We start from the raw sequence: 57,671 nt of genomic DNA, 5'->3' as shown, positions 1-57,671 counted from the left end.
CCGGGCAGGTCTGTTTCCGGTGGGGCGGGTGGTTTCCTCCGGATGGAGATCGTTGCCCGCCGTCAAAGAAGTCCAGGTCAAAGGCGCGGAGTACGGGATCGCCGTACGCGTGTACCGGTTCCCCCGCCGTCTCCCCGGACAGCCGGCCTTGAACGATCACTCAACCTTCGGTGAGAAGACCCAGCGGTCACCAGCCTTCGGTGACAACGCTCAACCTTCGCTGCGAAAGATCACGGACGGCTCCAGCATGACCAGCCTGCACCTATGTACTAGAGTTATCTCGACATCGAGATATCTGCCGAAGGCACCGCAGTCGCCATTCCGGTAAGGGAAGCCTAACTTAGCCTTACCTTAGCGGGCCGACCGAGACGTCATGGCGGCAGGATTGCGGTGGTACGCGCACATCAATGAAGGAGACTGTCGTGTCGGCGAACAGCTTCGACGCCCGCAGCACGCTGCAGGTGGGCGACGAGTCGTACGAGATCTTCCGGCTGGACAAGGTGGAGGGCTCGGCCCGCCTGCCGTACAGCCTCAAGGTCCTGCTGGAGAACCTGCTCCGCACCGAGGACGGCGCGAACATCACCGCCGACCACATCCGCGCCCTCGGCAACTGGGACTCCCAGGCCCAGCCGTCGCAGGAGATCCAGTTCACGCCGGCCCGCGTGATCATGCAGGACTTCACCGGCGTGCCCTGTGTCGTCGACCTCGCCACCATGCGCGAGGCCGTCAAGGAGCTGGGCGGCGACCCGGCGAAGATCAACCCGCTGGCCCCGGCCGAGCTGGTCATCGACCACTCCGTCATCGCCGACAAGTTCGGCACCAACGACGCCTTCAAGGCGAACGTCGAGCTGGAGTACGGCCGCAACAAGGAGCGCTACCAGTTCCTGCGCTGGGGCCAGACCGCCTTCGACGAGTTCAAGGTCGTCCCGCCGGGCACCGGCATCGTCCACCAGGTGAACATCGAGCACCTGGCCCGTACCGTCATGGTCCGGGGTGGCCAGGCGTACCCCGACACCCTCGTCGGCACCGACTCCCACACCACCATGGTCAACGGTCTCGGTGTCCTCGGCTGGGGCGTCGGCGGCATCGAGGCCGAGGCCGCGATGCTCGGCCAGCCGGTCTCCATGCTCATCCCGCGCGTCGTCGGCTTCAAGCTCACCGGTGAGCTGCAGCCCGGCACCACCGCGACCGACCTGGTGCTCACCATCACCGAGATGCTCCGCAAGCACGGTGTGGTCGGCAAGTTCGTCGAGTTCTACGGTGAGGGCGTCGCCGCCACTTCGCTGGCCAACCGCGCCACCATCGGCAACATGTCGCCGGAGTTCGGCTCGACCGCCGCGATCTTCCCGATCGACGACGAGACCCTCAACTACCTGCGCCTGACCGGCCGCAGCCGGCAGCAGGTCGCCCTCGTCGAGGCCTACGCCAAGGAGCAGGGCCTCTGGCTGGACCCGAAGGCCGAGCCCGACTTCTCCGAGAAGCTCGAGCTGGACCTGTCCACCGTCGTGCCGTCGATCGCCGGCCCGAAGCGTCCGCAGGACCGCATCGTCCTGGCCAACGCCGCCGAGCAGTTCAAGCAGGACGTCCGCAACTACGTGGACAGCGTGGACGAGGCGGGCGTCGAGTCCTTCCCGGCCTCCGACGCGCCGGCGATCCACCCGAACGGCGCGCCGTCCAACCCGGTCCAGGTCACCGCCCCCGACGGCACGACCTACACCATCGACCACGGTGCGGTGACGGTCGCCGCCATCACCTCCTGCACCAACACCTCGAACCCGTACGTCATGGTCGCCGCCGCCCTGGTGGCCAAGAAGGCGGTCGAGAAGGGCCTGACCCGCAAGCCGTGGGTCAAGACCACCCTCGCCCCGGGTTCGAAGGTCGTGACGGACTACTTCGACAAGGCGGGTCTGACGCCGTACCTGGACAAGGTCGGCTTCAACCTGGTCGGTTACGGCTGCACCACCTGCATCGGCAACTCCGGCCCGCTGCCGGAGGAGGTCTCCAAGGCCGTCAACGACCACGACCTCGCGGTCACCTCGGTCCTCTCCGGCAACCGGAACTTCGAGGGCCGTATCAACCCCGACGTCAAGATGAACTACCTGGCCTCCCCGCCGCTGGTCGTCGCGTACGCCCTCGCGGGTTCCATGAAGGTGGACATCACCCGTGACGCCCTGGGCACCGACCAGGACGGCAACCCGGTCTTCCTGAAGGACATCTGGCCGTCCGAGGCCGAGGTCAACGACGTCGTCGCCAACGCCATCGGCGAGGACATGTTCAACAAGTCCTACCAGGACGTCTTCGCGGGCGACGCCCAGTGGCAGGCGCTGCCGATCCCGACCGGCAACACCTTCGAGTGGGACACGGAGTCCACGTACGTCCGCAAGCCCCCGTACTTCGAGGGCATGGAGATGGAGCCGGCTCCGGTCCAGGACATCGCGGGCGCCCGCGTCCTCGCCAAGCTGGGCGACTCGGTCACCACCGACCACATCTCCCCGGCCGGTGCCATCAAGGCCGACACCCCGGCCGGCAAGTACCTCACCGAGCACGGCGTCGAGCGTCGCGACTTCAACTCCTACGGTTCCCGCCGCGGCAACCACGAGGTCATGATCCGCGGTACGTTCGCCAACATCCGTCTGCGCAACCAGATCGCGCCGGGCACCGAGGGCGGCTACACCCGCGACTTCACCCAGGAGGGCGCGCCGGTCTCCTTCATCTACGACGCCTCGCGCAACTACATCGCGCAGGACATCCCGCTGGTCGTCCTGGCCGGCAAGGAGTACGGCTCCGGCTCGTCCCGCGACTGGGCCGCGAAGGGCACCGCGCTGCTCGGTGTCAAGGCCGTCATCGCCGAGTCGTACGAGCGCATCCACCGCTCGAACCTCATCGGCATGGGTGTGCTCCCGCTCCAGTTCCCGGAGGGCGCCTCGGCCGAGTCCCTCGGCCTGACCGGCGAGGAGACCTTCTCCTTCTCCGGCGTCACCGAGCTGAACGAGGGCACCACGCCTCGCACGGTCAAGGTCACCACCGACACCGCCCCCGGCGAAGCCGACAATGTACGCCGTGAGTTCGACGCGGTCGTCCGCATCGACACCCCCGGTGAGGCCGACTACTACCGCAACGGCGGCATCATGCAGTACGTGCTGCGCAGCCTGATCCGCAAGTAAGCGGTCCTGCACGGCAGTCGAGGGCCGCACCCCCGTGGGTGCGGTCCTCGGCCGTGTCCGCCCGGCTCGCGACCCCCGGTCACAGCACTGGATCCACCCCGCCGCTAGATCCACCCCGCGGCCTGGGCGACGACGAACGGTGCGGGGACCAGGGGCGTCATGCCGAGCCACAGATGCAGCCGTCTGCCCTCCTGCCACGGTATGAGGACATCCACCACCAGCACCATTCCGACGACGAACGCGCCGCCCAGCACCGCGCCGAGCGTCATGCCGACGGTGTTGTCCGGCGCCTCTTTGGTGCAGCCGAGCCCGCCGGTGCAGTGGCCCAGCGTCTGCTGGGTCAGCAGCCATCGGATACACATGCCCGGGACGATCGCCACCGCCCCGATCAGAAGGTTCGCCACCGTGGGCGCCCACCAGGACCTGGCGGTGCCCTTCTCGCGGTCACTGTCCGCAGCGGAACCGTGCACAGCCCGCCCTCTCCCCGGTCATTGAGTTCGTTCAGGTAGATGACCACGAGAGCACTAGGGTTGCCCTCCGCGCGCCTCTGGACCCATAACACCGCCCCCACGAGTGACGTTGCGTGACCTCAGATCCGTGCTCGCGCGGGGGAGTCGCTGCGACATGAAGCCCCCAGTCAAATACCCCTGCCCCACGCCCGTGTTGGCGGGAGCGGGGCAAGGGTTGACGCGGTATCAGCGCCGGTAAGCGCCCGTTGTGCAAGCCCGTCGCCTCAGTGACGGACAGGTGACGCCAGCAGTTCCACCTCCGCCAGGGTCGACTCCTTGTCCAGGACCAGGCGGTAGCGCGCGTACGAGGCGGGATGCGGGATCGAGAACGCCCTCGTCTGCCGGTCCCAGGTGAAGGGTTCGCCCTTGCGCCGGTCCAGCGTCGTCCAGTGCGTGCCGTCCGCGGAGGCCTCCAGCGTCCAGCCCGACGCAGCCCGTGTGCGGTCGGCCGGGGAGGTCAGGGTGTACTGCAGCGCCTTGGTGCGGCCCGGCACCGGCAGGTCCACGCTCGACACAGTCGCTTCGGTCGCCGACGTGTTGTCGAACAGGGGGCCGTCACCCTTGAGCACGTCCGTACTTGGCGACGGCACCTTGTCGTCCCGTGTGATCGACACCGGCGCCGCGTTCGTCCCGGTGCCCCAGGCCGACGGCCGCGGACCCATGGCGAAGTCCAGCACCCCGCCCCGGGCGATCAGCGCATGCGGCAGCGATGTCGACGACCACGCCTTGCCGTTGACCCTGAGACCCTGGACGTAGACGTTCTTCGCATCGTTCTTCGGGGCTCTGACGACGAGGTCCTTGCCACCCTCCAGATGGACCGTCGCCTTGGTGAACAGCGGTGATCCGATGGCGTACTCGCCGCTGCCCATCACCAGCGGGTAGAAGCCCAGCGCCGAGAACAGGTACCAGGCCGACTGCTCGCCGTTGTCCTCGTCGCCGAGACAGCCCTGCCCGATCTCGCTGCCGGTGTACAGACGGGAGAGGACCTCGCGGACCTTCTCCTGCGCCTTCCACGGCTGCCCCGCCGCGTCATACATGTAGATCACATGGTGCGCCGGCTGGTTGGAGTGCCCGTACATGCCCATCCGGACGTCACGCGCCTCCGTCATCTCGTGGATGACGCTTCGGTACGAGCCCGCGAACCGCGGCGATGCCGTCTCCGGCGTGGCGAAGTACCGGTCGAGCTTGTCCGCCAGCCCGGTGCGGCCGCCGTACAGGTTCGCCAGGCCCCGGCCGTCCTGCGGAACTGTGAACGCGAACCCCCAGCCGTTCGTCTCCGTGTAGTCGTGACCCCACACGCGCGGGTCGTACTCCGACGGGTCCAGCCGCCAGGCGCCCTGCGCGTCGCGGCCCTGGAAGAAGCCGGTCCTCGTGTCGAAGAGGTTGACGTAGTCCCGCGCGCGGTTGAGGAAGTACGCCGACTCCTCCTGGTAGCGCTTCGTGCCGGTCGTCCTGTGCAGCGCCTGGCCCATCTTCGCGATGCCGTAGTCGTTGACGTAGCCCTCCATCGCCCACGACAGGCCCTCGCCGGTGCCGGTGCTGGTGTAGCCGAGGAACGGCGACGTCATCATGCCCTTGCGGCCGACCCCGGACGTGGGCGGCGCGACCGTCGCGTTCTTCACCGCCGCATCGTAGGCGGATCGCGCGTCGAACTTCACGCCTTTGACATAAGCGTCCGCGAACGCCACGTCCGAGGAGGTACCGGTCATCTGATCCGCATACCCGGGCGAGGACCACCGAGAGGTCCAGCCCCCGTCCTTGTACTGCTGCACGAAACCGTCGGCCAGCTCGCCCGCCTGACGTGGCGTCAGCAAGGAGTATGCGGGCCAGGTGGTCCGGTAGGTGTCCCAGAAGCCGTTGTTGACGTACACCTTGCCGTCGACGATCTTCGCCCCGGTGTGCATGGGCGTGTCCGGACCCGTCATGGAGGAGAAGGGGGACGCGTAACGGTAAGACGAACCCACCCTTTCGAAACCCGAGTTGGGGTACAAGTACAGCCGGTAGAGCGACGAGTACAGCGTGGTCAGCTGATCCGCCGTCGCTCCCTCGACCTCGACCTTCCCCAGCAGCCTGTCCCAGGCTTGCTGCGCATGCGCCCTCACCGCGTCGAACGACGTGCCGTCCGGGACCTCCTGGCGCAGATTGGCCTTCGCCTGGTCCACGCTGATGAGCGAGGTGGCGAGGCGGAGGGTGACGGTGCGGCCGAGCCCCGGTCTGAAACGCAGATATCCCTTCACGCCCGAGGAGGCCCCGTCGGTCACCGGCGCGTCGAACACCCCGTAGACGAACAGGCGTGTCGCCCCCGTCGACAGCCCGGACTTCACGTCCGAGAAGCCGGTGACGGTCCCGCCCGCCGTGTCCAGGGTCAGCCCGGCCTGCTCCGTGACGTTGTCGAAGAGCACGCTCGCGTCGTCACCGGGGTAGGTGAACCGCAGGACCGCCGCGTGGTCCGTCGGCGTCATCTCCGCCTTGAGACCGTTCTCGAAGGTCACCCCGTAGTAGTACGGACGCGCGGTCTCCCGCTCGTGCCGGAACGCCAGCGCCCGCGCGCCGCGGCCGGTGTCCGGGGTGCCGGACGCGGCCGACGGCATCACCTGGAATGTCTGCCGGTCGCCCATCCACGGACTCGGCTCATGGCTCGCGCTGAACGCCTGGATCGTGGGCAGATTGTCCGCGTTGTCGGCCCGCGCGTAGTCGTACAACCAGCTGAGCGAGCCCGCATTGGTCACCGGCGTCCAGAAGTTGAAGCCGTGTGGCAAAGCTGTCGCCGGAAAGCTGTTGCCGCGGGAGAAGTCACGGCTGGAATTGGTGCCGCGGGTCGTCAGCGCGTAATCGGACAGATGCGCCTTCGGTTTCTCGGGCGGCACGACCTTCAGGGTGATGTCGTCCAGCCAGTCCTGGAACTTCGCCGGCCCCTTCGGCGAGTCGTAGGCCACCAGGATCCGGTCCACGGTCTTCCCGGCCGCGACCGAACCGATCCGCGAGACCACGTTGTTCCACTGGTTGACGTACAGGCCCTTCGCCGCGCCCTGCCCCCGTGGGCTCAGCGGGAAGCCGTGCTGGTCGAGTGCCCCGAGACTGCTCAGATAAGTGCCGTCGGTGAAGGCCAGGTCGACGGAGACGTTCGTGGCGTCGTAGTCACGGTCCCCGTCCGCCATCGACGGGAAGATCCGGTACGAGAGTTGGGTGTTGCGCTCGACACCGACATGCACCTTGAAGATCTTGTTGTACGAGTACGCCCGGCCCTTCGCCGTGTGCGTCCCCGCGTACCGCAGGGCCTGCCTCCCCGTGAAGCCCGCACCTGTCTTGGCGGTGGGCGAGTTGCTCGGGCCGTGGTCCACCAGGGTGTTCCCGCCGTCCACACCGGACGCACGCTTCGAACCGTCCTTTGCTGTGTCCACGGTGCTCAGCCACGTCGGCGCGGGGTCACCGGGTTCGAACGAGGAAGTGAACTTCCGGTCGGCGGCCGCCGCTTGGGCGGGCAGCGCCACCGCCGCGCCCTGCGCGGTCACCAGCAACGCGAAGGCGGCCGTGGCCACGGCCGCCGTGGGCGCCCAGCTGCGCGGAGATCTGTGCTGCATACGAGCACCCTTCGTGCGCCGTACAAGAGGGGACAACGTTGTCAATTTCGCTATGCAAAGACCAGTAGGGCGTCAAGTGGTCAGTGATGTCAAGGTGTTGAGTGTGGCATTCGGGCTCAATGCGACGGATATTCCGTTCGACGGACGCAGCGGGCATTCCGTATTTCTGCGAGGTCTCAACTCGGAAAAGCACAGAGCCAACCTTGCGTTCGATCTTGCTCAGCTGGCGGGAAGTGGACTATACCTGTCGGCGTCCGGGCAGCCATCACCATGACGAATGGCGGCCCCGGGCAAGTACGCCCGGGGGAATCGGGGGGCGGCGGACCGTTTCGAGTGCGACCGGCTGTCGTGCCGTCCCACTGAATCCCCCATGCACGACCCAAGCTTCACCATCAACGCGGTGCCCGGAGGAGCCGGTTCACCGCCTGAGTCCTGGAGAAAGCGAGGACTTGAGCATGGGATCCACTTCCGGCGAGCACAACAAGAACACCACCTTCGGGGGCGTCGGCCGTCGCGACCTCATCAAGAGGTCCGCTGCGCTCGGCTTGCTCTCGGTGCCGACGATGAGCTTCCTGTCCGCGTGCGCCAGCAGTGGGGGCGACGACGGCGGGGACAAGGCCAAGGCCGGCAAGAAGACCGCGAAGAACCCGCTGGGCGTCAACGACACGGCGCAGATGGAGTTCGTGCTCTTCGACGGCGGCTTCGGCAAGGAGTACGCCCAGGACGCGGTCAAGCTCTACGAGAAGGACTTCCCGAAGGCGAAGGTCAAGTTCTCCTCCACCCAGAAGATCGGGACCGTCCTGCAGCCCCGGTTCAACCAGGGCAACCCGCCGGACCTCATCGACAACTCCGGCGCCGAGCAGATGGACATGGGCGTCCTCGTCGGCAAGAAGCAGCTCGCCGACCTCACCCCGCTCCTCGACGCCCCTTCCTACGACGACCCGAACAAGAAGGTCCGGGACACACTCCGCCCGGGCATCGTCGAGATGGGCCAGTTCGACGGCGACCCCGTCTGGATCATGTACTACGCCTACACCGTGTACGGCGTCTTCTACTCGCAGAAGGCCCTGGACTCCCTCGACGAGAAGTACCCCGAGACCTGGGACGAGATGCTCAAGGTCTGCGCGAAGGCCAAGAAGAAGGGCATGGCCGGCTGGACCTATGCGGGCAAGTACCCGTACTACATCCCCTTCTCCCTGTATCCGATGATCGGCAAGGTCGGTGGCCGCGATGTCCTCGACGCCATCGACAACCTGGAGCCGAACGCCTGGAAGCACCCGGCCGTCAAGGCCTGCTTCGAGGCGTACTACGAGCTGTACCAGAAGGGGTACATCCTCAAGGGCACACCCGGCCTCGACCACATCCAGTCGCAGACCGCCTGGGCCAAGGGCAAGGCGCTGTTCATCCCGAACGGCAACTGGGTGGAGAACGAGTCCGCGAACGTGATCCCGGCCGACTTCAACCTCGCCGTCTCCGCGCCCTCCGGCCTCGATTCCTCCGACAAGCTGCCCTTCGGCACGATCTGGGCCTCCGGCGGCGAGCCCTTCGTCGTCCCGGCCAAGGCGAAGAACCCCGAGGGTGGCATGGAGCAGCTGCGCATCATGCTCAGTGAGGCGTCCTCGAAGAACTTCACCGCCAAGGTCAAGTCGCTGACGGCGCTCAACGGCGGCACCACCGGCGTCGACCTCACCCCGGGCCTCAAGTCCGGTGTGGCCGCGCTGGAGAAGGCCGGGAGCAACGTGCTGAACCCGCGCCTGCAGGACTGGTACGTGAAGCTCCAGAAGGAGCAGATCGGTGTGTCCGCCATCGGCGAGATGATGGCCGGCCGCCTCACCCCGGCCGAGGCCATCAAGAAGATCCAGGGCTTCGCCGACGCGGCGGCCGCGGACACGTCGATCAAGCACTACAAGCACAAGTGAGGGTCCGTCACCAGCGGCGTCGGCCGCCCGCGCGGCCGACGCCGTGGGCCATGCGGCGAGATCGGGGTCGGTAGCAATGCAGCACGGCAAGTACCGGTTCATCGTGGGGTTCCTGACGGTCCCCCTCGGGTTGTACGCGATCTTCGTCGTATGGCCCTTCATCCAGTCCATCTACTACTCGTTCACGGACTGGACCGGGCTGAGCCCCGATTTCAAGATGGTGGGCTTCGACAACTACAAGAAGATGTTCCATGACGACATCTTCTGGAAGTCGCTGCAGCACAGCCTGCTGTTCGCGCTGCTGCTGCCGCTGGTGACGATCAGCCTGGCGCTGTTCTTCTCCTTCATGATCAACGTGGGTGGCCGGCGACGGAAGGGCGGCCCAGCGATCTCCGGTGTGCGGGGCTCGTCCTTCTACAAGATCGTCTACTTCTTCCCGCAGGTTCTCTCGATCGCCATCGTCGCGCTGCTTTTCCAGTTCGCGTACAACCCGGACAGCGGGGCCATCAACTCGCTGCTGCACGGCATCGGCCTCGGCAGCATTCAGCCGCTGTGGCTGGGCGACCCCAACCTCGCCCTGTGGTGCGTGATGGCGGTCCTCGTCTGGTCCACGGTCGGCTTCTTCGTGGTCCTCTTCTCCGCCGGCATGGCCTCCATCCCGGCGGACCTCTACGAGGCGGCGCTGCTTGACGGCGCGGGCCGCGCCACGACCTTCTTCCGGATCACTCTGCCGCTGCTGTGGGACACCGTGCAGTCCGGCTGGGTGTACATGGGCATTCTGGCCCTGGGCGCCGAGTCGTTCGCGGTCGTACAGATCATGACGATGGGTCCGGGCGGGCCCGACTACTCGACCACTGTCATGGTGCTGTACGTCTACCAGACGGCCTTCCGTGACGGTCAGGCCGCCTACGCAACCACGATCGGTGTCGCCCTGCTCGTCGTGACGCTGCTCTTCGCGGCGATCGTGATGCGACTGGGTCGGCGCGAGCGGCTGGAGTTCTGAGCATGAAGACAACCAAGACCCCCGCCCCGATCCCGGCTCAGCCCGGCGCCGCCGTGACCAAGGGCGGCGCCCCGGCCGGCGCGCTGCCGCGGCAGAAGCGGGAAGGCGCCGTCCTCAACGTCTTCTCGCACGGCATGCTCATCCTGTGGGCGTTCATGGTGGTCATGCCGCTGCTGTGGGCGGTGCTGACCTCCTTCAAGGACGACAACTCGATCTTCAGCTCGCCCTGGGCGCTGCCGGACAAGCTGCACTTCGAGAACTGGTCGCGGGCGTGGACCGACGCCAACATGAGCAGCTACTTCCTCAACACCGTCCTGGTGGTGGGCGGCTCGCTCATCGGCACGCTGGTGCTCGGCTCGATGGCCGCGTACGTCCTGGCCCGCTTCGACTTCCCCGGCAACCGCTTCATCTACTACCTGTTCATCGGCGGCATGAGTTTCCCGATCATGCTCGCACTGGTCCCGCTGTTCTACGTCGTGAACAACATGGGCCTGCTGAACTCGATCCACGGTCTGATCCTGGTCTACATCGCCTACTCGCTGCCCTTCACGGTCTTCTTCCTGACCGCGTTCTTCCGGACGCTTCCGACGTCGGTGGCCGAGGCCGCGTTCGTGGACGGGGCGTCGCACACCCGTACGTTCTTCCAGATCATGCTTCCGATGGCGAAGCCGGGACTGATCAGCGTGGGGATCTTCAACTTCCTGGGCCAGTGGAACCAGTACATGCTCCCGACGGTCCTGAACACCGACCCCGACAAACACGTCCTCACCCAGGGCCTGGTCCAGCTCGCCGCCAGCCAGGGCTACAAGGGCGACTGGTCCGGCCTCTTCGCCGGTCTGGTGATGGCGATGCTGCCGGTGCTGGCGGCGTACATCATCTTCCAGCGGCAGGTCGTGCAGGGCCTCACAGCGGGGGCCCTGAAGTAGCTGCGGACGTTTACTGAAGCAACTGTACGAATCCGAACGACCGGAGGCGCCGGCGTCCTCCCCGTGAACCGGGGAGGATGCCGGCGCCTCCGCGTGTCCCTCGACCCGTTCTTCCTCGATTTCCCTCAAGGACTTGACTGCGATAACCCGTTCAGCGGACTTTGGAGTTCACAACTTGTAGGTGACCGGGTTCCGCTGATGTGACCCGTGTCACATGGACGGCATCGTGGCCGTCGGGCTGAGGGAGTGGATGGGTCGATGGAGACTCCGGGGTCGCAGTCGTCGCTGCACCGAGCGAATCTCGAGCGCGTCGTCCGTGCGGTGCGCCTTGCCGGGTCGCTCACGCAGGCCGAGATCGCGAGGACGACGGGTCTGTCCGCGGCGACGGTCTCCAATATCGTGCGTGAGCTCAAGGGCCGCGGAACCGTCGAGGTCACCCCCACGTCGGCGGGTGGTCGCAGGGCCCGCAGCGTCTCCCTCAGCGGTGACGCCGGCATCGTCATCGGTGTCGACTTCGGGCACACGCATCTGCGTGTCGCGGTCGGGAACCTCGCCCATCAGGTGCTCGCGGAGGAGTCCGAGCCGCTGGATGTGGACGCGTCCGCCGCGCAGGGCTTCGACCGGGCGGAAGAGCTGGTCAACAGGCTGATCGAGGCGACCGGTGTGGACCGGTCCAAGGTCGCGGGTGTGGGTCTCGGCGTGCCCGGCCCCATCGACGTCGAGTCGGGCACGCTCGGCTCCACCGCCATCCTGCCGGGCTGGGCCGGCACCAGACCCGCCGAGGAACTGCACAGACGGCTCGGCGTGCCGGCGCACGTGGACAACGACGCGAACCTCGGCGCCCTCGGGGAGATGGTCTGGGGCAGCGGCCGGGGGGTCAAGGACCTGGCGTACATCAAGGTCGCGAGCGGCGTCGGTGCCGGGCTGGTGATCGACGGGAAGATCTACCGCGGCCCCGGCGGCACCGCCGGAGAGATCGGCCATATCACCCTGGACGAATCCGGTCCCGTCTGCCGCTGCGGCAATCGGGGCTGCCTGGAGACGTTCGCGGCGGCGGGGTACGTCCTGCCGCTGCTTCAGCCCAGCCATGGCGCCGACCTGACCATGGAGGACGTGGTCCGGCTGGCGCGGGAGGGTGATCCGGGCTGCCGTCGGGTGATCGCCGACGTGGGCCGCCACATCGGCAGCGGAGTGGCCAATCTCTGCAATCTGCTGAACCCCAGCCGAGTGGTCCTGAGCGGGGATCTCGCCGAGGCCGGGGAGCTGGTGCTCGGGCCCATCAGGGAGTCGGTCGGCCGGTATGCGATCCCCAGTGCCGCGCGCCATCTCTCGGTGCTGCCGGGGGCGCTCGGGGGTCGTGCCGAGGTGCTTGGCGCGCTCGCTCTCGCGCTCAGCGAGATGGGCGATTCAACCCTTTTGGACGGCGCGGTGTCCGCCGCTCCTCTAGCCTTCACTTAGAGAACGGATGGCATCGTTGCCATCTCGTTAAGGATTTACTTCTTGACGTCGCACGTATGGCCGACTTGACTTCCTGTCACCTCGGCCGCAACGTCGCGGCCTCGTCAGGGAGGTTTCTGAAGTGAACACGCGTATGCGTCGCGCCGCCGTTGCCGTTGCCGCTGGTGCGATGGCCGTCTCGCTGGCTGCCTGCGGCAGCGCCAAGGAGTCGGGTGGCAACTCTTCCTCGCCGTCGAGTGCGAAGAAGGGTGACGCGATCAAGGTCGGTCTGCTCCTGCCGGAGAACAAGACCGCGCGGTACGAGAAGTTCGACAAGCCCCTGATCGAGAAGAAGATCAAGGAGCTGACGGGCAACAAGGCCACGCTGGAGTACAGCAACGCCCGCCAGGACGCGAACCTGCAGGCCCAGCAGGTCGACACCATGATCACCGACAAGGTGGACGTCCTGATCATCGACGCCGTCGACTCCAAGGCGATCGCGAACTCGATCAAGAAGGCCGACGACGCCGGCATCCCGGTCGTCGCGTACGACCGCCTGGCCGAAGGCCCGATCAAGGCCTACACCTCGTTCGACAACACCGAGGTCGGCAAGACGCAGGGCGAGGCCCTGCTGAAGGCCCTTGGCGCCAAGGCCAAGAGCGGCAAGATCGTCATGATGAACGGCTCGCCGACCGACCCCAACGCCAAGCAGTTCAAGACGGGTGCCCACTCCGTCCTCGACGGCAAGGTCAACGTCGGCCGCGAGTACGACACCAAGGAGTGGTCGCCGGACAACGCCAACTCCAACATGGAGGCGGCGATCTCGGCGGTCGGCAAGAAGAACATCATCGGCGTCTACTCCGCCAACGACGGCATGGCCGGCGGCATCATCACCGCCCTCAAGGCCGCGGGCATCTCCAACATCCCGGTCACCGGCCAGGACGCCGAACTCGCGGGTGTGCAGCGCATCGTCACCGGCGAGCAGTTCATGAGCGTCTACAAGTCGTACCCGCAGGAGGCGGACGTCGCCGCGCAGATGGCCGTCCTCCTCGCCCAGGGCAAGTCGCTCGACTCGATCGCCAAGGACAAGGTCGACAGCCCGACCGCCAAGCAGGTGCCCTCCGTCCTGGTCCCGGTCATCGCGCTGACCAAGGACAACATCAAGGACACGGTCATCAAGGACGGCATCTACACCACCGCCGACATCTGCACCTCGCAGTACAAGTCGGCCTGCGACAAGGTCGGTCTGAACAAGTAACCGGCCCGAGCCCCTTTCCCCGTACGGGACTTCGCTCTTGAATGCCCGTACGGGACTGGTGCCCCGGCAGGCGACGTTCGATCTGTCGCACCGAAACTCCCCCGGCGCCCCGCGTTCACCAGCCCCGCAAGCTCATTGCGGGGCGCCGGAGGGGAACACTTCCTCCACACTTCTGCACAACCTTCCGCCGGGTCAGGCGGCGAAGGAGATGGTTCACGTGTCCGCTACGCCCGTGCTGGCGTTGCGCGGGGTCTCCAAGCGGTTCGGTGCCGTTCAGGCGCTCACCGACGTAGAGCTTGAAGTCCACGCCGGTGAGGTGGTCGCCCTGGTCGGCGACAACGGCGCCGGAAAATCCACGCTGGTCAAGACGATTGCCGGCGTGCACCCGATCGATGAGGGCGCCATCGAATGGGAAGGCAAGCCCGTCCAGATCAACAAGCCGAACGACGCCCAGAACCTGGGCATCGCGACGGTCTACCAGGACCTCGCACTGTGCGACAACATCGACGTCGTCGGCAATCTCTTCCTCGGCCGTGAGATCAAGAGGCGCGGCATCCTCGACGAGGTCGAGATGGAGCGGCGAGCCCGCGAGCTGCTCACCACCCTGTCGATCCGGATCCCGAGCGTGCGTATCCCGATCGCCTCGCTGTCCGGCGGTCAGCGCCAGACCGTGGCCATCGCCCGTTCGATGCTCGGCGAGCCCCAGCTGGTCATCCTCGACGAGCCCACCGCGGCGCTCGGCGTCGAGCAGACCGCCCAGGTCCTCGACCTGATCGAACGACTGCGCGAGCGCGGTCACGCGGTGATCCTCATCAGCCACAACATGGCCGACGTGAAGGCCGTGGCGGACAAGGTCGCGGTGCTGCGCCTCGGCCGCAACAACGGCGTCTTCGAGGTGAAGACCACCTCGCAGGAGGAGATCATCTCCGCCATCACCGGCGCCACCGAAAACGCTGTGACCCGCCGTGCGGCGCGCACGAACGGGGAGGTTTCCAAGTGAGCATCGACAAGACCTCCGAAACTCCGAAGGACGCGCCCGCCGTCGCGAACTCCGAGGCCGCCGCGGCCGCGGTGACCGCGGTCGACCCCCGCCTCCTCGTGCGCGAGCAGGGACTCGCGGGCTACGTGGGGGAGTTCAAGCGCAAGATGCGCGCCGGTGAGCTGGGCTCCCTGCCCGTCATCGTCGGCCTGATCGCCATTTGTGTGATCTTCCAGAGCCTCAACTCGGCCTTCCTGTCCGCGCAGAACCTCAGCAACATCACGATCACGATGGTCGGCACGGGCATGATCTCGGTCGGTATCGTCTTCGTTCTGCTGCTCGGCGAGATCGACCTGTCGGTCGGCTCGGTCAGCGGTGCGGCCAGCGCCCTCGCGGCCGTGTCCGCCGTCAACCAGGGCTGGCCCGAATGGGCCGCGGTGCTCGTGGCTGTCGCCGCGGGCGCGGTCATCGGCGCGGCCCACGGCTTCTTCTTCGCGGTGCTCGGCGCTCCCGCCTTCGCCGTGACACTGGCCGGCCTGCTCTTCTGGCTGGGCTTCATGCTCCAGGTGCTGGGCGCCAACGGCACCATCAACCTGAACAGCGACGGTCTCATCGGCCAGCTGACCACGTACTTCTTCTCCGATGTGGCGGCCGCCTACGGTCTGGCCGCGGTCGTGGTCGCCGTGTTCTTCGCCACCTCGTTCCTGGGCAGCCGCCGCCGTGAGGCCGCGGGCATCCCGTCCCGCCCGCTCAGCGAGACCGCCCTGCGCACGGCCCTGCTGGCCGTCGTCGCCTTCGCCGCGGCCTACATGTACAACCAGTACAAGGGCCTGCCGCTGGCCACGGTGATCTTCCTGGCCTTCCTGGTGTTCACCGACTTCGTGCTGCGCCGCACGGCGTACGGCCGCAAGGTCTTCGCGCTCGGCGGCAATGTCGAGGCCTCGCGTCGTGCCGGTATCAACGTCACGGCCATCCGGATCTCGGTCTTCGCGATCTCCGGGTTCTTCGCGGCCGTCGGCGGACTGTTCCTGGCCTCCAAGATCGCCTCGGCCAACCAGAGCGCCGGTACCGGTGACCTGCTGATGAACGCGATCGCCGCCGCCGTCATCGGCGGTACCAGCCTCTTCGGCGGGCGCGGGCGTACCTGGAACGCGCTGCTGGGCGTGATGGTGATCGTATCGATCCAGTACGGTCTCCAGCTGGAGTCCATCGCGGAGCCGGTGAAGTACATGATCACCGCGGGCGTGCTGCTCACCACCGTGGTGATCGACTCGATCACCCGCAAGACCCAGAAGACCGCGGGCCGGGCGTGAGCCACCGGCCGTAGGGCCCGGACCGGCCCCGTCGACCCGTGCCCGGCACCCACAGCGGTGCCGGGCACGGTCGTGTGTGGCCGAACGTGTGGCGCGGAATGCGAGGCCCGACCATGATCCGCACGGGCGGAACATTAGACTCAGCCCGGCGAAAGCTCGCCATAGCTCTACTTCAAGGAGGCACGGGGTGCCGCTGCTGACCCGCATCAGGGGACCGCGCGATCTGGACCGGCTCAGCCTGGAGGAGCTGGACCAGCTGGCGGAGGAGATCCGGACCTTCCTCGTCGGCGCCGTCTCCAAGACCGGCGGCCACCTCGGCCCCAACCTCGGTGTGGTCGAGCTCACCATCGCCCTGCACCGCGTCTTCGACTCGCCCCGGGACAAGGTCCTCTTCGACACCGGCCACCAGTCCTATGTCCACAAGCTGCTCACCGGTCGCCAGGACTTCTCGCAGCTGCGCAGCAAGGGCGGCCTGTCCGGTTACCCCTCGCGCGCCGAGTCCGAGCACGACATCATCGAGAACTCGCACGCCTCCACGGTCCTCGGCTGGGCCGACGGCCTTGCCAAGGCCAACCAGCTGCTCGAACGCGACAGCCACGTCGCCGCCGTCATCGGCGACGGCGCCCTCACCGGCGGCATGGCCTGGGAGGCGCTCAACAACATCGCGGACGCCAAGGACCGCCCGCTGGTCATCGTCGTGAACGACAACGAGCGCTCGTACTCCCCGACGATCGGCGGTCTCGCCAACCACCTGGCCACCCTGCGCACCACCGACGGCTACGAGAAGTTCCTGGCCCGCACGAGGGAGGTGCTGGAGCGCACGCCCGTCGTCGGCCGGCCGCTCTACGAGACCCTGCACGGCGCCAAGAAGGGCCTGAAGGACTTCATCGCCCCGCAGGGCATGTTCGAGGACCTGGGCCTGAAGTACGTCGGCCCGATCGACGGCCACGACATCGAGGCCCTGGAGTCCGCGCTGGCCCGCGCCAAGCGGTTCGGCGGCCCGGTCATCGTCCACTGTCTGACCGAGAAGGGCCGCGGCTACAAGCCCGCCGTCGAGGACGAGGCCGACCGCTTCCACGCCGTCGGCGTGATCCACCCCGACACCGGCCTGCCCATCAAGGCCGCCGCCGCCAGCTGGACCTCCGTCTTCGGCGACGAGATGGTCAAGCTCGGCCGCGAGCGCGAGGACATCGTCGCCATCACCGCGGCGATGCTCCACCCGGTGGGCCTGAAGAAGTTCGCGGACGCCTTCCCGAACCGCATCTACGACGTCGGTATCGCCGAGCAGCACGCCGCGGTCTCCGCGGCCGGCCTCGCCACCGGCGGAGTACACCCCGTGTTCGCGGTGTACGCGACCTTCCTCAACCGCGCCTTCGACCAGGTCCTCATGGACGTCGCCCTGCACAAGTGCGGCGTGACCTTCGTGCTCGACCGGGCCGGTGTCACCGGCGACGACGGCGCCTCCCACAACGGCATGTGGGACATGTCGATGCTCCAGGTGGTGCCGGGCCTCAGGATCGCCGCCCCACGTGATGCCGAGCAGCTGCGCGGCCAGCTGCGTGAGGCCGTCGACGTCGACGACGCGCCGACCGTGCTGCGCTACTCCAAGGGCGTCGTCGGCCCGGCTGTCCCCGCGGTCGGCAAGGTCGGCGGCATGGACGTGCTGCGCAAGGCCGACGTCCCCGTACCGGACGTCCTGCTGGTCTCCGTCGGCGCGCTCGCGCCCATGTGCCTGGAGATCGCCGACCTGCTCGACAAGCAGGGCATCTCCACCACCGTCGTCGACCCGCGCTGGGTCAAGCCCGTCGACGAGGCCCTCGCCCCGCTCGCCGAGCGGCACCGTGTGGTCGTCACCGTCGAGGACAACTCGCGCGTCGGCGGCGTCGGTTCGGCGATCGCGCAGGCCCTGCGCGATGCGGGCGTCGACATGCCGCTGCGCGACTTCGGCATCCCGCCGCGTTTCCTCGACCACGCCTCCCGCAAGGAGGTCATGGCGGAGATCGGGCTGACCGCGCCGGACATCGCCCGCCAGGTCACCGGGCTGGTCGCCAAGCTCGACGGACTCCCCCCCGCTCGGCTTCGCTCGAACGGGGGGACCCCCACCGACGGTACGACCGCCGCACGGACCGCGGACCCGGTCGAACCGGCGCGCGACTGATACGACCGCAGGGGCCGGTTTCGCCATCCGTTCCGGTGGCGAAACCGGCCCATTCGCGTGAATCCGCCTACTCCGGGGCATACGCATCATGCCGCCTCTCGATCATGTCGAGGACGACGAGCATGGGAGGTAAGCCCGTGAGCAGCGCCCTCTTCCGGACGAAAAACGTCGAACAGTCGATCCAGGACACCGAGGAACCCGAGCACGCGCTCAAGAAGTCCCTGTCCGCCCTGGACCTGACCGTGTTCGGCGTCGGTGTCATCATCGGCACCGGCATCTTCGTGCTGACCGGCAAGGTGGCCAAGGAGAACGCGGGCCCGGCCGTCTCCCTGGCCTTCGTCGTGGCCGGTGTCGTCTGCGCGCTGGCCGCGCTGTGCTACGCGGAGTTCGCCTCGACGGTCCCCGTCGCCGGTTCCGCGTACACGTTCTCGTACGCCACGCTCGGGGAGCTTCCCGCCTGGATCATCGGCTGGGACCTGATCCTGGAGTTCGCTCTGGGTACGGCGGTGGTGGCGGTCGGCTGGTCCGGGTACGTCCGTTCGCTGCTGGACAACGTGGGCTGGCATCTGCCCGCGGCGCTCGGCAGCCGGGAGGGGGCGCAGGGGTTCGGCTTCGACATTCTCGCCGCCGTGCTCGTCCTGGTGCTCACCGCCATCCTCGTCGCCGGCGTGAAGCTCTCGGCCCGGGTCACCCAGGTCGTCGTCGCGATCAAGGTGACCGTGGTGCTGATCGTGATCATCGCGGGCGCCTTCTTCGCCAGCGGCGCCAACTACAAGCCGTTCATTCCGGAGCCCGTGCCGGTGGCGGCGGGGGGGAATCTCAAGGCCCCGCTGATCCAGCTACTGTTCGGCTGGGCGCCGTCCAACTTCGGCGTGATGGGCATCTTCACCGCCGCGTCCGTCGTCTTCTTCGCCTTCATCGGCTTCGACATCGTGGCGACGGCGGCCGAGGAGACCAGGAATCCGCAGCGGGACATGCCGCGCGGCATCCTCGGCTCCCTCTTCATCTGCACCGCGCTGTATGTGGGGGTGTCGATCGTCGTCACGGGAATGCAGCACTACAGCAGTCTTTCCGTCGACGCCCCGCTGGCCGACGCCTTCAAGGGCGTCGGGCACCCCTGGTACGCGGGTGTGATCAGCTTCGGCGCGGCCGTCGGCCTGATGAGCGTCTGCATGATCCTTCTGCTCGGCCAGACCCGGGTCTTCTTCGCGATGAGCCGCGACGGGCTGCTGCCGCGCTTCTTCTCCCGAGTCCACCCGCGGTTCAGGACCCCGCACCGGCCGACCATCCTGCTCGGCGTGGTCGTCGCCATCGTCGCGGGCTTCACCAGCCTCAGTGAACTCGCCGAGCTGGTGAACATCGGCACGCTCTTCGCCTTCATCGTGGTCGCGATCGCCGTGGTCATCCTCCGCAACACCCGCCCCGACCTGCACCGCGCCTTCCGCACCCCGTTCGTTCCCTGGGTGCCGATCCTGTCGGTGTGCGCCTCGCTGTGGCTGATGCTGAATCTGCCCGCCGAGACCTGGCTCCGGTTCGCGATCTGGCTGGTCATCGGCGTCGTCGTGTACGTCCTCTACGGCCGCTCGCACAGCCGCCTGAGCAGCCGCGAGGAGACCCCGGCCCGTTAGGCTCGGGCCCGCCCGGCGGAGCGGGTGTACGGGCAGCCCGCGTCGGTCCCGTACGGCCCTGTGCGGGCCCGTACCGGCGTGAGCCCCTCAGTCGAGCACCGTACGTGGTCCGGCCACGTCCGCGCCCAACTCCGCCACCCTGCGGCGCAGTTCCCGGTCAGCCGTGATGACGAGACAGGGGCGGTCCCCGACGTGGGCGGCCAACTCGACGATGCGGTCGTCTCCGCTGCCGGGCGCCTGCTCGACGCGTACGCCGGGTACGGACACCACGCCCCGGGCCGCACCCTCGACGACCAGCACGACCTCCAGCGGCCCGCGGTGTCCGGGCAGCCCGGACACCGCGTAGGGCACCAGCCGGTCCCGCAGGCGCTCGGCGGCCGCCCGCCGGTCGCGCCACCAGCCGTCCGGCACGGAGCCGACGACGTTCGCCCCGTCGACGACGAACAGCGTCGGGGCCGCTGAGGTGCCCTCGCTCCCCGGCATTCCTTCGGTTTCGGACATGCCCTCAGCCTGACACGGAGCGGCCGGCCCAGCCCCGGGTGACCTCGGCGACGGCGGCTGCCGCGCGCTCGGTCGCGGGCCCGTCCGCGCGCAGGGCGGGCGCGAACTCCACGTGCAGGAACGGTATGTGCTCGTCCTGCGCGACACGTCCCTGCATGTTCTCCCGGCCCTCCAGCGGGCATGAACGCGCCCATGCCCGGCACACCTGGAAATCGCGATCGCGTAGGGCGCCGGCCAGACGGCGGGCCTCCGACCGGCCCAGCGAGCCCGAGGACGTCGAGGTGATCACATCGAAGTGGGGGGCCGAGGAGGCGGCGAACCCGTGAAGCTGGATTCCAGGCATTTTGCGACGGGCCAGTTCCGCGCAGACGGCGTGGAAGACGGTGTCCCGGCGGTGGGCCACATCTGCGGAATTGCCGATTCCGGATTTGCGATGTGCTCCAGCAATGACGAGAACGCCCCCTGGGGAGCCGCGTAGGACGCGTACCCCCAACTGCTCGGTGCCCTGGTCGGCGACCGGGTGCGGAACCTGGACCGACCAGCGTGGACGGCTGTCGAGGTCGAGATACACCCGTCCCCAGCCGCGTGGCGTCGCGGCTGCCTCCGTGCGGTCGGCCACCTCGGCGTAGCGGCGCCCGGAGACCTGGTCGACGATGGTGCGCAGGGTGAGGTCCAGCTGGGAAAGGTGCTGCTCCGCCTGGCTGCGGTGGCCGTCGATAAGCAGTCCGACCGCCTCCGCGACACCGGTGCGGTCGGCCTGTGTCGGCCGCTGGTAGCCGCGGTTCGGGCCGAACCGGCTCGTGTAGTCGGCGACCTCGCGCGCCAGGTCGATGCGGTCGGCCTGGCCGTGGGTACCGCCGTCGCCGGTGGGCGTTCCCTCGTCGTGGGACATCCGGAGCACGGCCGTCAGGGCACCTGCGAGGCCGGCGAGCGCCAGAACAATTATTGCGATCGTTATGATACGCGGGCGGATTGCTCTCATGGTTGTACCAAGATATCCGGGTGACCAGACGCCGTAGCCGCACCGTGCTGACCCTGCTGACCTCGCTCGCCCTCACCGCCTCCGTCGCCGGGTGCGGCCTGCTCGGCGGCGACGACGCCGACGCGAGGGGCGGCGGACGCACCTTCACCGTCGCCGCCGCCGGGGACATTCTGATGCACCCTCAGCTCATCGACCAGGCGCGCAAGGACGCCGAGCGGACGGGCAAGGGTGTGGCCGGCGTGGACTTCGGGCCCCTCATGGCGGGTATCAAGCCGGTGATCAGCAAGGCGGACCTGGCGATCTGTCACCTGGAGCCGGTGCTCGGCAAGCCGAAGGGTCCCTTTGAGAGCTACCCGAACTTCCTCGTGCCGCCGCAGGTCGCCACGACGATCAAGGACATCGGTTACGACACCTGCTCCACCGCCTCCAACCACTCGCTCGACCACGGGTACAAGGGGGTCAAGCGCACCCTGGACACCCTGGACGCCGCGGGCGTGAAGCACACGGGCTCATTCCGCACGCAGCGGGATTCGCTCACCCCGCTCGTCATGGACGTCAACGGCGTGAAGATCGCGCAGATCTCCTTCGCTTTCGGCTTCAACGCCCACGAACTGCCCGCGAACAAGCCGTGGCTGGTCAACCAGACCGACCTCGGACGGATCAAAGCCGCCGAGCAGCGTGCTCGCAAGGCGGGCGCCGAGGTCGTCATCCTGTCGCTTCACTGGGGGCGCGAGCACCATCCGGACCCCTCGACTCCGCAGTTGAAGTTCGCCCGGGAGATCGCCCAGAAGACCGGGATCGACCTGGTCATCGGCCATCACGCGCATGTGGTGCAGCCGATGGAGAAGGTCGACGGCACCTGGATCGCCTATGGGCTCGGCAACCAGGTCGCCCGGCACGACGTGCCCACGGGGCTCACCGAGGAGGGCGTGATCGGCTGGTTCACGTTCACCGAGCGCGGCGGGAAGTGGGAGGTCGAGCCCCGCTTCGAGCCGACCCTCGTGGAGATTCCGCCGGACCTGGAGAACGCCGTGGACGGCTCCACGGTCGCGGCGACTGCCGACGACGCCAAGGACTACCGCCTGGTCGACGTGGCGGCCGCGCTCCGTGACGGCGACCTGACCGACAAGCAGCGGGCGCGGTTGCGGCTCGCCTTCAAGCGCACCGAGGGCACCCTGCTGAACCGCGGAGCGGCCAAGGACGGCCTGGAAGCGCTGACCTCGCTGCCCGAATAAATGTGCGAAATGCTCATTCGTGCCCATTGTTGGTCACGGGAAACTTGATGTTGCCTGGATCACAGTGATCTCCTTACAACTTCTTACCTCTTTCATAGGTCTCATGGTTCCGGGTGCACCAGGAGTGGCCGGTGCACCCGGCACACCCGTGCCGCAACCACATCTGCTTCCCCGTGCGGGGCCTCACCTCCGCACAACCTGAGAGGACCGTTCCTTGGCGTCTTCGCCCCCGGCACGGCAGCACAAAGCACGCCGCCGCGCCGACATGTCCCTACTCGGAGGCATTCGTCCGCCGATCGCGGTCCTGTCGGTGCTCCTGCTGTCGCTGGCCGGCGTCACCGCCCTCGTCCTCGGAAGGATCGACGACGGCGGAGTACCCAAGGCGGTGCAGACCTCCCAGCAGCACTTCGCCGAGGACGGCGCGATCGCGCTGCGTGCCTCCATCGACGAGTCCGTCACCGACCTCACGCGCTCCGCCACGCTGTTCAGCGCGGGGCAGCCGGTCTCGGCCGACACGGTGCTCGACAAGCTCGGCAACACCTACCAGAAGTGGATGGGCACCGCCGTCATCGAGATCCGGTCCGGCAAGCTGCTCGGCGCGCGCGGTGAGACCGTGCCGCTGACCTCGCTGGACCTCTCCGCCCTCGGCAACGAGGGCGGCCTCGACCCGCGGATGGTCCGGCTGAAGAACGGCGAGGTCCGGCTGCTGTCCTTCGCGCTGCTGTCCTGGCCCGGCCAGCCGCAGCAGCTGCTGGTGGCCTCCAACACCCTGAAGTTCCCGGGTATCAGCCTCGGCCAGTTCCGCTCCATTGCCGTTGTCGACGGCGACGGCGAGATCCTCAGCAGCGACGGCATACCCGAGCCCGAGCAGGTGTTGACCGATCTGCAGCGCAAGGAGGTCGACGCCTCCCGCAAGCAGCTGAAGGACTTCTCCGAGCGTGCCACCCGCAAGGCGGAGCAGGACCCGCGCAGCAGCAAGGAACCCGGTTCCGGCGGCTACCGGGGCGTCAGCGGAAGCCTGCTCGGCGGACGCTTCCTGAGCGACCGCTCCGTCGCCGGGTACGCCACGCTGACCGCGCCCGAACCCGGAGAGGTCACCACCGCCTCCGGGCTCGGTCTGACCGTCGTCTCCATGGTGAAGGTCGCCGAAGACCCCACCCGGGCCATCTCGCCGCTCTTCGGCCTGGTCGCGGGCGGCGCGCTGCTCCTGATCGGCGGCCTCGCCATCGGCGTACTGCTCGGCACCGTCCAGCGCCCCCTGATCCGCCTCTTCCTGGAGTCCCGCCGGCTCTCCCGCCTGGACGTGACCCGCCCCGTCACCGTCCCCGGCTACGGCGAGGCCCACCGCATCGGCACCGCGCTGGAGCGGCTGCGGCGTCAGCTGCTGGGCGAACCCGCCGAGGCCACCGGCCCCGCCGCGCGCCCGCGCGGGCTGCGCAGGTTCGGCAGCCGGGCGCTGCTCGTCGTCTGCGTCGCCCTGCTGCTCGTCTGGTGCGTACCGCTGCTGCTGCTCCTCAACCGCGCCGACGGCACGGCCGTCGTCCCGCAGCAGCTCGTCAACGACCAGCGGGAGCGCACCGACACGCTCACCGACCGGGTGCGCCGGGCTCTCAACGAGGGTGACGCGGACCTGGAGTCCGTGGCGAGCCTGATCGGCGCCCGCACCGAGCCCGTCGCCATGACGAAGGTGCTGGAGAGCACCATGCGCCAGCACCCGCGCTACCGCTCGCTGTACGTGGTCGACGCCTCCGGCAGCGTTGTGGCCCGCGCCGGGGAGCATCCTCGCCAGGCTGGTCCCAAGCCCGCCACCGCCGCCCCGATCCGGCTGCTGGGCCAGGGGGGCAAGGAACCCATCGTCGTCGTCACCGCCGGCATCCCGGGCCGGAACGACTCGGCACTGGTCGGCGAGTTCCGCATCGACTTCCTCAACTCCCTTCTCAAGCGGCCCGGCCTGGGCGTGGTGCGCCTCGTCGACGACAAGGGCCGTGTCATCGCCGGGAACACGGGCTTCCTCGCCTTCCAGGCACTGCCCGACGACCGCTTGAAGGACCTGGTCGCCGCCACCAGCCAGAAGATCGGCAAGTCCGCCCATGCCGGCGGGGTGCTCTACCGGAAGAACGGCGTACAGATCGCCGCCGCCGCGCCCTTCGCGGGCGGCGGCCCTGCCAAGCCGCTCGGCTGGACCGTGGTCAGCTGGCAGCCGGCAAACCGGCTCGCGATCCCCGAGTACGACATGCAGAACAGGACCGTGCTCGCCGGTCTGCTGGGCGCCGCCGCTGCCGCCGCCTGCCTGGGCTGGCTGTACATCGTGGTGGTCCGGCCGCTGCGCGTCCTCGCCGACCAGGCGGAGGCACTGGCCGACGGCGACCGCAAGACGGTGCTGTTCCCACGCCACCACGACGAGGTCGGAGCGGTCACCCGCTCGCTGGAACTCATCCGCCAGCAGCTCCAGGACCAGCGCAGGCAACAGCCTCGACGGACGCAGCCCACGGCGGGCCCCGCCGCGCCGGGCCCGACCGGAGCGCCGTACGGGCCGCACGACCCCCACGGCCCGCAGGGCCAGCAGTACGTAAGGAACTGATCACCCGTGCTCTTCCTCTACACCGTGCTGCTGGTGTGCTGCGCGATCCTGCTCGTGGCGGGCATCGTGGAGCAGCGGCGGCACTTCATCAACCTCGACAACATCCCCACCCGGGTACTGGTCAACGGTATCCGCGGCAAGTCGTCCATCACCCGGCTGTGCGCGGGCGCGTTGCGCGGTGGCGACCTCGTCACCGTCGCCAAGACGACCGGCACCGCCGCCCGGTTCATCCACCCGGATGCCACCGAGGAGCCCGTCTACCGCAAGTTCGGCATCGCCAACGTGGTCGAGCAGATCGGCATCGTGCGCCGAGCGGCCGCGTACAACCCGGACGCGCTCGTCATCGAGTGCATGGCGGTGATGCCGGCCCTGCAGGAGATCAACCAGTCCAAGCTGATCCGCTCCACGATCGGCGTGCTGTGCAACGTGCGCGAGGACCACCTCGCCGAGATGGGCCCCACCCTGGACGACGTGGCGCGCTCGCTGAGCCGGTCCATGCCGGAGGGCGGCATCTGCGTCACCGCCGAGAAGGATCGTTTCGACATCCTTCAGGAGGAGGCGGACGCCCGGGACTGCAAGTTGATCTACGCCGATCCCGAGATGGTCACCGACGAGGAGCTGCGCGGCTTCAGCTGGTTCACCTTCAAGGAGAACGTCGCCATCGCGCTCACCGTCGCCGAACTGCTGGGCGTCGACCGCAAGACGGCCCTGCAGGGCATGTACGACGCCCCGCCGGACCCCGGTGTCCTCTCCGTCGAGCGCTACCGCACCCCCGAGGACAAGAAGCTGCGCTTCGCCAACGTCTTCGCTGCCAACGACCCCGAGTCGACGCTGATGAACATCAACCAGCTCCTCGACCTCGGCGCGATCCACCGCCCGCTGAACGTGGTCATCAACTGCCGCCCCGACCGCGTCGAGCGCAACGGCCAGATGGGCGAGATCATCCCCGACCTCGACCCCGAGCACGTCTTCGTGATCGGCCACCCGGCCAAGTCCGCCATCGACGCGATCCCCGCCGAGTTCCGCTCACGCGCCGTCGACCTGGGCGGCGACCGACGGGACCCGGAGGAGTTCATGTCCCGGCTGCTCGGCATGCTCGGGCCGGACTCCTCGCTCGTCGCCATCGGCAACATCCACGGCCAGGGCGAGGTACTCCTGGAGCACCTCGCCGAGCTGTCGGCGGACGACACCCCTGACGAGCCCGTGGCGGCCCCGCCCGGCCGCACGGAAGCGGCGCCCGCCATGCCCGAGCACGTCGAGACGGTGCAGCTCTACGCGCCCCGCATCGACCCCTACCAGGGCTACTCGCAGGCGTACGAGGCACGTTACGGGGGGCAGCAGCACGCCCCGCAGATCCCGGTGCAGCGCGATGCCTCGCACCCGTACCCGTACCCGTACCCGTACCCGAACCAGCACCCGCAGCCCGGCCTGCAGCAAGCCGCCCATGCCGGGCACACCGCACCCGAGCCGTACCCCCAGGCCACGGTGGCGGGCGCCCACCCGGGCGATCCGCACGCTCCCGCCGCGCCGCAGGCGCGGCCCGAAGCGGCCCAGCCCCGTGGCCTGTTCGAACCCCGCGTACCAGCCGTTCCCCCCGCCGACGACCCGCAGCAGTGGCACAGCCCAGGAGAGCCCCGTTGATCCCCTCCGTCCTCACCCCCGAGATCGCCGCGATCGGTATCGGCCTGGGTCTGATGTTCTCGCTGATGTGCTACCTGACGACCAATCTGTCGCCGGGCGGCATGATCACGCCGGGCTGGCTCGCGCTCACCCTGATCGAGGATCTGCAGCGTGCCGCGCTGGTGGTCGGGGTGACCGTGCTGACCTACGTGACCACGCTGACGCTGCAGCGGTTCGTGATTCTCTACGGCAAGCGGCTGTTCGCGGCCGTCGTGCTCAGTGGGGTGCTCATCCAGGCCACCGTGATCATCGTGCTGCAGATGGAGTTCCCGCTGCTGTACGCCAACCAGACACTCGGCTTCATCGTTCCGGGCCTGATCGGCTACCAGCTGGTGCGCCAGCCCAAGGGTGCGACGTTGCTGTCCACCGGATCGGTGACGCTGGCCACGTATGTGGTCCTCACCGCCGGCATCCTCCTCGGCGCCCTGCCGTCCGCCTGAGCCCCGCCCGACTGAACGCGAACCTGGAGTCCTCACCATGCCGAAGCGCAAAGGCCGCCCCCTCGTCCATGCGGCGACGGTGATGGCACTGCTCGCGGGCAGCGCCTACTTCACCTATGAGCTGCGCCAGGACGAGCAGGCGAAGGTCCCGGCCGTGCAGGCCGTCACCGACGACTCGAAGGGCAAGGCCACCGGTAAGGAGACCTGGGAAAGGCTGAACAACCCGGCCCGCTCGGTGTTCCGTGACGCGAGCGGTGCGGTCGTCGGCACCTTCACCGACGGCGCCCGCACCGCCACCCTCAAGGGTCCCTCGCGCACCTTCAGCGAACCCTCCAACACGACCTCCCGCGTCATCACCGACGACTGGGTCCGCCTCATGCCCGAGCCCTGGACCAAGGGGGCCGAGAAGGAGCAGTGGTTCAAGGACTGGTTCAAGACGAACCACGGCAGCGAGGAGGACGACATCTTCGCGCTGGCCTTCCAGTACGTGGAGGGCGCGCCGGTCAAGAAGGACTCCGAGGGCACTCCGTACGCGGGCGACGCGGTTTTCGGCCCGTTCAAGGAGGACGGCGTGGACCGCCTGGAGCAGAACGACTTCTACGACTACCTCGGCAAGCCGTACACCTTCCGCAACGGCACCACGCTGTACCCGCGCCAGGAGCGCTACCGGGCGCTGGACTGCTCAGGCTTCATGCGGATGGTGTGGGGCTACCGCTCCCGCTACCCGCTGATGGCGACCAACACGCTCGGGGACGGTCTGCCCCGCAGCGCGGACGGCATGGCCCGCTCCAAGACCGGCGTCGACATCATCAAGATCCAGGGGCCTTCCCCCTGGTACGTCCGGCCGACCAACATCGACGTGCTCCAGCCGGGCGACCTGCTGTTCTTCAAGATGGACCACCGCACCGGCAACCACATCGACCATGTCGCCCTCTACCTGGGCCTGGACACGGACGGCCACCGCGTCTTCATATCCAGCCGCAAGGAGGTCAACGGGCCGACGATGGGCGACAAGGGCGGTGCCTCCCGCATCGACGGCAACGGCTTCTACGCGCAGCTGTTCCGGAGCGCCAAGCGGCTCTGAGCGAGGCGGAGGGCGGTCCGCGTCAGTGGACCGCCCCGCTTAAAGTGACACCGTGAACGGCGACTGGCTCATACGCGGCCCCGAGGGCCGACTCGGTGTCTATATTCCGTCGGGCGACGGCGTCCTGTGCCGGGCGGAGCACCGGCCCGGCGGCCCCTGGGACGGGCCGCGCAAGGTGGGCGGCGACCAGAAGGTGCACCCCGGGCACGCGGTCGGCCAGGGTGTCGACGGATACGCCCATCTCGTCGCCTGGCGCCCCACGGTCCCGGGGGAGTCCGGCCTTGTGCACTCCACACACTTCCGGCCCCATCTGGCCGCCCTCGACTGGACCCCGATCGGCCACCCGAACAAGAAGGGCGACCGGACCGGCCCCCCGGCGGTGGCCGTGGACGCCGAGGGACGCGCCCATGTCTTCGTACGCAACAAGGGCGGCGGCGTCAGCATGGTCGCCCAGAAGGAGAGCGGTGGCTGGGGCCCCTGGCGCGACCTGAAGGGCCGGGGCACGCAAGAGCAACTCATCGCCGTGACAGGGGGGTCGGGCCGTGTCGAGCTGTACACCAGCTCCGCGGACGGCATCCTGCGCCGGCACCAGGAGGTACCCGACGGGGCCCTGGTACCCGGCGAACTGCTGGACGTGCGGGTCCGGGCCGGCACGCTGAGCGCCCTGGTCACCTCCAAGGAGCGCACCACGCTGTTCTTCGCGGACCCCGAGGGCATGCTGTGTGCCTGGCGTCCGGGCGGCGACCCCGTCCCGCTGCTCGCGGCTGCGGGTCCCGGGCCGGTCGCTGCCATCCGCTGTGTCGTCGCGGGGCAGGACTGCACGCTGCTCGCCCAGCGTTCCGCCGCCGGCCGGGTCGTCTTCGCGGCCTGTCCCACCGAACAGGAGTCGGCGGGCCTGCGGTGGACCGAGTCGGGCCCGCACCTGCCGGCGGGCGCGCGGGTGGCGGTGGTGGAGGACGCCGACGGGCGCCTGGTGGCGGCGACCCTGACCGCGGACGGTGAACTTCGCCTCGCCCGCCAGAAGGACGAGCCGGGAATAGCGCTGGCGGCCTGGCAGACGGTGTGACCGCGCCGCGCCGCGTCACCGGGGCGCGGCGCCCCGTTCATGGGCAGCGCAAAAGGGGTGGGCGGCACGGGACTTCGCCGTGCCGCCCACCCCTTCACGGGCGGCCTGTCAGGCCGGGACGCTCGCCACGCCAGGGGCGAGGAACTTCTTGCCGTTCACCCGCTCGGAGACGCCCTCGCGGTCCAGGTACGGCGTGATGCCGCCCAGGTGGAAGGGCCAGCCGGCGCCCGTGATCAGGCAGAGGTCGATGTCCTGGGCCTCGGCGACGACGCCCTCGTCGAGCATCAGGCCGATCTCCTGAGCGACCGCGTCCAGGACGCGGGTGCGGACCTGCTCCTCGGTGAGGACGGTGTCGCCCTGCTTGAGGAGCGCGGCGACCTCCGGGTCCAGCTCAGGCTTGCCGCTGTCGTAGACGTAGAAGCCGCGCTTGCCCGCCTCCACGACCGCCTTGAGGTTCGGGGAGACCTTGAAGCGGTCCGGGAACGCCTTGTTGAGGGTCTCGGACACGTGCAGGCCGATCGCCGGGCCGACCAGCTCCAGCAGGACCAGCGGGGACATCGGCAGGCCCAGCGGCTCGACCGCCTTCTCGGCGACCTCGACCGGGGTGCCCTCGTCGATGACGTTCTGGATCTCGCCCATGAAGCGGGTGAGGATGCGGTTGACGACGAACGCGGGGGCGTCCTTCACCAGAACCGCTGTCTTCTTCAGCTTCTTGGCGACGGCGAACGCCGTGGCCAGCGAGGCGTCGTCGGTCTTCTCGCCGCGGACGATCTCCAGCAGCGGCAGGATCGCGACCGGGTTGAAGAAGTGGAAGCCGACGACCCGCTCGGGGTGCTTCAGCTTCGACGCCATCTCGGTCACCGAGAGGGAGGAGGTGTTGGTCGCCAGGATCGCGTGCGCCGGGGCGACCGCCTCGACCTCCGCGAACACCTGTTGCTTGACGCCCATCTCCTCGAAGACCGCCTCGATGACGAAGTCGGCGTCCGAGAAGCCCTCGGCCTTGTCCAGCACACCGGACACCAGCGCCTTGAGGCGGTTGGCCTTGTCCTGGTTGATGCGGCCCTTGCCCAGCAGCTTGTCGATCTCCGCGTGGACGTAGCCCACGCCCTTGTCGATGCGCTCCTGGTCGATGTCCGTGAGGACGATCGGGACCTCGAGACGGCGCAGGAAGAGCAGGGCCAGCTGGGAGGCCATCAGGCCCGCGCCGACCACGCCGACCTTCGACACCGGGCGCGCCAGGTTCTTGTCCGGGGCGCCCGCGGGGCGCTTGCCGCGCTTTTGGACCAGGTTGAACGAGTAGATGCCGGCGCGCAGTTCGCCACCCATGATCAGGTCCGCGAGGGCCTGGTCCTCGGCGTCGTAGCCCTGCTGCAGGTCGCCGTTCTTCGCAGCGGCGATGATGTCCAGTGCGCGGTAGGCGGCCGGGGCCGCGCCGTGCACCTTGGAGTCGGCGATGAACCGGCCGCGCGCGACGGCCTGGTCCCAGGCCTCGCCGCGGTCGATCACCGGGCGGTCGACCTCGATGTCGCCCTTGAGGACGGAGGCCGTCCAGATCAGCGACTGCTCCAGGAAGTCGGCGCCCTCGAAGATCGCGTCGGCGATGCCGAGCTCGTGGACCTGCTTGCCCTTGAGCTGCCTGTTCTGGTTGAGGCTGTTCTCGATGATGACCGAGACGGCCTTGTCGGCGCCGATCAGGTTCGGCAGCAGGGTGCAGCCGCCCCAGCCCGGGACCAGGCCCAGGAAGACCTCGGGGAGCGAGAAGGCCGGCAGGGCCTTCGAGACGGTCCGGTACGTGCAGTGCAGACCGACCTCGACGCCGCCGCCCATCGCCGCGCCGTTGTAGTACGCGAACGTCGGGACGGCCAGCTTCGACAGCCGCTTGAAGACCTCGTGGCCGCCCTTGCCGATGGCCAGCGCGTCATCGTGCCGCTTCAGCAGCTCGACGCCCTTGAGGTCGGCGCCGACCGCGAAGATGAACGGCTTGCCGGTGATGCCGACACCGACGATGTCACCGGCCGTGGCCTCCTGCTCGACCTGGTCGATCGCGGTGTTGAGGTTCGCGAGCGAGGCCGGGCCGAAGGTGGTCGGCTTGGTGTGGTCGAGGCCGTTGTCCAGCGTGATCAGGGCGAAACGGCCCGCGCCGAACGGCAGCTCGAAGTGGCGCACGTGCGCCTGCGTGACGACCTCGTCCGGGAACAGCTCGGCCGCACCCTTCAACAGCTCGGTGATGGTGCTCACTTGTCCCCCTCGAAGTGCGGGTTCTCCCAGATGACCGTCGCGCCCATGCCGAAGCCGACGCACATGGTGGTCAGGCCGTAGCGGACCTCGGGCTGCTCCTCGAACTGGCGGGCCAGCTGCGTCATCAGACGGACGCCGGAGGAGGCGAGCGGGTGGCCGAAGGCGATGGCGCCGCCGTACTGGTTGACGCGCTCGTCGTCGTCCGCGATGCCGTAGTGGTCGAGGAAGGCCAGGACCTGGACGGCGAAGGCCTCGTTGATCTCGAACAGGCCGATGTCGGAGATGGACAGACCCGCCTTGGCGAGGGCCTTCTCGGTCGCCGGGATCGGGCCGTAGCCCATGATCTCTGGCTCCACGCCCACGAAGGCGTAGGAGACCAGGCGCATCTTGACCGGCAGGCCCATCTCGCGGGCGAATTCCTCGGACGCGATGACCGAGGCGGTGGCGCCGTCGTTCAGACCGGCCGCGTTGCCCGCGGTGACCCGGCCGTGCACGCGGAACGGCGTCTTGAGGTTCGCCAGGTTCTCCAGGGTGGTACCCGGGCGCATCGGCTCGTCGGCCGTGACCAGGCCCCAGCCGGTCTCGCCGCCCTCGGGGGAGGTGCGGCGCACGGAGATCGGCACCAGATCCTGCTGGATCTTGCCGTTGGCGTACGCCTTGGCGGCCCTCTCCTGCGAGCGCACCGCGTACTCGTCGGCGCGCTGCTTGGTGATCTGCGGGTAGCGGTCGTGCAGGTTCTCCGCCGTCATGCCCATGAACAGGGCCGACTCGTCGACCAGCTTCTCGCTGACGAACCGCGGGTTGGGGTCGACGCCCTCGCCCATCGGGTGGCGGCCCATGTGCTCGACACCGCCGGCGATGGCGACGTCGTACGCGCCGAAGGCGATGGAGCCGGAGACGGCGGTGACCGCGGTCAGGGCGCCCGCGCACATGCGGTCGATGGAGTAACCCGGAACCGAGGTCGGCAGGCCCGCGAGGATGCCGGCGGTGCGGCCGATGGTCAGGCCCTGGTCACCGATCTGAGTGGTCGCTGCGATGGCGACCTCGTCGACCTTCTTCGGGTCGAGACCCGGGTTGCGGCGCAGCAGCTCCCGGATCGCCTTCACGACGAGGTCGTCGGCGCGGGTCTCGTGGTAGATGCCCTTCGGGCCCGCCTTGCCGAACGGGGTGCGGACGCCGTCGACGAAGACGACGTCCCTGACGGTACGAGGCACGATGGCTCTCCTCCAGGGTGCGGGATGGCACTGCTGCGACGCGCTGAGCGCGCGCTCAGCACCATGCTACTCGTGGGTAACCAAGCTGCCCAGTCCCGCAGGCGGGAGCGGTGAAGGTCACACTTTCGGCGCAGCCGTGAAGCTCCCGCGACGGCCCGCGGCCGCCGTGCGACGAAACGTCCCACGGCGACCCCCGGCCTGCCGGGGCACTAGCCCTTGACCGTCAGCGCGGCAACGAGCGCCGGCGTCACCTGCTCGACCTGCCACAACCGAGCCCCGTACCCGGTGAGCGCGGCAGCGACCGACTCCTCGTCGGTCTGGTTCGGCGGCGTCCAGCACACCCTCCGCACCGTGTCCGGGGTGATCAGGTTCTCCTGCGGCAGGTGCAGTCGCTCGGCCAGCGCGGACACCGCGGCGCGTGCCGCGGTCAGCCGTGCGGCGGCGACGGGGTCCTTGTCGGCCCACGCCCGCGGCGGCGGGGGCCCGGTCACCGGCTGCCCGGGCTGCGGCAGCTCGGCCTCGGGGAGTGCCCGCGCGCGATCCACCGCGGCCTGCCACTGCTCCAGCTGACGACGGCCCATGCGGTGCCCGAAGCCATTGAGCGAGGCCAGCGCGTGTACGTTCGGCGGGAGTGCGAGGGCCGCCTCGACGATCGCCGCGTCCCCGAGCACCTTGCCCGGGGAGATGTCCCGCCGCTGCGCGATCCGGTCCCGGGTCTGCCATAGCTCCCGGACGACCGCCATCTGCCGGCGGCGGCGCACCTTGTGCATCCCCGACGTACGGCGCCAGGGGTCCTTGCGCGGCTCCGGCGGCGGCGCGGAGGCGATCGCGTCGAACTCCTGCCAGGCCCAGTCCAGCTTGCCCTGCCGGTCCAGTTCCTTCTCCAGCGCGTCCCGCAGGTCGACGAGCAGTTCCACGTCGAGCGCTGCGTAGCGCAGCCAGGGCTCGGGCAGGGGCCGTGTCGACCAGTCGACGGCGGAGTGCCCCTTCTCCAGGACGAACCCCAGGACGTTCTCCACCATGGCGCCGAGCCCCACCCGCGGGTATCCGGCGAGGCGCCCGGCCAGCTCGGTGTCGAACAGGCGCCTGGGCGTCATGCCTATCTCGCGCAGACACGGCAGGTCCTGGGTCGCGGCGTGCAGTACCCACTCCACACCGGAGATCGCTTCGCCCAGGCCCGTCAGATCGGGGCAGGCCGCGGGGTCGATCAGCGCGGTGCCCGCGCCCTGGCGGCGCAGCTGCACCAGATAGGCGCGCTGGCCGTACCGGTAGCCGGATGCGCGTTCGGCGTCGACGGCGACAGGGCCGGTACCGGCGGCGAAGGCGGCGATCACCTCGGAGAGCGAGGCGTCATCGACGATCACGGGCGGAAGGCCGTCCCGTGGTTCGAGCAAGGGGCGCGGCGCCGCTTCGACGTCGTCCGGAGGGGCGCCTCCGGTGGTTCGCAGTGGGCTGTCTGCTGCGGTCTCTTGGGCGTCGGTCACGCGTCAAGGGTATCGGTGGATGGACGACGCCCGCCGACGGAACGTTCCGTCGGCGGGCGCGGGAGGGTCGTAAACCAGTCATGTGTCACACGTGCCGGTGAAGGATTGCGGTATCGGGATGAGGATCGGATTCAGTGGATGATGCCGGTGCGCAGGGCCACGGCCACCATCCCGGCGCGGTCGCCCGTGCCGAGCTTGCGGGCGATGCGGGCGAGGTGGCTCTTGACGGTCAGCGCGGACAGGCCCATGGAGACGCCGATCGCCTTGTTCGACTGGCCTTCGGCGACCAGGCGCAGCACCTCGACCTCGCGGCCGGACAGTTCGCGGTAGCCGCCCGGGTGGCTCGGGGCGCCCGGGGGGCGGCGGTGCAGGCGGGCGGCGGCGGCGCCGATGGGGGCGGCGCCGGGCCGGGTGGGGAGCCCGATGTTCGTGCGCGTGCCGGTGACGACATAGCCCTTCACGCCGCCCGCGAGGGCGTTGCGTACGGCGCCGATGTCGTCGGCGGCGGACAGGGCGAGGCCGTTGGGCCAGCCCGCGGCACGGGTCTCCGACAGGAGGGTGAGGCCGGAGCCGTCGGGAAGATGGACGTCGGCGACACAGATGTCGCGCGGGTTGCCGATACGGGGACGGGCCTCCGCGACGGACGACGCCTCGATGACGTCGCGCACTCCGAGCGCCCAGAGGTGGCGGGTGACGGTGGAACGGACCCGAGGGTCGGCCACGACCACCATGGCGGTCGGCTTGTTCGGGCGGTAGGCGACCAGGCTTGCGGGCTGCTCGAGGAGAACGGACACCAGGCCTCCTGGGGTGCGGGACGGGGCCGGCTCTGGGGATGAAGCCGGGACGAACCGTGCTTTCAAGGTCACAGTCGTCTTCGGCACCAAACTCGTGCTCCTTTAGAGAATGATCACGATTTGGTGAGTAACAATCCGTGCAATTCGGACGAGCGGGCGATCATTCGAAGATCGATTGGGTTCGCTCCGATGTCGATACGGGGCCGAAAGTGGCCGTATCGACAAAGAGATGGCAAGGGCTGTCAATGGCGGATTGACGAGAGTCGCGTCGCCCCCGTGTGTACGGCACGGCCCGCGCCGGGGCCGATAGAAAGGATCGGCGGCGTCAGCGGGGCCGCGGCCCCCGGCGCTGAGGCAACGTGACCACCGAGGTGTCGCCCGGGCCCCCGGGGGGCAGGCCCGCCACCTGGGACAGCAGATCGCACCAGGAGGCCAGGTGGGAGGCCGTGTCCGGGACGCCGCCGAGGCCCTCGCGAGGCGTCCAGGAGGCACGGATCTCGATCTGGGAGACGGCCGGGCGTGCGGCTAGCCCGCCGAAGTAGTGGGAACTCGCGCGCGTGACGGTGCCGCTCGGCTCGCCGTACGGCAGCCCCCGGGACTGGAACGCGCCGGTCAGCCAGGACCAGCACACGTCGGGCAGCAGCGGGTCCGCGGCCATCTCCGGTTCGAGCTCCGCGCGCACCAGCGTCACCAGGCGGAAGGCGCCCTGCCAGGCGCCGTGTCCGGCCGGGTCGTGCAGCAGGACGAGGCGCCCGTCGGCCAGGTCCTCGCCGTCCTGGACGACCGCGGCCTCCAGCGCGTACGCGTGCGGGGCGAGCCGCTGCGGCGGGCGTACGGGCTCGATCTCGATCTCCGGCCGCAACCGCGTGGTCCGCAGCGCCTCGACCGCGGCACGGAAGGGCAGCGGAGCCGTCTCCATCGCCTTCGCTTCCCCCTCCTGCGCTTCGTCCATTCCGCCAGCGTCGTCCGTCAGTGGTCCCTGAGCCGCAGCCATGCGGGGAAGATTAAGGGGAAGAAAGCGCCTTCGCAGGGATTGCCTCCGGCGGTTTGGCCGGGAACGGCGGCGTGCGGCTTCGGCTGTGGCCCCTGGTGACGGCGGCCGTCGGCGGATGCCGCGGGGGGCTGTCGTACGGCGGCTGCGGGGCCGGGCGGCTCGTCGCGCCCACGCGGCCGAACCGGTCGGTGTCACCTCCCCGCGCACCTCGCGGGGCGCTCCTCCGTCCCGCCGCTTGCCCCCGGAGCGCCCTGTCTGCGGGCCGTGCGAGACTTTCGGCGTGAGTGCGAACCAGCGCCCCGCAAAGGGCCAGCCGACAGCCACGTACGACTCCGCCTTCCTCAAGGCGTGCAGGCGCGAGCCAGTGCCGCACACCCCGGTGTGGTTCATGCGGCAGGCCGGGCGATCCCTGCCCGAGTACCGCAAGGTGCGCGAGGGCATCCCGATGCTCGAGTCCTGCATGCGGCCCGAACTGGTCGCGGAGATCACGCTGCAGCCGGTTCGCCGGCACGGCGTGGACGCGGCCATCTACTTCAGCGACATCGTCGTCCCGCTCAAGGCCGTCGGTATCGACCTCGACATCAAGCCCGGCGTCGGCCCGGTCGTCGAGAACCCGGTCCGCTCCCGCGCCGACCTGGCCCGGCTGCGCGACCTGACCCCCGAGGACGTCTCGTATGTCACGGAGGCCATCGGGCTGCTCACCGCCGAGCTGGGCGCCACCCCGCTGATCGGTTTCGCGGGTGCCCCCTTCACCCTGGCCAGCTACCTCATCGAGGGCGGCCCGTCGCGTTCGTACGAGCACACCAAGGCGCTCATGTACGGCGACCCGCAGCTGTGGGCCGATCTGCTGGACCGGCTCGCTGACATCACGGCCGCCTTCCTCAAGGTCCAGATCGAAGCGGGCGCCTCGGCGGTGCAGCTCTTCGACTCGTGGGCCGGCGCCCTCGCCCCCGTCGACTACCGCCGCTCCGTGCTGGCCGCCTCGGCCAAGGTCTTCCGGGCCGTCGAGGAGTACGGCGTCCCCCGCATCCACTTCGGCGTCGGCACCGGCGAACTGCTCGGCCTGATGGGCGAGGCGGGCGCGGATGTCGTCGGTGTCGACTGGCGCGTCCCGCTCGACGAGGCGGCCCGCCGGGTCGGTCCAGGCAAGGCCCTGCAGGGCAATCTCGACCCGGCGATCCTCTTCGCCCCGCAGGAGGCCGTCGAGGCCAAGACCCGCGAGGTGCTCGACGCGGCCGCCGGTCTCGAAGGGCATGTCTTCAATCTTGGTCACGGCGTCATGCCGTCCACCGACCCGGACGCCCTCACCCGCCTCGTGGAGTACGTCCACGCGCAGACGGCCCGCTGACCTGCGCCGCCGGGCACATCACCCCGCACTCCCCACCGACGGCTCACCACCCGGGCCGCGCCTGCCTCACAGCGGTTCGGGTGGTGGCGGGGTGCACGGGGGCAGCGGCCAGGCCAGGGCCATGCCGACGATGAACTACGTCACGGTCCCGGCCGCGGAGACGGCGTCGCCGGACGAGTAGACCGCCTGCAGCACGAACCAGAAGCCGAGCACGATCCGCCGGCAGCCGCAGCGGCAGGAACAGAAGGAACGGCACGAGGATCCAGACCCTGACCATTCGGGTCTGGCGGAGGTCGTCCGGCACGGGAGCGCCATCCCAGGACTCAGTCTCCCCCTCGGCGCCCGACGGATGAGTACTCGCCCTCGGCCCGGTGCGGCACGAAGGCCGGTGAGAATCTCGTCCTCGTCCACTGCGAGCGTGCGCACCTGGGGTGTCGCGGGCCACCTCGGCCACCGTCCGCCCGGAGGAACGGACCAGCTTCACGGAGTCCCGGAAGGGGAAGCCACGGCAGCTCAGGGCCGGCCGACGGGGGAGGACAACCGATCCTGGCTGCCGTGGCTGTTCAGGGGGTGCCTGTCGAGTCGGTACGGAGCGCGGTGCCAGTGTTGCCACCGGCCCGTTTCTCCCTGCCGCTCACCGAACCCGGCGTACTCGTCTGCGAGTACCGGGCTCTCCACGGACTCTGCCGTCAGGCGTGGTTGGGGCGGGTTCAAGGTGTGGAATTCCTGCTGCCTCTGCGGCGGTAGAGGGTGACCGTCACTGACGCCCTCGTCGTCGGGGCGAGGCCGGCGTAAGAGGCCAGGCCGCTAGCTGCGGCTCTTTGCGCGGTACAGGTACATGGTCAGCGGGGCGAAGATCAGGGTGATGACTCCACAGGCCAGCAGAACCCAGCCGATGTCCGAGCCGCTGGCGTCGCCGTGGACCAGTCCGCGGACGGCGGTGGCGGCGTTGCTGACCGGGTTGGCGTTGACGATCGTCTCCATCCAGCCCGGCATCGTGTCGGGCTTCACGAAGATGTTGCTCGTGAAGACCAGGGGGAACATCACCAGCATGCTGGAGCCGGACACCGTCTCGGGCGCCTTGGCGACCATCCCCAGGGCGGCGAAGATCCAGCTGACGCTCACCGCGAAGACAAGCAGCAGGAGCATTGCGGCCAGCACGCCACCCACTCCGCCGTCGGGGCGGAAGCCCAGGGCGAGACCGACACCCATCGTCGTGGTCAGCGCCAGCACATAGCGGACGATGTCGCCGAGGAGACTGCCCACGATGGTGGCCGGCTGCCAGAAGGGCATGGTCCGGAAGCGGTCGTAGATGCCCCGGGTGATGTCCATGTTGAGCGCGGTACCGGTGTAGACCGTGGGCATCACGACGGTCTGCACAAGGACGCCGGGTAAAAAGTACTGGAGGTACTCCTTGGTCGATCCGGCAAACGCGCCGCCGAAGAGATAGGTGAAGGTCAGCAGGAAGATGATGGGCATCAGCGTGACGTCGAACAGCACGGCCACGCCGTAGTGCTTCATCTTCCGCATCGTCCGCCAGGCCGAGACCCGTACGGCGGTGAGCGGGTTGGGGCGGGACGGGCGGATCTGACTGGTGAGGGCCTTGCGCAGGGCGTCGGTCGGCGCGCCCAGGGTGGCTGTCGTCTCGGATGCGAGGGTCATGCCGCGTCCTCCTGGTTGGCGGTGGTGTCTTCCGCGGGGCGCCCGGTCAGGGCCAGGAAGACCTCGTCGAGGCTGGGCCGGCCGAACGCGAAGTCCGAGACGGCGATCTCGGAGCGGGCGAGTTCGGCCAAGGCCCGGGCGATCCGCTCGCTGTCGTCGGTCCGCACGGAGAGCGCGAACGGGTCGGACTCCAGGAAGACCGGCGCCGCGAGCATCCGGGTGAGTAACTGGGAGGCCGCGGGGCGGCTTTCGGCCTTGACAAGCCGTACGTGCAGGGCGCCGGTGCCGACCGACGACTTGAGCTCGCCCGTGGTGCCCTCCGCGATGACCCGGCCGTGGTCGATGACGGCGATCCGGTCGGCCAGCTGGTCGGCCTCGTCCAGGTACTGCGTGGTGAGCAGGATCGTGGTACCCAGGGCCACCATGGCCCGCACGCTGTCCCACACCTGGTTGCGGCTGCGCGGGTCGAGTCCGGTGGTCGGCTCGTCCAGGAAGAGCAGGTCGGGGGTGATGACGAGGCTGGCAGCAATGTCGAGCCGTCGGCGCATACCCCCGGAGAAGGTCTTGGACTGCCGTCCGGCCGCGGTCGTGAGGTCGAAGGCCGCGAGCAGTTCCTCGGCCCGCTCCGCGGCCTGTGCGCGGGAGAAGCCCAGCAGCCGGGCGAGCAGAGTCAGGTTCTCGGCGGCGGTGAGGTCCTCGTCGACCGAGGCGAACTGGCCGGTGAGACTGACGCGGCTGCGCACCGCCTCGGCCTCCCTGACCACATCGTGGCCGAGCACCCGGGCCGTTCCGCCGTCGGGGGTCAGCAAGGTGGACAGCATCCGGATCGTCGTGGTCTTGCCCGCGCCGTTGGGCCCCAGCACGCCGTACACAACGCCCTGGGGGATGACCAGGTCGACGCCATCGACGGCACGGGTCTCACCGAAGACCTTGACAAGGCCCGATGTCTCGATGGCAAGGGTGGATTGCGAACTCAATCTGTGGCTCCTTGGTCCTGATGCGCCACGAGGGGCTGCGCGCCATGGCCGACACACGGGGCGGGTCCCTGAGGGTGGGAGGGCAGGAAAAGAACGGCAGTCAGGTCAGTAATCAAATTTGACTACCAGGCCAAGCTAGGGCAGGAGTGACCCACTATTCAAGTTTGATTAGTGCGACATGTGAAGGCGGTCAGGTCGCCAACGGCTCGACCAGGGCCTACCAGGATCCTGGCGTACCGAAGCTGCGTTCGTGCTCGCCCGCCATCTCGTACGCCCCCGACCTCACCCGTTCCAGCAGGTCATGGGTCCACTTCACACTGAGGTCCAAGTACTGCGCGCGCATCGTCCACAGCTCGCCCAGATGGGGCGGCAGGCCCGCGGCATGGGGCGCCGCGGACTCTTTCCGGAGCGCCGCCCGCTGTGTCTCCAAGGCCTCAAGGCGCGTGGAGAGGGCCGCGACGGCACGGTCACGGGAGAGGGCGGGCATCAGGGCGAGGCCGGCGCTGAGCATGTCGGCACGGTGCTCGGGCCGTTCCAGGGCGTCGACGAGCAGCCGGAAAAACTGCTCGTCCCCCTCGGGGGTCACGCTGTAGTCCACCCGCCCCGGCCAGTCCTCGATCTCGGTGGCCTCCAGCAGGCCGACCTTCGCCAGCTGCCGCAGAGCGTGATAAATCGATCCGGGTTTGACGTTGGCCCAGTCGTCGATCCCCCAGGACAGCAGCTCGGCCCGCACCCGATAGCCGTGCGTCCTGCCGAAGCCGCGTACCACTCCGAGGACCAACAACTGCGTCGCCGACATCGTCACCCTATTCCGTCTGGTGCGGCGTTTTGTCTGCCTGCCGCCCGCTTGGGCGTCAGCATAGTGAGTCGTCGGGGGCGCGGCGGAGGCCGCCCGAACGCGGGACGGCGAGGCCGGGGTGCTGAGCACGCCCGCACCCCGGGCTCTCGCCGGTGGACCGGCGGACGAGCCGCTGAACGAGACGGTCGGTCAGGCGCTCGCCTCGAGATCGCGCCGTTTCTTTCGGCCCTTCGTGCAGCCCTCCGGCACGGGGATGCATGACTCTGCGACAGTGGCCTGAGTGCGGGCCCCGGTCCGATGCGGGACTCGTCGACACCCGTCAGATCCAGCCACCCTCACGCGCGATGCGCACCGCGTCCATACGGTTACGGGCGCCCAGTTTGACCACGGCACTACTCAGGTAATTCCGCACCGTACCCCTGGAGAGGAACAGGTGGCGGGCGATGGCCGCGACATCCTCCCCTGCGGCGGCGAGCCGGAGGACCTCTGATTCGCGCGGGGCCAGCGGCTGAGTCATGTCTTCAAGTGCCGCGGCGGCCAGTTGGGAGTCGATGGCCCACTTCCAGCGGCCACCGCCCTTATCGCTGAGACGAGTTGAGCGGGGTCGGCGTCCTTGCGCAGGAATCCCGTAACGTGGGTGGCCAGCGCCCGGCGCAGGGTGTTCGGATTGCCGAGCCCCGTGAGTATGAGGATCCGGCAGTCGGGTACGGCTCTGTACCGAGCGCGGCGGCGGCGGTGATGCCGTCCATACCGGGAAGGCCGATGTCGATTACGGCCACGTCCGGTCGCAGTGCGCGTGCCTTCGAAACGATCTCATCACCGCGGTCGACTTCGGCCACCACATCGACGTCCGCTTCCAGCTCCAGGAGTTCGACAAGTGCCCTGCGCAGCATCACCATATCCTCGGCGATGAGAATCCTTATCATGTCCCCCACCTCGACCGTTTCCTGGTGCCCTGAGATTCTGATTGTGGAACCTGGCGCTTCACTGATCGTTGGACCTGGTATGGATCTCCTCTGAACAGGTTGCTGATCTGCGGGAGTTGACGGGCTCGCGTTGCGTTCCGGCCGATGTCGCGCTTCGTGCTCGGATCGTGTTGTGGTCGGCCGAGGGGCAGCGACGCATCGCCGAACTCGCCGGAGTGACGCCGGTGACGGTGGACCGTTGCACAGCGCGTTATGCCGAGCGGGGCCGACCGGACTGGATGCTGCCGCTCACGTTCGACGCCACCGAGAAGCGCTGGTGGTCCGTGACCCTGTTCGTGCTCATTGAGCGGCACCGCCAATGCTTTGAGCGGATTCAGGTCAGCATTCATAACCCCCGCCTCGTGATGTGGCATGTCCGAGTGGAGTGCTCGGGGGTCCTGTCGGGCTTGGCTGTGAGCCCCTGTGGCCTTCGCTTCGAGCCGTGATGGAGCAAGCGTCGGCGAGGCAGAATCATCCAGGTTTTCCTCGCGCCGCCTGGTGTTTGGTGTGCGGCCCTACCAGGATCGTCGTGCCTGCCTTCCGAAGAGGGTGCCGCCCGGTTCGGGCGGCGGGGAGGTGCCCGGCTTGAGAGGCCAGGCGAGCAGCATGCCCATGACGAAACCGACCACGTGGGCCGCGTACGCCACGGTCCCGGCCGCGGAGACGGCGCCGCCGGACGAGTAGACCGCCTGCAGCACGAACCAGAAGCCGAGCACGATCCACGCCGGCAGCCGCAGCGGCAGGAACAGCAGGAACGGCACGAGGATCCAGACCCTGACCCTGGGGTAGAGCACCAGATACGCGCCGAGCACGCCCGCGATGGCCCCCGACGCGCCGATCAGCGGCTCGCCCGACGTGGCGTTGAGGTAGGCGAAGCCGTACGTCGCCGCGTACCCGCAGGCGACGTAGAACAGGGCGTAGCGGATGCGGCCCAGCCGGTCCTCGATGTTGTTGCCGAAGATCAGCAGGAACAGCATGTTGCCCAGCAGGTGCAGCCAGCTGCCGTGCAGGAACATCGCCGTGAAGACCGAGAGCGGCGGCGACTTGTGGTAGTCCGGCGGGGCCAGCACACAGCCCGCCCCGTGCGGGCCGACGCCCACCTCGCCGGTGGGGACCAGGTGCGGCAACTGGTCGTGGATCAACTCCCGCGGCACCGTCGCGTACTGATCCAGGAACGCCTGGAGATGACAGAGCTGGGAGAGGTCGCTCTGGCCCGCCACCGAACCCGCTATACCGGGGGTGAGCAGGAAGACGATGAAGTTGGCCGCGATCAGCGCGTACGTCACATAGGGCGTACGGCGCGTCGGGTTCACGTCATGGATGGGGATGACCACAGGGAAGTAGTGCCCGGGATGGGCCGTGGGTGAACGCCGCCGTCCGGCGGTGGTGACGCGGCGGAGTCCACCGCGTCGCCACCGATCACGACCAGCCGTCGGCGCGAACGGCCGTACGGCTCGTGCTCATGCGAACACGCGTCGGTGGCGAGGCCTTTCAGTCCCCCTCGCCCTGTCCCGGGTTCTCGGGCGCCGTACGGGCCACCGGGACCGTACGCGGCGACAACCGCGGGCGCACGAGCCGCACCCACACCAGCACCAGCAGCCCCGCCAGCCCCGCGAAGGGGAGTGCCGCGCCGATCGCCAGGGCGATCCACCGCAGCAGCGTGACAAAGACATGCCAGCCGCTCGCGAGCGCGTCCACGAAGCCCGGCCGGTCGTCCTTCGCCGCCTTCTTCACCGGCGTCTCGGACAGCGACAGGGTGATGGTGGCGAGGCTGGTGCGGTCCTTCAGGGACGCCTGCTGGGCCAGCAGAGCCTCCAGATCGGCCTCGCGTGAACTCAATTCCCCTTCCAGGGCGACCACGTCACTGAGCTTGGTCGCCTTGTCCATCAGCTCGCGCACCCGCGCCACGCTGGCGCGCTGCGACTTGATACGGCTGTCCACGTCGACGATCTGGTCGCTGACGTCCTCGGCCTTGGCGGTGCGGTCGACGAGCTTGCCCGCGCCCTGCAGCCCGCTGAGCACCTCGTCATACTTCTCGGTGGGCACGCGCAGGACGAGCCGGGTGCGTTCATGGCCCTCGGTGTCGCGGCTGGTGCTCTCGCTGCCGACGAACCCGCCCGCGTTCTCGGCGGTTGCCCGCGCCTCGCCGAGTGCCTTGGGCACGTCTTTGACCTGCACGGTCAGCGACGCCGTACGGATGATGCCGTTCGCGGTGAGCCGGGGCGCGCCGGTGCGGCTCTTGGCGCCACCGGCCTGGGAGCTCTCGGCGGCACCCTGCCGCTGCGCGCCTGGTGCGGCGGCCTTGGCGTCGGCGGCGCTGCCGGCGCTCTTCTCGTTGGAGTCGGCGCTGCAGCCCGCGAGCGCGAGCGCGGCGGCGATCAGTGTCGCGGCCAGCAACCGGACCGGCCGTGCGGAGTGTGGAGCGTGCATACGGTCATACCCCCGAGGGTTGTCATGACGGACGCTCCTTCGACGCCGGGCCCGGCCGGAACGTTGGCCGGATCCGGTCGCGATGGGGTCACGGTTGGGACTCGGCAGGGACACCCGGCCCATGCGGGACGGGGTCACGGCCGGAACCCGGCAGGGACACCCGGCCCATGCGGGCGGGTCCGGGGGGTCTGAGAGGCTGGGGGTATGAGCGCAATTCAGGCCCGCGCGGGCGCGGGGCATGTCGTTGTCATCGGAGGCGGGATCGCAGGGCTGGCCGCTGCACACCGGCTGCTGGACCGGGGCGCGCGCGTCACGGTCCTGGAGGCGTCGGACCGGGTCGGCGGCAAGCTGCTGCCAGGGGAGATCGCGGGCGTGCGGGTGGACCTCGGTGCCGAGTCGATGCTGGCGCGGCGGCCCGAGGCGGTGGCGCTCGCCCGCGAGGTCGGCCTCGCGGACCGCCTGCAGCCTCCGGCCACGGCGACCGCCTCGATCTGGACGCGCGGCGCCCTGCGGCCGATGCCCAAGGGGCACGTCATGGGCGTCCCCGGCGCCGCGTCCGCGCTGTCCGGCGTCCTGTCCGACGAGGGCCTGCGCCGTATCGAGCGCGATGCGGAGCTGCCGCGCACGGAGGTCGGCGACGATGTGGCGGTGGGGGAGTACGTGGCGGCCCGCCTCGGCTGCGAGGTCGTGGACCGCCTGGTGGAACCGCTGCTCGGCGGGGTGTACGCGGGCGACGCGTACCGCATCTCGATGCGCTCGGCCGTCCCACAGCTCTTCCAGGCCGCCAGGGAACGCGACTCGCTGACGGAAGCGGTCCGCGAGATCCAGGCGAAGGCCGCAGCGGCGCCGCAGGCGGGTCCGGTGTTCATGGGCATCGAGGGCGGCGTCGGTCAACTCCCGCTCGCCGTCGCGGAGTCCGTGATGGCGCGGGGCGGCGAGATTCTCCTGAAGACCAGGGCGGACGGACTGAACCGCACTCCCGAGGGATGGAAGGTCCTCATCGGCGGCGACATCCTGGAGGCGGACGCGGTGGTTGTCGCCGTGCCCGCCCAGCAGGCCTCCCGCCTGCTGAGCGCCGCCTCCCCCGGGGCCGCGGACGAGCTGCGTGCCGTCGAGTACGCCTCCATGGCCCTCATCACCCTCGTCTACCGCCGCGCGGACATCGCCCTTCCCGAAGGCAGCGGCTTCCTGGTGCCGCCGGTCGACGGGCACACGATCAAGGCGTCGACCTTCGCCTCGCAGAAGTGGGGCTGGCTTGCCGACGAGGACCCGGACCTGGTCGTGCTGAGGACGTCCGTCGGCCGGTACGGCGAGACCGAGATCCTGAGGCGTGAGGACTCCGACCTCGTGGCCGTCTCCCGGCACGACCTGCGCGAGGCGACCGGCCTGGATGCCGCTCCGGTCGAGACCCGCGTCACCCGCTGGACCGACGGCCTGCCCCAGTACCCCGTCGGCCACTACGCGCGCGTGGCCCGCATCCGCGAACATGTCGCGGCGCTTGCGGGACTGGCGGTGTGCGGTGCGGCCTACGACGGCGTCGGCATCCCGGCGTGCATCGCGAGTGCGTACGCGGCCGTGGACCAGCTCGGCGGTGACCTGCGCGGTGTGCAGGAACTCACTGCGAACCCGGTGCAGAGCCTCCACGGCGGAGCGGGAGAATAGGAACATGAGTGACGACGCTCCCACCACCGAGTCCGGCAGGATCCCGAACAAGGGCAAGCTGGCCAAGGACCTCAACGAGGTCATCCGCTACACGCTGTGGTCGGTCTTCAAGCTGAAGGACGCGCTGCCCGAGGACCGCGCGGGCTACGCCGACGAGGTCCAGGAGCTGTTCGACCAGCTCACCGCGAAAGGCGTGACCATCCGCGGTACGTACGACGTCTCGGGCCTGCGCGCCGAGGCCGACCTCATGATCTGGTGGCACGCCGAGAACAGCGACCAGCTGCAGGAGGCGTACAACCTCTTCCGCCGCACGAAGCTGGGCCGCGCCATGGAGCCGGTCTGGTCGAACATGGCGCTGCACCGCCCCGCCGAGTTCAACCGCTCGCACATCCCGGCCTTCCTCGCCGACGAGACGCCGCGGAACTACATGTGCGTCTACCCGTTCGTGCGTTCGTACGACTGGTACCTGCTGCCCGACGAGGACCGCCGCCGTATGCTCGCGGACCACGGCAAGATGGCCCGTGGCTTCCCGGACGTGCGGGCCAACACGGTCGCCTCGTTCGCCCTCGGCGACTACGAGTGGATGCTGGCCTTCGAGGCCGACGAGCTGTACCGCATCGTCGACCTCATGCGTCATCTGCGTGGCTCCGAGGCCCGGATGCACGTCCGCGAGGAGGTGCCGTTCTTCACCGGGCGCCGCAAGCCGGTCGCGGAGCTCGTCGCCGGGCTCGCCTGACCGGAGCGATGCCTCGCGGCGGCCGAGGCCAGGCCTTCTCGGTGCCCCGGAAGGCGCGGCACAAGCCGCGGCAAGGCATCGCCTACCCGCTCATCAACGACCCCGCCCCGCGCGGGGTCGTTGCCTGTTCCGGGGTGTTCTCCTACCGGATGCGGCCCGGGGCCGGGCTGCAGGTGGCCGGCGGGAGCGGACAGGCCGGCGACGGGGTCACCGGTACCGGAGTGCCGGGGTTGCCCGTGGGGCCTGGCGGGGCGGGGGAGTCGGTGAGGTGCGGCACCGCACGCTGGTGCGCTTCGGGCGCGGGTTGGCGTGTTACCGGGCTGTCTACACCGACCACCGCAAGGCAGGCCGGAATCTCCCGCCGTCAGGCGGGAGAGATCTTCAGGCCAACTGCCGTAGGAGGACCCGGCGCGTGGCCCGGGCCAGCCGGGCCGCGGGGTGCCGGGACGGCGGGGTCGGCCCCGAACGCTCCTGCCACCATTCGCGCAGCCGGCGCCGCGTGCCGGCGTCCGCCAGCCGCCCGGTGAGCAGCAACTGCCCGGCGAAGTCGAGGGCGTCACGCCGGTAGCCGCCGGTCATGGGGTGGCCGAGGGCGTACGCGAGGAAGGCGGGCCGGTACGCGTCCCCGAGGATCTCGGGCAGCTCGGGCGCGACCTTCGCCACGACGCTCGCCCGCTTGGCGGCGAGGGCGCGCGCCTGCACGCCGAGCCGCACTCGGTCGAACCTCTCGGGCGCGGGGGTGCCGGAGACGAGGGAGGAGAGCAGCGCGGCCTGCGCGAGCGCGAGCCGCTGACGGGCCGGGGCGGTGTCGGTGGAACCTCGCCTCGTCCCGCTCGTCGGCCGCGGGTTCGCGGGCCGGTTGCAGGCCCTGACCACCGCCTTTTCCACCGTTTCCCGAATGGCCGTCAACTCCCGCTCCAATTCGGCTGGTTCGGGGAAGTTCTCGTCGCGTTCCAGCAGGGTGCCGGGCGGGGCCGTCCGGGACGCGAGGTCGGCCAGGATGTCGAGGACCGGCTGCGGCACCGGGTGGGCGTGGCTGTCGTGCCAGACGCCGTCGCGCTCGAAGCCGCCCGCGACGTGGACGTACGCGAGGGCCTCGACGGGAAGTTCGTCCAGTGCCCGGGCCGGGTCCTCGCCCCGGTTGACGTGGTTGGTGTGGAGGTTCGCGACATCGATCAGCAGTCGTACGCCGGTGCGGTCGGCCAGCTCGTACAGGAACTGCCCTTCGGTCATCTCCTCGTCGGGCCAGGAGATCAGTGCCGCGATGTTCTCCACGGCGAGTGGGACGGGCAGCGCGTCCTGCGCGATGCGTATGTTCTCGCACAGGACGTCGAGCGCGTCCCGGGTGCGCGGGACCGGGAGCAGATGACCGGCCTCCAGCAGCGGCGAAGCGGTCAGCGGCCCGCCCGCCCGTACGAACGCGATGTGCTCGGTGACCAGCGGCGAACCCAGCGCCTGAGCGCACTCGGCGAGGGCGGCCAGACGCGTCTCGGCGGGCCGGTCCGCGCCGCCGAGGCCGAGGGAGACGCCGTGCGGGACGACGGTGACGCCGCGCTCACGCAGCCGCAGCAGCGACTCGGCGAGGTGCCCTGGGCACACGTTCTCGGCCACGGTCTCGACCCAGTCGATGCCCGGCATACGCTCCACGGCGTCGGCGATCTCCGGCCGCCACCCGATGCCCGTTCCCAGTCGCACCCTCGCCCCCTCCTTCGACGGACTGCCGCCGGTGTGACGAAGTCATGGCCCCGGCTCCCGGGATCGAACCCCTCCCCGGGGACGTTCAGAGCAACAATTGAGGTTCCGTCAGCCAGGACAGGGATGTGTGTGCAGTGCGTGACCGCTGCCGCACACGGGACGTGAGGGTTCCGGAGTCGCCCTCCGAAATCAGGCCTCGTGATCTCCTCGGCCGGTGCGGATGGCGCCCGGCTCGCCCGGGGGGACGGACGAGCGGTCAGTCCCGCAGCGCCGGATGGTCCGCCACCACGGTGCAGCTGCCGGGGGCGATCTCCGTGTAGCCCGCGTCCCGCACCAACGGCAGGCCGGACGCGGTCAGTTCACGCCAGTGGGGCGGATCGGCGGTGCGGACGGCGAGGGTGAAGCCCGCGTCGCGCCAGGATGCGCGCTCCTCGTCCGGCAGGGCCCACCGGGCGAGCTGGGCACCGTGGCCCGCCTGGGCCATCGCCTTGCCCGCCGACATCTCCAGGCCGGGGTTCAACCACAGCACGGGGGTCGCCGGGTCCGCCTCCATGGGCGGCTCCGGGTCGTCGAGGTCCGTGCCCGAGACCTGCAGCCGGGCCAGGTCCTTGGGCCAGCTGTCCAGCGGGACGGGCGGAAAGACCCTGACCTCCGCCGACTTGCCCATGACCGTGATCCCCGGCAGTGCCTCGGCCCGACGCCACTCCGCGCCGCGCGCCCGGCGCACCACCTTGCGGATCCGTGTGTCCTGCCAGTCCCGAATCGCCTGAGCCCATTCCCCTTCGCCCAGCGAGCGCTCGTCGCTCAGGATCGCGAGCACCGCGCGCGCCGCGGTCTCCAGGGCGTCGGTGCGCGCCGGAGGGGCGGCTCGCTCGATGCGCACGACGAGCGGCAGCACGAACTGCGGCGCCTCGTCGGGTGCGGTGCGCTCGGAACGGGAGGTACTGTCCTGGCTGCCCTGCGGGGAGCCCGCCGACGCGGTGGGGGTCTGGTCGCTGCTCACGACGTCCAGTCTGCCAGGCGGAAGATCGGGTCATCGCGGGGGAGAGCAGTGGTCGGTCACGGCCGTCCGGCCGACGCCCTGATCAGCGTGGAGACCTTGACGAAGCGATAGCCCCGCTTGCGTAGTTCGGGCACGACCGACCGGACCGCCCGTTCGGTCAGCGGTGCCGCACTGCGCGTGCAGTGCATGACGACCACGGAACCGGGCCGCACTCCGTCCAGCACCTGCCGCACGACCGTGTCCGCGTCCGTGGCGAACACATCGCCGCTCGCCACATCCCACTGGACCGCGGTGAGACCGAGCGAGCCGACCGTTTGCAGGGCCCGGTTGTCGAAGCAGCCGCCGGGGAAGCGGAAATACGGCATCGGATGGGCCACGCCCGCCTTGCGGATCGCGGCGTAGGCGCGTTCCACGTCCGAGCGCATCCGGTCCGCGGGCAGCGCGCGCAGCCCGTAGCAGCCGTGGGTGAAGGCGTAGTGACTGTAGGAGTGGTTGGCCACCTCGAAGAGCGGGTCCCGTCCGATCGCCCGGGCCTGCCGGGGATACTCGTCGGCCCACCGGCCCGTCATGAACACGGTCGCCGGCACCTTCAGCGTGCGCAGCGCGTCCAGCAGCCGGGGGTTGTCGAAGCGTGCCCCGGCCGCCGCCCGTGGCCCCTGATCCGCGGTCATGTCCGCGTCGAAGGTGAGGGCGACGATCTTCTCCTGTGTGGTCGCGTGTCTGAAGACGGGCATCGGTCCGCCCGGTCCCGGTACGAGCACGGGCGGCGTAGACGCCACCGTCGGTGGGGTCGTCGCGGGCCAGACGGGCCGCGGGGTATCGGGGGCTTGGCAGGAGGTGAGCGCGGTGACGAGGAGGCAGGTGGGGGCGATAGATCGCAAAAGAGAGATCACCATACGAACGTAATGGGGGGCATGGCCTGGAAAGTCCACCTGATGCATGTACCGAGCGGTATGGGCCGTGAAGTCACCCGCCCGGCTGCCGCCGCGATCCTTGCTGCCGCCTTCGGCGTCCCCGCACCTCTCGCCGCCTCGGCGTGTGCCCGGACGGTGCGGTGGTCGTCGGTGGCTCAGTTCTCAGGGGTGACGGACGCGGTGGTGGCGTCCCGAGGCGGTGCGGTCACCTTCTCGGCAGCCGGCTCGGGCGAAAGCGCGGGCTCGGCGTCGTCCGGCAGCTCGGGGACGGTCTCGCGCGGAGGTGCCGCTGTGTCTCGGGGCGCCGGTGCGCCTTCGGCCGACGGCGGGTGTGTCTCCTGCTGCTGAGCCGCCCGCTCCAGGAACCGCAGCAGCTCCACCGGGAACGGCAGGACGAGCGTGGAGTTCTTCTCGGCCGCGACCGCCACCACGGTCTGCAGCAGCCGCAGCTGGAGCGCGGCCGGCTGCTCGGCCATCACCCCGGCGGCCTCCGCCAGCTTCTTCGACGCCTGCAGTTCCGCGTCCGCGTTGATGATGCGCGCCCGGCGCTCCCGGTCCGCCTCGGCCTGGCGGGCCATGGATCGCTTCATCGCGTCCGGCAGCGACACGTCCTTGATCTCGACCCGGTCGATCTGCACGCCCCAGCCCACGGCCGGGCTGTCGATCATCAGCTCCAGGCCCTGGTTGAGCTTCTCCCGGTTGGACAGCAGATCGTCCAGATCGCTCTTGCCGATGATCGAGCGCAGTGAGGTCTGAGCCATCTGCGAGACCGCGAACCGGTAGTCCTCGACCTGGACGAGCGCGTTCGCCGCGTCGATCACCTTGAAGTAGACGACGGCGTCCACCCGCACGGTCACGTTGTCCCGTGTGATGCCCTCCTGTGCGGGGATCGGCAGCGTGACGATCTGCATGTTGACCTTGTACAGCCGGTCGACGAGGGGGATCACCATGGTGAAGCCCGGCTGCCGGGGCGTGTCGAGGAGTCGTCCGAGGCGGAAGACCACCCCGCGCTCGTACTGCTTGACGACCCGTGCCGCCGCGGCCGCATACACGAGTCCGCCGGCGCCGCCCGCGACCAGCGCTCCCACCAGCTCCTGCAGCATGACGACCCCCTCATCGAGAGGCCCGATATCTCTGACTTTGCCACGATAATTCCCCGGGAGGCGCGAGGCGAGGGCAGCCGTTCGGCGGGGTCAGTCGAACGAGGGCCCGCTGGTGCCGTACCGGCGGGCCCATGGAGCATCGTGGGGCCGAGGGGCTCGCTCTGCGCGGTCGGCGGCCGGGCGTCACCCGTACCGGTTCCGTCCCGGCCGCGCTGTGCCTACTGCTCCACGAGGCCCTTGGCGTCACGGGCGAGGGCGGTGAGGCGGGAGATCGCACGGAAGTACTTCTTGCGATAGCCACCCTTCAGCATCTCCTCGCTGAACAGCTGGTCGAACGGCAGCCCGGAGGCGAGTACCGGCACCTCGCGGTCGTAGAGCCGGTCCGCGAGCACGACGAGCCGCAGAGCCGTCGACTGGTCCGGTACCGGCTGGACGTCTGTGAGGCAGACCGCCCTGACGCCGTCGGTCAGGGCGCCGTACCGGCTGGGGTGGACGCGCGCGAGGTGCTCCAGCAGGTGCGGGAAGTCGTCGAGGGAGGCACCCTCGGTGGCGTGGGCCGCCTTCTTCACCTGCTCGTCGCTGAAGGGGGCCGGCGCCTCGGGCAGACCACGGTGGCGGTAGTCCTCGCCGTCGATGCGCAGCGGGCGGAAGTGGGCGGACAGGCCCTGGATTTCACGCAGGAAGTCCGCGGCGGCGAACCGGCCCTCGCCGAGCTTGCCCGGGAGGGTGTTGGAGGTGGCCGCGAGTGCGACGCCCGCCTCGACGAGCTTGCCGAGCAGGGTGGAGACGAGGACGGTGTCGCCGGGGTCGTCGAGTTCGAACTCGTCGATGCACAGCAAGCGGTGTCCGGAGAGCGTTCGGACCGTCTGCTGGAAGCCCAGGGCACCGACCAGGTTCGTCAGCTCCACGAAGGTGCCGAATGCCTTGAGCTCGGGCTCGGCCGGGGTCGCGTGCCACAGGGAGGCGAGCAGGTGGGTCTTGCCGACGCCGTAGCCGCCGTCGAGGTAGACGCCACGGGGGCCGGCCGGGGCCTTGGCCTTCGCCTTCCCGAACCCGAAGAACGAGCGCCTGGCGGGGGCGGAGGCGCCGCCCAGCCCCGCGGCGAAGCCTTCGAGCACCCGCACGGCCTCGCTCTGGCTGGGCTGGTTTGGGTCCGGGATGTACGTGGCGAACCGGACCGAGTCGAAGCGCGGCGGCGGCACCATCTCGGCGACGAGCCGGTCGGCGGGGACGTGGGGCTCGCGGGCGCACAGGGACAGCGGGGCCATTTCGGCTATCGGATCGATCGCGGAGACGGCTGGGGAGGACGACACGGTCCACCACTCTAAAGGCCGTGTCACACTGCACGACATGCGACGCCTGTTCCCTGTGACCGACCTGACAGTGACCCGGCCGCCCGGTGCGGCCCCGGAGAGTGGGCAGGTCCCGGGCGGCGATGGCGTCGATCGTGAGTGGACGCTGGCGGAACTGGCCGCGGCCTACGCCTACCCCGAGCCCCCTCCCGGTACCCCGGAGCCCTGGCTGCGCGCCAACATGGTCTCCTCGCTCGACGGCGCCGCCCAGCACGAGGGACGCTCCCAGCCGCTCTCCTGCGCCGCCGACATGCGAATCTTCGGCACGCTGCGGGGACTCGCGGACGCCGTGGTGGTGGGTGCCGAAACGGTTCGGCAGGAGGAGTACGGTCCGGCCCGCGCGCGTGAGGCTTTCGCGGCACGGCGCAAGGCGGCCGGACAGGGCCCCGCGCCCGCGATCGCCGTGGTGAGCGCGGGCCTCGACCTGGACTTCTCGCTGCCGCTGTTCACCTCGCCCCTGGTGCCGACCCTCGTCCTGACCGGAGCCGCGGCACCCCCGGACCGGGTGGCACGGGCCGAGAAGGCGGGCGCCCGAGTGGTGGTCGCCGGGGACGGCGCGAGCGTGGACCCGGCCCGCGCCGTACGCGCCCTCGCGGACCTCGGTATGACCCGGTTGCTGACGGAGGGCGGCCCGCGCCTGCTGGGCCAGCTGGTCGCGGCCGGGGTGCTGGACGAGATGTGCCTGACCGTCTCCCCGATGCTCGCGGCGGGTGACGCGCAGCGGATCGCCTCGGGACCCCCGGTGGCGGTGCCCAGGCGGTTCGCCCTCGCGTCGTTGCTGGAGGAGGACGGATTCCTGTTCGGCCGGTACTGCCGGACGTGAGATCACGGGGCAGGATGGTTTCCGCAGGGCCTCGACGGCCCATGGAGGAACGAGGTCCCGCGGGGTCCTCGAAGGCGAAGGGGCACCTGTCGTGTTCAAGAGCGTATTGATGATCGAGAAGGCCCTCACGTCCGCCGACGTGGAGTTCGTCACCACGTTGCACGGCGAGGAGCCGGTCTCCTTCCATGTCCTGCTGCAGCCCCGCGGCGACCAGGCGGACCGCCTGCTGCGGGCCATCGACGACATCGCCCTCGGCGAACTGGACGAGGCGGCGCACGAACGGGAGACCCCGGAGGGCAAGGATGCCGCGGCCCTGGGGCAGCAGGCCCTGGAAGTGTCGCTGTCCGCGCTGCACACGGCGGGCAGCGAGGCGGAGGGCCGCCTCGTCGAGGACCATCCGCTGGACGCGCTCAAGGAGTTGGTCGGCGCGACCGGCGCGGACGAGGTGATCGTGCTGACCGACCCGCACTACGTGGAGGAGTTCTTCCACCGTGACTGGGCCTCGCGGGCCCGGCACAAGGTGGGCGTGCCGGTGCTGAAGCTGTTCTCGCACAGCAAGGCCTGAGGCGGTGGCCGGGCGGTGTACGTCACCCGGGGCGCCACGGCATAGGCTGGGCCGCTGAACGCACGCCGTACCAGCCCCCAGGAGACACGCATGGCACCCGGCCTCCCCACCGCCATGGACCGACCGCACTTCATCGGCATCGGCGGCGCCGGAATGTCGGGCATCGCGAAGATCCTCGCGCAGCGGGGCGCCAAGGTGGCCGGCAGCGACGCGAAGGACTCGCCGACCGCCGAGGCCCTGCGCGCGCTGGGTGCGACGGTGCACATCGGACACGCGGCCGAGCACCTCGCCGACGACGCCACCTGTGTGGTCGTCTCCTCCGCGATCCGCGCGGACAACCCGGAGCTGGCGCGTGCGGCGGAGCTCGGCATCCCCGTGGTCCACCGCTCGGACGCGCTGGCCCGCCTGATGGACGGCCTGCGCCCGATCGCGGTCGCCGGCACCCACGGCAAGACGACCACGACGTCGATGCTCGCGGTGTCCCTGGCCGAGCTGGGCCTGACTCCCTCGTACGCGATCGGCGGCGACCTGGACGCCCCGGGCTCGAACGCCCAGCACGGCGAGGGCGAGATCTTCGTCGCCGAGGCCGACGAAAGCGACCGCAGCTTCCACAAGTACGCGCCCGAGGTCGCGATCGTCCTCAACGTCGAACTGGACCACCACGCGAACTACGGGTCCATGGAGGACATCTACGACTCCTTCCGGACCTTCGCGGACCGGATCGTCCCCGGTGGCACGCTGGTGATCTCGGCGGACCACGAGGGCGCGCGCGAGCTGACGCGGCGGCTGGACGGTGCGGTGCGGACGGTGACGTACGGCGAGTCGCAGGACGCCGACGTACGCATCCTCTCGATCACCCCGCACGGCCTGAAGAGCGAGGTGACGGTGGTCCTGGACGGCGCGGAGCTGACTTTCGCGGTCTCCGTCCCCGGCAGCCACTACGCGCACAACGCCGTGGCGGCGCTGGCGGCGGGCGTGGCCCTCGGTGTCCCTGCGGCGGAGCTGGCCCCGGCCCTGGCGGCGTACACGGGTGTCAAGCGCCGCCTCCAGCTCAAGGGCGAGGCGGCCGGCGTGCAGGTCGTCGACTCCTATGCGCACCACCCCACGGAGATGACCGCGGACCTGGAGGCGATGCGGGCGGGTACCGAGGGCCGCGTCCTGGTGGTCTTCCAGCCCCACCTCTTCTCCCGCACGCAGGAGCTGGGCAAGGAGATGGGCGAGGCGCTCGCCCTGGCGGACGAGTCCGTCGTCCTGGACATCTACCCGGCCCGTGAGGACCCGATCCCGGGCGTGACGAGCGAGCTGATCATCGCGTCGGCACGGGCGGCGGGCGCCGAGGTGCAGCCGGTGCACGACAAGGCGGGCGTCCCCGAGGCCGTGGCGGGAATGGCGAAGCCGGGGGATCTGGTTCTCACCATGGGCGCGGGGGACGTCACGGACCTGGGCCCGCGGATCCTGGAGCGACTGTCGAAGTAAGGGGCTGACACTCATGTCGTACGACGTCGAGAAGCCGGAAGAGCAGTGGCGTGCGGAGCTGAGCCCGGCGGAGTACACGGTCCTGCGCCAGGCCGGCACGGAGCCCGCCTTCATTGGTGAGTACACGAACACCAAGACCAGGGGCGTCTACTCCTGTCGCGCCTGCGGCGCCGAACTCTTCACCTCGGACACGAAGTTCGAGTCGCACTGCGGCTGGCCGAGCTTCTATGACCCGAAGGGCAGCGATGCGGTGGAGCTGCTGCAGGACCGCTCGCACGGGATGATCCGTACGGAGGTGCGGTGCGCCCGCTGCGGGTCGCATCTGGGGCACGTCTTCGAGGGTGAGGGGTATCCGACGCCGACGGATCAGCGGTACTGCATCAACTCGATCTCATTGCGCCTGATCCCCGAGGAGAGCTGACCGTGCCGGTCAACGGGCGGGGGGCCATAATCGGCCGTTGGTTTCGCGGGCGTCGGCCGGTCCGGGTGACGGGCCGCTCAGGCGCCCGGGGCTTCCTTCGTCTCGTCATGGGTCACGGATTCGTCGGCAGGTGCCGGAGCGTCGCGGTCCTGGACGCGGCGGCGGTACTCCCACAGCACGACCGCCGCGGCCAGGATGCCGAGAGCGATGGCCAGTTCCTTGTAGCCGCCGTAGCCCGTGATGGCGAAGCCGGTGGCGCCGACGGCCAGGATGACGGCGAGCAGTGCGGTGAGGAACCAGGCCAGCGGCACGAAGAAGTCCGGGAGCCGGATCGGGCGTGCCAGGTCGGGGCGGTCCCGGCGTAGCAGCGCGAAACCGGAGATCGCCAGGATGTGGGTCAGGATGTAGCCCAGGTTGCCGGTGACGATGATCGCCAGCGGCGTCTTGAGCACCGTCAGCACCACCACGTTGATCGCCAGCGCGACGGTGAGCGCACGGGCCGGTACGCCGCGCCGGTTGAGCACGCCGACCTGACGGATCGTGACGCCCTGTCGGCCCATGTCGTACAGCACCCGCGAGCCGTCGGCCAGCCCGGTGATCATGATGAGCAGCAGCGAGGCGATGAGGAACACGATCATCAGGTCGGCGGCCCCGCCGACCAGGTCCTGGAAGGCGCCGACGTAGAACGCAGTCGGGTCCTCGCCGATCTTCTTCTCCCCGACATAGCCCGAGAGCGCCAGCGGCAGCAGGATGAAGACGCCCAGGCAGAACAGCACACCCGCGCGCAGTGCCCGGGAGGTGTCCCGCACGGTCTCCTTGTACTCGGGGGCGAAGGTCGCGCACACCTCCACGCCGAAGGAGGTCCAGGCCATGATGTACAGCCACACCAGGGCTTCGCGGAGCCCGCTCATGCCGTGCAGGTTCCAGTGCAGTCCGGCCGTGCTCCAGTCACCGGACAGGAACGGCCCCACGAGGAAGACCGCGAGTGGAACCAGCAGCACCCCGCCGGTCACATAGACCACCCACATCGCCGCATGCAGGCCGTACATCGCCGCCGCGTACAGCAGCCCCATGACGACGAGCCCCAGCACGATCGGCAGACTCAGCTCCGCCACGCCCAGGTCGAGCGTCCAGGTCTGGTCGGGGAACCACTGCGCCTGCACCAGGGAGCCGATGATCCCCGCGTACACCGACAGGGCGGTGGTCCAGGGGAGCCAGTAGCCGATACCGGCCACGGCTCCGACCAGGGGGGCCCGGCTGCGCCAGCCCTCGGTGGCGTAGTGCGCGATACCGCCCGAGGACTCGGGGAACATCGCTGCCAGCTCGGTATAGATCCAGTTGGTGGCGGTGGCCAGCACCATCGACACCGCCCACAGGGTGATTGCGCCCCACGCGCCGAGCCCCCCGATAGAGGCCCCCAGCGATGCGATGAGTGCGGCCGGCATGGTCAGCGACATGGCGAACCCGTCGTACCAGCGCATCTTTCGGGCAAGGGCAGGCTGCTCGGACATGGGTGTCCCCTTACTTCGGGCGGAGAGCGGGGGCAGAGCGGGAGGGATGAGCGGGAAGGCG

Annotated in this window: 44 protein-coding genes and 2 pseudogenes; 24 read left to right on the top strand and 22 right to left on the bottom strand. The window is 69.5% G+C overall.

The features are described from left to right. Positions 1-422 precede the first annotated feature (422 nt). A complete protein-coding gene (gene acnA, locus BIV24_RS16065) occupies positions 423-3,164 on the top strand; it encodes an aconitate hydratase AcnA (protein ID WP_071367003.1) in 2,742 nt (913 codons plus the stop codon). Between the two features lie 104 nt (positions 3,165-3,268). On the opposite strand, the gene BIV24_RS16060 is transcribed toward acnA, so the two are convergent. Together BIV24_RS16060 and BIV24_RS16055 are read right to left on the bottom strand one after the other, a co-directional pair. Continuing rightward, on the bottom strand, positions 3,269-3,634 hold the full coding sequence (locus BIV24_RS16060) for a hypothetical protein (protein ID WP_071366991.1): 366 nt from the start codon (positions 3,632-3,634) through the stop codon (positions 3,269-3,271). A gap of 263 nt (positions 3,635-3,897) precedes the next feature. Then, entirely contained in the window at positions 3,898-7,254 is a 3,357-nt protein-coding gene (locus BIV24_RS16055; protein WP_177198733.1) for a GH92 family glycosyl hydrolase, read from the bottom strand. A 455-nt stretch (positions 7,255-7,709) separates the two neighbouring features. Here BIV24_RS16055 and ngcE point away from each other — a divergent pair, with 455 nt between their 5' ends. From ngcE to BIV24_RS16010, 9 genes are all read left to right on the top strand, one after another. Then, positions 7,710-9,173 carry an N-acetylglucosamine/diacetylchitobiose ABC transporter substrate-binding protein gene (gene ngcE, locus BIV24_RS16050; protein ID WP_071366990.1) on the top strand — a complete coding sequence of 488 codons (1,464 nt, stop codon included), beginning with the start codon at positions 7,710-7,712 and terminating at the stop codon, positions 9,171-9,173. Between the two features lie 76 nt (positions 9,174-9,249). Then, entirely contained in the window at positions 9,250-10,176 is a 927-nt protein-coding gene (locus BIV24_RS16045) for a carbohydrate ABC transporter permease (protein ID WP_071366989.1), read from the top strand. Between the two features lie 2 nt (positions 10,177-10,178). Then, on the top strand, positions 10,179-11,102 hold the full coding sequence (locus tag BIV24_RS16040) for a carbohydrate ABC transporter permease (RefSeq protein ID WP_071366988.1): 924 nt from the start codon (positions 10,179-10,181) through the stop codon (positions 11,100-11,102). 258 nt (positions 11,103-11,360) lie between these two features. Continuing rightward, the gene (locus tag BIV24_RS16035; protein WP_071366987.1) at positions 11,361-12,560 is read left to right on the top strand and encodes an ROK family transcriptional regulator; all 1,200 of its coding nucleotides are present in this window, start codon (positions 11,361-11,363) and stop codon (positions 12,558-12,560) included. Positions 12,561-12,693: 133 nt separating this feature from the next. Then, the gene (locus BIV24_RS16030) at positions 12,694-13,797 is read left to right on the top strand and encodes a sugar ABC transporter substrate-binding protein (RefSeq protein ID WP_071366986.1); all 1,104 of its coding nucleotides are present in this window, start codon (positions 12,694-12,696) and stop codon (positions 13,795-13,797) included. A gap of 208 nt (positions 13,798-14,005) precedes the next feature. Beyond that, positions 14,006-14,797, top strand: coding sequence for an ATP-binding cassette domain-containing protein (locus BIV24_RS16025; protein WP_071366985.1), 792 nt, complete (start codon positions 14,006-14,008; stop codon positions 14,795-14,797). Next, a complete protein-coding gene (locus BIV24_RS16020) occupies positions 14,794-16,089 on the top strand; it encodes a sugar ABC transporter permease (protein ID WP_071366984.1) in 1,296 nt (431 codons plus the stop codon). The genes BIV24_RS16025 and BIV24_RS16020 overlap by 4 nt, the downstream gene beginning before the upstream one ends. A gap of 187 nt (positions 16,090-16,276) precedes the next feature. Continuing rightward, positions 16,277-18,247, top strand: a complete 1,971-nt coding sequence (gene dxs / locus BIV24_RS16015; RefSeq protein WP_071366983.1) for a 1-deoxy-D-xylulose-5-phosphate synthase — start codon at positions 16,277-16,279, stop codon at positions 18,245-18,247. Positions 18,248-18,384: 137 nt separating this feature from the next. After that, positions 18,385-19,875, top strand: coding sequence for an amino acid permease (locus BIV24_RS16010; RefSeq protein WP_071367001.1), 1,491 nt, complete (start codon positions 18,385-18,387; stop codon positions 19,873-19,875). 87 nt (positions 19,876-19,962) lie between these two features. On the opposite strand, the gene BIV24_RS16005 is transcribed toward BIV24_RS16010, so the two are convergent. Both BIV24_RS16005 and BIV24_RS16000 read right to left on the bottom strand, forming a co-directional pair. Continuing rightward, entirely contained in the window at positions 19,963-20,376 is a 414-nt protein-coding gene (locus BIV24_RS16005) for a PIN domain-containing protein (RefSeq protein ID WP_071366982.1), read from the bottom strand. A 4-nt stretch (positions 20,377-20,380) separates the two neighbouring features. Then, on the bottom strand, positions 20,381-21,268 hold the full coding sequence (locus BIV24_RS16000) for a hypothetical protein (RefSeq protein ID WP_245766833.1): 888 nt from the start codon (positions 21,266-21,268) through the stop codon (positions 20,381-20,383). A gap of 110 nt (positions 21,269-21,378) precedes the next feature. Here BIV24_RS16000 and BIV24_RS15995 point away from each other — a divergent pair, with 110 nt between their 5' ends. From BIV24_RS15995 to BIV24_RS15970, 6 genes are all read left to right on the top strand, one after another. Next, positions 21,379-22,593: a CapA family protein gene (locus tag BIV24_RS15995; protein ID WP_245766831.1), complete on the top strand. Its 1,215-nt coding sequence runs from the start codon at positions 21,379-21,381 to the stop codon at positions 22,591-22,593. A gap of 265 nt (positions 22,594-22,858) precedes the next feature. After that, positions 22,859-25,174 (top strand): HAMP domain-containing protein, encoded by a 2,316-nt coding sequence (locus BIV24_RS15990; protein WP_079168293.1) that lies wholly within the window; start codon positions 22,859-22,861, stop codon positions 25,172-25,174. Between the two features lie 6 nt (positions 25,175-25,180). After that, on the top strand, positions 25,181-26,815 hold the full coding sequence (gene pgsB, locus BIV24_RS15985) for a poly-gamma-glutamate synthase PgsB (RefSeq protein WP_071366978.1): 1,635 nt from the start codon (positions 25,181-25,183) through the stop codon (positions 26,813-26,815). Further along, positions 26,812-27,294 carry a poly-gamma-glutamate biosynthesis protein PgsC/CapC gene (locus BIV24_RS15980; protein WP_071366977.1) on the top strand — a complete coding sequence of 161 codons (483 nt, stop codon included), beginning with the start codon at positions 26,812-26,814 and terminating at the stop codon, positions 27,292-27,294. Before pgsB ends, BIV24_RS15980 begins: the two co-directional genes overlap by 4 nt. 37 nt (positions 27,295-27,331) lie before the next feature. Next, the gene (locus tag BIV24_RS15975; protein ID WP_071366976.1) at positions 27,332-28,378 is read left to right on the top strand and encodes a C40 family peptidase; all 1,047 of its coding nucleotides are present in this window, start codon (positions 27,332-27,334) and stop codon (positions 28,376-28,378) included. A 52-nt stretch (positions 28,379-28,430) separates the two neighbouring features. Beyond that, positions 28,431-29,444, top strand: a complete 1,014-nt coding sequence (locus BIV24_RS15970; RefSeq protein WP_071366975.1) for a PLL family lectin — start codon at positions 28,431-28,433, stop codon at positions 29,442-29,444. Positions 29,445-29,552: 108 nt separating this feature from the next. Here the strand turns inward: BIV24_RS15970 and BIV24_RS15965 are convergent, their stop codons facing one another. The 5 genes from BIV24_RS15965 to BIV24_RS15945 form a co-directional block, all read right to left on the bottom strand. Further along, positions 29,553-31,682: a 3-hydroxyacyl-CoA dehydrogenase NAD-binding domain-containing protein gene (locus BIV24_RS15965; RefSeq protein ID WP_071366974.1), complete on the bottom strand. Its 2,130-nt coding sequence runs from the start codon at positions 31,680-31,682 to the stop codon at positions 29,553-29,555. After that, complete coding sequence (locus BIV24_RS15960; RefSeq protein WP_071366973.1) at positions 31,679-32,896, bottom strand: thiolase family protein; 1,218 nt, start codon at positions 32,894-32,896, stop codon at positions 31,679-31,681. The genes BIV24_RS15965 and BIV24_RS15960 overlap by 4 nt, the downstream gene beginning before the upstream one ends. 209 nt (positions 32,897-33,105) lie before the next feature. After that, positions 33,106-34,380, bottom strand: a complete 1,275-nt coding sequence (locus BIV24_RS15955) for a ribonuclease D (RefSeq protein ID WP_071366972.1) — start codon at positions 34,378-34,380, stop codon at positions 33,106-33,108. 131 nt (positions 34,381-34,511) lie between these two features. Continuing rightward, positions 34,512-35,174, bottom strand: coding sequence for a response regulator transcription factor (locus tag BIV24_RS15950; RefSeq protein ID WP_030249151.1), 663 nt, complete (start codon positions 35,172-35,174; stop codon positions 34,512-34,514). A gap of 325 nt (positions 35,175-35,499) precedes the next feature. Continuing rightward, entirely contained in the window at positions 35,500-36,126 is a 627-nt protein-coding gene (locus BIV24_RS15945) for a DUF3000 domain-containing protein (protein ID WP_071366971.1), read from the bottom strand. A 322-nt stretch (positions 36,127-36,448) separates the two neighbouring features. On the opposite strand from BIV24_RS15945, the gene hemE reads away from it, so the two are divergent. Then, positions 36,449-37,516, top strand: coding sequence for a uroporphyrinogen decarboxylase (gene hemE / locus BIV24_RS15940; protein ID WP_071366970.1), 1,068 nt, complete (start codon positions 36,449-36,451; stop codon positions 37,514-37,516). 43 nt (positions 37,517-37,559) lie between these two features. On the opposite strand, the pseudogene BIV24_RS35420 reads toward hemE, so the two are convergent. The 5 genes and pseudogenes from BIV24_RS35420 to BIV24_RS15920 all read right to left on the bottom strand — a co-directional run. Beyond that, positions 37,560-37,787 (bottom strand): annotated as a pseudogene (locus BIV24_RS35420) (rhomboid family intramembrane serine protease); the annotation flags it as partial. Positions 37,788-38,323: 536 nt separating this feature from the next. Beyond that, positions 38,324-39,178: an ABC transporter permease gene (locus BIV24_RS15935; RefSeq protein WP_071366969.1), complete on the bottom strand. Its 855-nt coding sequence runs from the start codon at positions 39,176-39,178 to the stop codon at positions 38,324-38,326. Further along, complete coding sequence (locus BIV24_RS15930; RefSeq protein WP_071366968.1) at positions 39,175-40,155, bottom strand: ATP-binding cassette domain-containing protein; 981 nt, start codon at positions 40,153-40,155, stop codon at positions 39,175-39,177. Before BIV24_RS15930 ends, BIV24_RS15935 begins: the two co-directional genes overlap by 4 nt. Before the next feature lie 217 nt (positions 40,156-40,372). Further along, the gene (locus tag BIV24_RS15925; RefSeq protein ID WP_071366967.1) at positions 40,373-40,954 is read right to left on the bottom strand and encodes a PadR family transcriptional regulator; all 582 of its coding nucleotides are present in this window, start codon (positions 40,952-40,954) and stop codon (positions 40,373-40,375) included. A gap of 319 nt (positions 40,955-41,273) precedes the next feature. Continuing rightward, positions 41,274-41,880 (bottom strand): annotated as a pseudogene (locus BIV24_RS15920) (response regulator transcription factor). A gap of 68 nt (positions 41,881-41,948) precedes the next feature. On the opposite strand from BIV24_RS15920, the gene BIV24_RS34435 reads away from it, so the two are divergent. Beyond that, positions 41,949-42,365: a helix-turn-helix domain-containing protein gene (locus BIV24_RS34435; protein WP_071366966.1), complete on the top strand. Its 417-nt coding sequence runs from the start codon at positions 41,949-41,951 to the stop codon at positions 42,363-42,365. A 69-nt stretch (positions 42,366-42,434) separates the two neighbouring features. Here the strand turns inward: BIV24_RS34435 and BIV24_RS15910 are convergent, their stop codons facing one another. Then, complete coding sequence (locus BIV24_RS15910) at positions 42,435-43,253, bottom strand: rhomboid family intramembrane serine protease (RefSeq protein ID WP_071366965.1); 819 nt, start codon at positions 43,251-43,253, stop codon at positions 42,435-42,437. Between the two features lie 157 nt (positions 43,254-43,410). Next, entirely contained in the window at positions 43,411-44,349 is a 939-nt protein-coding gene (locus BIV24_RS15905) for a DUF4349 domain-containing protein (RefSeq protein ID WP_071366964.1), read from the bottom strand. Positions 44,350-44,553: 204 nt separating this feature from the next. Between BIV24_RS15905 and hemG the strand changes: the two genes are divergently transcribed. Beyond that, the gene (gene hemG, locus BIV24_RS15900; protein ID WP_071366963.1) at positions 44,554-46,011 is read left to right on the top strand and encodes a protoporphyrinogen oxidase; all 1,458 of its coding nucleotides are present in this window, start codon (positions 44,554-44,556) and stop codon (positions 46,009-46,011) included. 4 nt (positions 46,012-46,015) lie between these two features. Next, positions 46,016-46,747: a hydrogen peroxide-dependent heme synthase gene (gene hemQ / locus BIV24_RS15895; RefSeq protein WP_071366962.1), complete on the top strand. Its 732-nt coding sequence runs from the start codon at positions 46,016-46,018 to the stop codon at positions 46,745-46,747. A gap of 381 nt (positions 46,748-47,128) precedes the next feature. Here the strand turns inward: hemQ and BIV24_RS15890 are convergent, their stop codons facing one another. From BIV24_RS15890 to zapE, 5 genes are all read right to left on the bottom strand, one after another. After that, a complete protein-coding gene (locus tag BIV24_RS15890) occupies positions 47,129-48,385 on the bottom strand; it encodes an MbnB/TglH/ChrH family RiPP precursor modification enzyme (RefSeq protein WP_245766832.1) in 1,257 nt (418 codons plus the stop codon). 313 nt (positions 48,386-48,698) lie between these two features. Then, entirely contained in the window at positions 48,699-49,445 is a 747-nt protein-coding gene (locus BIV24_RS15885) for a peptidyl-tRNA hydrolase (protein WP_071366960.1), read from the bottom strand. A gap of 56 nt (positions 49,446-49,501) precedes the next feature. Next, entirely contained in the window at positions 49,502-50,341 is an 840-nt protein-coding gene (locus tag BIV24_RS15880) for a polysaccharide deacetylase family protein (RefSeq protein ID WP_071366959.1), read from the bottom strand. A gap of 173 nt (positions 50,342-50,514) precedes the next feature. Further along, positions 50,515-51,462, bottom strand: coding sequence for a slipin family protein (locus BIV24_RS15875; RefSeq protein ID WP_071366958.1), 948 nt, complete (start codon positions 51,460-51,462; stop codon positions 50,515-50,517). Positions 51,463-51,680: 218 nt separating this feature from the next. Continuing rightward, the gene (gene zapE, locus BIV24_RS15870; protein ID WP_107459491.1) at positions 51,681-52,730 is read right to left on the bottom strand and encodes a cell division protein ZapE; all 1,050 of its coding nucleotides are present in this window, start codon (positions 52,728-52,730) and stop codon (positions 51,681-51,683) included. Between the two features lie 82 nt (positions 52,731-52,812). Between zapE and BIV24_RS15865 the strand changes: the two genes are divergently transcribed. From BIV24_RS15865 to msrB, 4 genes are all read left to right on the top strand, one after another. Next, the gene (locus BIV24_RS15865) at positions 52,813-53,637 is read left to right on the top strand and encodes a pyrimidine reductase family protein (RefSeq protein ID WP_079168291.1); all 825 of its coding nucleotides are present in this window, start codon (positions 52,813-52,815) and stop codon (positions 53,635-53,637) included. A 91-nt stretch (positions 53,638-53,728) separates the two neighbouring features. Continuing rightward, a complete protein-coding gene (locus BIV24_RS15860; RefSeq protein ID WP_177198732.1) occupies positions 53,729-54,202 on the top strand; it encodes an indole-3-glycerol phosphate synthase in 474 nt (157 codons plus the stop codon). A 90-nt stretch (positions 54,203-54,292) separates the two neighbouring features. Continuing rightward, entirely contained in the window at positions 54,293-55,678 is a 1,386-nt protein-coding gene (murC, locus tag BIV24_RS15855) for a UDP-N-acetylmuramate--L-alanine ligase (protein ID WP_071366955.1), read from the top strand. A gap of 13 nt (positions 55,679-55,691) precedes the next feature. Then, complete coding sequence (gene msrB, locus BIV24_RS15850) at positions 55,692-56,099, top strand: peptide-methionine (R)-S-oxide reductase MsrB (protein ID WP_071366954.1); 408 nt, start codon at positions 55,692-55,694, stop codon at positions 56,097-56,099. Positions 56,100-56,176: 77 nt separating this feature from the next. On the opposite strand, the gene BIV24_RS15845 is transcribed toward msrB, so the two are convergent. Then, positions 56,177-57,610: an APC family permease gene (locus tag BIV24_RS15845; RefSeq protein WP_079168290.1), complete on the bottom strand. Its 1,434-nt coding sequence runs from the start codon at positions 57,608-57,610 to the stop codon at positions 56,177-56,179. Between the last annotated feature and the right edge of the window lie 61 nt (positions 57,611-57,671).

This window comes from Streptomyces colonosanans (genome assembly GCF_001866645.1).
GTDB classification, from domain to species: Bacteria; Actinomycetota; Actinomycetes; order Streptomycetales; family Streptomycetaceae; genus Streptomyces; species Streptomyces colonosanans.
This window is presented reverse-complemented; position numbering and strand designations above follow the sequence as displayed.

What these genes read in the sequence shown, in the direction of transcription:
- BIV24_RS16055 (WP_177198733.1), bottom strand. Translation starts at nt 7,254, where the DNA reads ATGCAGCACAGATCTCCGCGCAGCTGGGCGCCCACGGCGGCCGTGGCC.
- ngcE (WP_071366990.1), top strand. Translation starts at nt 7,710, where the DNA reads ATGGGATCCACTTCCGGCGAGCACAACAAGAACACCACCTTCGGGGGC.
- BIV24_RS16045 (WP_071366989.1), top strand. Translation starts at nt 9,250, where the DNA reads ATGCAGCACGGCAAGTACCGGTTCATCGTGGGGTTCCTGACGGTCCCC.
- BIV24_RS16040 (WP_071366988.1), top strand. Translation starts at nt 10,179, where the DNA reads ATGAAGACAACCAAGACCCCCGCCCCGATCCCGGCTCAGCCCGGCGCC.
- BIV24_RS16035 (WP_071366987.1), top strand. Translation starts at nt 11,361, where the DNA reads ATGGAGACTCCGGGGTCGCAGTCGTCGCTGCACCGAGCGAATCTCGAG.
- BIV24_RS16030 (WP_071366986.1), top strand. Translation starts at nt 12,694, where the DNA reads ATGCGTCGCGCCGCCGTTGCCGTTGCCGCTGGTGCGATGGCCGTCTCG.
- BIV24_RS16025 (WP_071366985.1), top strand. Translation starts at nt 14,006, where the DNA reads ATGGTTCACGTGTCCGCTACGCCCGTGCTGGCGTTGCGCGGGGTCTCC.
- BIV24_RS16005 (WP_071366982.1), bottom strand. Translation starts at nt 20,376, where the DNA reads ATGTCCGAAACCGAAGGAATGCCGGGGAGCGAGGGCACCTCAGCGGCC.
- BIV24_RS16000 (WP_245766833.1), bottom strand. Translation starts at nt 21,268, where the DNA reads ATGTCCCACGACGAGGGAACGCCCACCGGCGACGGCGGTACCCACGGC.
- BIV24_RS15990 (WP_079168293.1), top strand. Translation starts at nt 22,859, where the DNA reads ATGTCCCTACTCGGAGGCATTCGTCCGCCGATCGCGGTCCTGTCGGTG.
- BIV24_RS15975 (WP_071366976.1), top strand. Translation starts at nt 27,332, where the DNA reads ATGCCGAAGCGCAAAGGCCGCCCCCTCGTCCATGCGGCGACGGTGATG.
- BIV24_RS15945 (WP_071366971.1), bottom strand. Translation starts at nt 36,126, where the DNA reads ATGGACGAAGCGCAGGAGGGGGAAGCGAAGGCGATGGAGACGGCTCCG.
- BIV24_RS15935 (WP_071366969.1), bottom strand. Translation starts at nt 39,178, where the DNA reads ATGACCCTCGCATCCGAGACGACAGCCACCCTGGGCGCGCCGACCGAC.
- BIV24_RS15925 (WP_071366967.1), bottom strand. Translation starts at nt 40,954, where the DNA reads ATGTCGGCGACGCAGTTGTTGGTCCTCGGAGTGGTACGCGGCTTCGGC.
- BIV24_RS15905 (WP_071366964.1), bottom strand. Translation starts at nt 44,349, where the DNA reads ATGCACGCTCCACACTCCGCACGGCCGGTCCGGTTGCTGGCCGCGACA.
- hemG (WP_071366963.1), top strand. Translation starts at nt 44,554, where the DNA reads ATGAGCGCAATTCAGGCCCGCGCGGGCGCGGGGCATGTCGTTGTCATC.
- hemQ (WP_071366962.1), top strand. Translation starts at nt 46,016, where the DNA reads ATGAGTGACGACGCTCCCACCACCGAGTCCGGCAGGATCCCGAACAAG.
- BIV24_RS15890 (WP_245766832.1), bottom strand. Translation starts at nt 48,385, where the DNA reads ATGCCGGGCATCGACTGGGTCGAGACCGTGGCCGAGAACGTGTGCCCA.
- BIV24_RS15880 (WP_071366959.1), bottom strand. Translation starts at nt 50,341, where the DNA reads ATGGTGATCTCTCTTTTGCGATCTATCGCCCCCACCTGCCTCCTCGTC.
- BIV24_RS15875 (WP_071366958.1), bottom strand. Translation starts at nt 51,462, where the DNA reads ATGCTGCAGGAGCTGGTGGGAGCGCTGGTCGCGGGCGGCGCCGGCGGA.
- zapE (WP_107459491.1), bottom strand. Translation starts at nt 52,730, where the DNA reads ATGGCCCCGCTGTCCCTGTGCGCCCGCGAGCCCCACGTCCCCGCCGAC.
- BIV24_RS15865 (WP_079168291.1), top strand. Translation starts at nt 52,813, where the DNA reads ATGCGACGCCTGTTCCCTGTGACCGACCTGACAGTGACCCGGCCGCCC.
- murC (WP_071366955.1), top strand. Translation starts at nt 54,293, where the DNA reads ATGGCACCCGGCCTCCCCACCGCCATGGACCGACCGCACTTCATCGGC.
- msrB (WP_071366954.1), top strand. Translation starts at nt 55,692, where the DNA reads ATGTCGTACGACGTCGAGAAGCCGGAAGAGCAGTGGCGTGCGGAGCTG.
- BIV24_RS15845 (WP_079168290.1), bottom strand. Translation starts at nt 57,610, where the DNA reads ATGTCCGAGCAGCCTGCCCTTGCCCGAAAGATGCGCTGGTACGACGGG.